Origin of the sequence: Massilia sp. LC238, from assembly GCF_000735635.1 — a bacterium.
GTDB classification, from domain to species: Bacteria; Pseudomonadota; Gammaproteobacteria; order Burkholderiales; family Burkholderiaceae_D; genus Telluria; species Telluria varians.
Map to the genome: position 1 here is coordinate 1 of NZ_JNNN01000062.1, position 57671 is coordinate 57671.

Below are 57671 nucleotides of genomic sequence, written 5' to 3' on the forward strand. Positions count from 1 at the left end.
GCGCGGCACGCTGCAGCTCTTCACCCAGGGACACGCGGGTGACGATCCGCGGCGCGGCGGCGATCGCCGTCACTTCCGCTTCGGTGGCGGCATCGGCCTGCGCCAGGGTCGGCGCGTCGTCCACGTCCAGGCCCTTGCTGCAGTCGATGACGACAGCGCGGATCTTGGCATTGCGGATCTTGTAGATTTCTTCGTCCGTGGTGAGCTCGAAACGGGCGCGCACAAACGGATGGTCCATCCAGCCGCAGTCGAGATCGTGGATATACATACCAATCCTCAGCTGCGATGCATCCACCTTTTTCAACATGTCGCTACTCTGCTCTGTAATAATGTCGGCGCCCATCGGCCACGGGGCAGTATAACAATTTTGTTACACACAATCATTATTTGTTGCTTGCTGGACACAACACTGCAGGATGGAACTTCGTCAACTCCGGTATTTCGTCGCCATTGTCGATCACGGCTCGCTATCGCGCGCCGCGCTGGTCCTGCACGTGGCGCAGCCGGCCTTGACCCAGCAGCTACGCCAGCTCGAAGAAGAACTGGGCGCGCAGCTGCTGCACCGCTCGGCCCATGGCGTCGTCAGCACCGACGCCGGCAAGATCTTTTACGAACACGCGCAGGCCATCCTCAAGCAGGTGGCCGATGCCCGTTCGGCGGTGGTGCAGTCGACCACGCGGCCTTCGGGCAGCGTGTCGCTCGGCCTGCCGCACAGTATTTCGGGTGCGCTGGCGCTGCCGCTCCTGAAGGCCACCCGGGCCAGATATCCGGAAATTACCCTGCAACTGACCGAGGAAATCTCGGGCAGCCTCACCGAACAGCTCAAGTCGGGCCGCCTGAACCTGGCGGTGCTGTTCGACGTCGTCCCGGCCGGGCATTTCACCGCCACCGCACTGGTCGAGGAAGACCTGATGTTCATCTGCCGGGCCGGCTCGAACTTCGCACCGGCGGTGGACAGGCTGAGCCTGCGCGAGGCCCTGGCCAGCACCCTGATCCTGCCGGCGCGCCAGCACGGCGTGCGGCCGCTGGTCGAGCAGGCGGCGCAAGGCGCCGGCCTGGCGCTCGGCACTGTCCTCGAAATCAACTCGCTCGCCATCCTGCGCTCCGCCCTGCTGGCCGACCTGGGCGCCACCCTGCTGCCGGTCGCGCCGCTGCTGGCGGACATCGAACGCGGCGCGATGGCCGCCTGGCCGGTGGGCGCGCCGGCGGTGACGCGCCGCGTGACCCTGTGCGCCTCACGGAATATCCCGCTGACAAATGCCTCCGCGGCGATCGCGAAACTGGTGCGCGAAGTGACCGAAGACCTGTGTGAACGCGGCGCCTGGCCGGGTGCACGGCTGGTCGCATAACGGTCATCAGTTTTACTTATACCCCCATCCGCATTCCCTATTGGCCCTGGCGGGTCGAAGTCCCTACACTCCACGCGAATAAAAGTGCCTTAGCACGCCTTGTCGCTACCGCGACCCCGTTCCATCCGCCCTGCCTACCCGGCAGCCAGCCCGGAACACCCGATTCACGATCTTGGAGACACCCATGCCTGATACCGTCACGCCACAAGCGGCGACGCCGGACTATTCGTCCCGCCTGACCACCGTTACCCTCGACGACAAATACACCGCCAGGACCGGCAACATCTTCCTGTCCGGTATCCAGGCCCTGGTGCGCCTGCCGATGATGCAGCGCGAGCGCGATGCCGCCGCCGGCCTGAACACCGCCGGCTTCGTGTCCGGCTACCGCGGCTCGCCGCTCGGCGGCCTTGACGAGACCCTGTGGAAGGCCAAGGGCCACCTGGAAGCCAGCCACGTGCAGTTCGTCCCCGGCGTGAACGAAGACCTGGCCGCCACCGCCGTCTGGGGCACCCAGACCGTCGACCTGATTGGCCCCGCCAAGTACGACGGCGTGTTCGCCATGTGGTACGGCAAGGGCCCGGGCGTGGACCGCTGCGGCGACGTCTTCAAGCACATGAACCACGCCGGCACCGCGAAGCATGGCGGTGTGCTGCTGGTGGCCGGCGACGACCACGGGGCCTACTCCTCGACTCTGCCGCACCAGTCCGACCACATCTTCTCGGCCTGCATGATCCCGGTGCTCTACCCCTGCAACGTGCAGGAATACCTGGACCTGGGCGTGCACGGCTGGGCCATGTCGCGCTACTCGGGCTGCGCGGTGGCCTTCAAGGCGCTGGCCGACACGGTCGAATCGAGCGCCTCGGTCGACGCCAACCCCTTCCGGGTCGAGGTCAAGTATCCTAAAGACTTCATGATGCCGGAAGGCGGACTGAATACCAGGCTGTCGTCGGTCCCGCTGGGCCAGCAGGCGCGCGCGCAGGAAGCGCTGATGCAGGACTACAAGATCTACGCGGCCCTGGCCTACGCCAGAGAAAACAAGCTCAATCGCACTACCATCGACAGCCCTGACGCCAAGCTGGGCATCATCGCCTCGGGCAAGTCCTACCTGGACGTGCTGGAAGCGCTGGAAGAACTGGGCATCGACGAAGCGATGGCCGAGAAGGTCGGCCTGCGCCTGTACAAGGTGGCGATGATCTGGCCGCTGGAGCCGGAAGGCGTGCGCGAATTCGCGCAGGGGCTGGAAGAGATCCTGGTGGTCGAAGAGAAGCGCCAGGTCGTCGAGTACCAGCTCAAGGAACAGCTGTACAACTGGCGCGACGACGTCCGTCCGCACATCGTCGGCAAGTTCGACGACAAGGGCGAATGGGTGGCGCCGCGCGGCGACTGGCTGCTGCCGCCGAAAGCCGACTTCTCGGTGGCGCAGGTGGCACGCGTAATCGCCGGCCGTATCGCGCGCCTGATCTCCGATGACACCACCCGCGATTTGATCCGCGCGCGCCTGGCCTTCCTGGAAGCCAAGGACGCCGTGCTGCAGAAGGCGATCACCACGCCCTTCCGCCCGGCCTTCTACTGCTCCGGCTGCCCGCACAACACCTCGACCAAGGTGCCGGACGGTTCCTTCGCGCTGGCCGGCATCGGCTGCCACGTGATGGCGACCTCGATCTACCCGGAGATGAACAAGCTGACCACCCACATGGGCGGCGAAGGCACGCCGTGGATCGGCCAGGCCGCGTTCTCCAAGGTGCCGCACGTGTTCCAGAACCTGGGCGACGGCACCTACTTCCACTCGGGTTACCTGGCGATCCGCGCGGCGGTGTCGGCCAAGGTCAACATCACTTACAAAATCCTGTACAACGACGCGGTCGCGATGACCGGCGGCCAGCCGGTCGACGGCACGACGTCGGTGCCGCACATCGCCCAGCAGATGGCGGCCGAGGGAGTGAAACGCATTGCGCTCGTGACCGAAGACCTGTCGCGCTATGCGGACCGCTCGAACCTGCCGGCCATGGTCACCCTGCACGACCGCAAGCACATGGACGACGTCCAGCGCGAGCTGCGCGAACTGCCGGGCGTCACGGTCATCATCTACGACCAGACCTGCGCCGCCGAGAAGCGCCGCCGCCGTAAAAAAGGCGAGTTCCCCGACCCGAACCAGCGCATGGTGATCAACGAAGCCGTGTGCGAAGGCTGCGGCGATTGCGGCATCCAGTCGAACTGCGTCTCGATCCTGCCGAAGGAAACGGAGTTCGGCCGCAAGCGCCAGATCGACCAGTCCTCGTGCAACAAGGATTACTCGTGCGCGAAAGGCTTCTGCCCGAGCTTCATCACCGTCGAAGGCGGCACGCTCAAGAAGAGCAAGACCGGCGTGCCGAAGAGCGGCAGCGAAGACGGCTGGGGCGCCCTGCCCGAGCCGAAACTGCCGAGCGTCGAGCATCCCTACAACATCCTGATCAACGGCATCGGCGGCACCGGCGTGATCACCGTCGGCGCGCTGATGGGCATGGCCGCCCACCTGGAAGGCAAGGGTGCGTCGGTGCTGGACATGACCGGCATGAGCCAGAAGAACGGCTCGGTGACCTCGCACGTGAAGATCGCCGCCACCCCGGACCGCCTGCGCGCCCAGCGCATCGCCACCGGCGAAGCGGACCTGATCCTCGGCTGCGACATCCTGACTACCGGCGCCGCCGATGCGGTCTCCAAGATGCGTCCAGGCCGCACCCTGGCCATCGTCAACCTGCACGAGCAGCCGACCGGCACCTTTGCCCAGCAGCGCGACTGGGAATTCCCTTCTGGCGACGTGCGCTCGCTGATCCTGGAAGCCGTGGGCGGTGAATCGGGTGTCGATTTCGTCGATGCGACCAAGCTGGCGACCGCGCTGATGGGCGACTCGATCGCGACGAACCTGTTCCTGATGGGTTACGCGTGGCAGAAAGGCCGCATCCCCTTGACTGAAGCCGCCCTGCTGCGCGCGATCGAACTGAACGGCGTGGCCGTCGCGTCCAACAAGATGAGCTTCCTGTGGGGCCGCCGCGCAGCAGTGGACTTCAAGCGCGTCGAGAAGCAGGCGATTCCCGCGCAAGCCATCGTGGTGCAGATGCCGCAAAGCCTGGACAGCGTCGTCAAGAAGCGCGTCGAGCACCTGACCGGCTACCAGGACGCCGCCTATGCGGAGGTCTACAAGAACCTGGTGGAGCGCGTGCGCACGGCCGAATCGGCGCAAGGCCTGGGCAACAAGCTGTCGATGGCCGTGGCGAAGAACTACGCCAAGCTGATGGCCTACAAGGACGAGTACGAAGTGGCGCGCCTGTACACCGACGGCCAGTTCGTCGAGCAGCTCAAGACCCAGTTCGAAGGCGACTTCTCACTCAAGTTCAACCTGGCGCCGCCGATGTTCGCGAAGAAGGATGCCAAGGGCCACATGGTCAAGGCGCAGTACGGCTCCTGGATGTTCGGCGCCTTCAAGCTGCTGGCCAAAATGAAAGGCCTGCGTGGCGGCGCCTTCGACGTCTTCGGCAAGACCGCGGAGCGCAAGATGGAGCGTGCACTGATCGTGGAATACCGCGAGATGGTGGAAGCGCTGGTCGCCAGGCTCGACGCTTCGAATTATCTCGAAGCGACCGAACTGGCTTCGCTGCCGGAACAGATCCGCGGCTTCGGCCACGTGAAGGAAAAGGCCGTGGCCGAGTTCCGTGCGCGCAAGGCTGAGCTGCTCTCCGGCAACGTCAAACGTCGTGCTGCTTGAGTAAGCACTAACGCTAAACAACGTCATCCCGGCGCAGGCCGGGATCCAATTTCCTTCGCATCCTGCTGTCGCTGGTATAAGACACGTGCGTTGAACTTGGGTTCCGGCCTTCGCCGGAACGACGGCCTGGGGCGGCGTGCCCGGCTTGACGTTAACGTTAACGTCATATACCGTACCGAGATACCCCTGTCCTCCCGAACTCCCAAGGACCCAATCCAATGAACGACATCACCCCCGCCGCGAAACTCGACCTGCCGGAGCAGCCGAAGCTGGCCAACAAGGTGCGTTTCGTCACCGCCGCCTCGCTGTTCGACGGCCATGACGCCTCGATCAACATCATGCGCCGCATCCTGCAGTCGAACGGCGCCGAAGTGATCCACCTCGGCCACAACCGCTCGGTCGACGAAGTCGTCACCGCAGCCCTCGCCGAAGACGTGCAAGGCATCGCCATCTCGAGCTACCAGGGCGGCCACGTCGAATACTTCAAGTACATGATCGACCTGCTGCGCCAGCGCGGCGGCGCCCACATCAAGGTGTTCGGCGGCGGCGGCGGCGTGATCGTCCCGAGCGAGATCGAAGAACTGCACGCCTATGGCGTCACCCGCATCTTCAGCCCGGAAGACGGCCAGCGCATGGGCCTGGTCGGCATGATCCGCTCGATGCTGGAAAGCTGCGACGTCGACCTGTCGTCCTACGCCCCGACCTCGATCGACGCCTTGCAACAAGGCGATATCGCCGCGCGCCATCGCCCGCTGGCCCAACTGATCACGGCCCTCGAGAACGGCAAGGCCGACGAAGGCCTGCGCAAGCAGATCGTCGAAGCCGCCGACAGCGTCAAGGCGCCGGTGCTCGGCATCACCGGCACCGGCGGCGCGGGCAAATCCTCGCTGACCGATGAACTGATCCGCCGCATCCGACTGGACCAGGGCGACCGCCTGAACATCGCCGTCATCTCGATCGACCCGTCGCGCCGCAAGTCGGGCGGCGCCCTGCTGGGCGACCGTATCCGCATGAACGCGATCAATCCCTGGAACGGCCAGGCGCGCGTGTTCATGCGCTCGCTCGCCACCCGCGAAGCCGGTTCCGAGATCTCGCAGGCCCTGCCTGACGTGATCGCCGCCTGCAAGGTGGCCGGCTTCGACCTGGTGATCGTCGAGACCTCGGGCATCGGCCAGGGCGACGCCGCCATCGTGCCGCATGTCGACACCTCGATGTACGTGATGACCCCGGAATTCGGCGCCGCCTCGCAGCTCGAGAAGATCGACATGCTCGACTTCGCCGACTTCATCGCCATCAACAAATTCGACCGCAAGGGCGCCCAGGATGCGCTGCGCGACGTCTCCAAACAGTACCAGCGCAACCGCGAACTGTGGAGCAAGCAGCCGGACGAGATGCCGGTCTACGGCACGCAAGCCTCGCGCTTCAACGACGACGGCGTCACTGCCCTGTACCACGGCCTGCTGCCGAAGCTGGCCGAGCTGGGCCTGCAGGTGGAGCCAAGCAAGCTTGCTGCACCATCGCAGAAGTATTCGAGCGGCAAGAACGTGATCGTCCCGCCGGCGCGCGCCCGTTACCTGGCCGAGATCGCCGATACCATGCGCGGCTACCACCGCAATGTCAAGAAGCAGGTGCAACTGGCGCGCGAGCGCCAGCAGCTGAGCGAAACCAAGCGCATGCTGGCCGCCGCCAATCGCGAGGTAGTCCTGGACGACCTGATCACCGAGCGTGACAACGCCATGGAAGGCAGCGCGAAAAAACTGCTGGCCATGTGGCCGGACATGCAGGCCGCCTATGCGGGCGACGACTACGTCGTCAAGATCCGCGACAAGGAAATCCGTACCCGGCTGGTAGCCAAGACCCTGTCGGGCAACCCGATCCGCAAGGTCGCGCTGCCGAAGTTCGAGGACCACGGCGAAGTCCTGCGCTTCCTGATGCTGGAAAACGTGCCGGGCTCCTTCCCCTACACCGCCGGCGTGTTCGCCTTCAAACGCGAAGGCGAAGACCCGACCCGCATGTTCGCGGGCGAAGGCGACGCCTTCCGCACCAACAAGCGCTTCAAGCTGGTCTCGACCGGCATGGACGCGAAACGCTTATCTACTGCTTTCGACTCGGTGACCCTGTACGGCGCCGACCCTGCGCTGCGTCCGGACATCTACGGCAAGGTCGGTAACTCGGGCGTGTCGATTGCGACCCTGGACGACATGAAGGTGCTGTACGACGGCTTCGACCTGTGCAGCCCGTCGACCTCGGTCTCGATGACCATCAACGGCCCGGCCCCGACCATCCTGGCGATGTTCATGAACACCGCCATCGACCAGCAGATCGACAAGTTCGTGGCGGACAATCATCGCCAGCCGACCGACGACGAAGCCCAGAAGATCAAGGACTGGGTCCTGATGAACGTGCGCGGCACTGTGCAGGCCGACATCCTGAAGGAAGACCAGGGCCAGAACACCTGCATCTTCTCGACCGAGTTCTCGCTGAAGGTGATGGGCGACATCCAGGAATATTTCGTCCACCACCAGGTGCGCAACTTCTACTCGGTGTCGATCTCGGGCTACCACATCGCCGAAGCGGGCGCGAACCCGATCTCGCAGCTGGCCTTCACGCTGTCGAACGGTTTCACCTTTGTCGAGGCCTACCTGGCTCGCGGCATGCACATCGACGACTTCGCCCCGAACCTGTCCTTCTTCTTCTCGAACGGCATGGACCCGGAATACACGGTGCTGGGCCGCGTGGCGCGCCGCATCTGGGCCGTCGCCATGCGCGACAAGTACGGCGCCAACGAGCGCAGCCAGAAGCTGAAGTACCATATCCAGACCTCGGGCCGCTCGCTGCACGCGCAGGAAATCGACTTCAACGACATCCGCACCACGCTGCAGGCCTTGATCGCGATCTACGACAACTGCAACTCGCTGCACACCAACGCCTACGACGAAGCGATCACCACGCCGACCGACGAATCGGTCCGCCGGGCCCTGGCGATCCAGCTGATCATCAACCGCGAATGGGGCCTGGCGAAGAACGAGAACCCGAACCAGGGCGCCTTCATCATCGACGAACTGACCGACCTGGTCGAAGAGCAGGTGATGCAGGAGTTCGAGCGCATCGCCGAGCGCGGCGGCGTGCTGGGCGCGATGGAGACCGGCTACCAGCGCGGCAAGATCCAGGAAGAGTCGATGCTGTACGAGCACAAGAAGCACGACGGCTCGCTGCCGATCATCGGCGTGAACACCTTCCGCAACCCGAACGGTCTGGGTGCTCCGGCGACGATCGAGTTGGCGCGTTCGACCGACGACGAAAAGCAGTCGCAACTGACCCGCCTGGAAGCCTTCCACGCTCGCAATGCCGACAAGGCCCCGGCTGCCCTGGCCGCGCTGCAGCAGGCCGCGATCGACAACGAAAATGTGTTCGCCAAGCTGATGGACGCCGTGCGCGTCTGCTCGCTGGGCCAGATCACGACCGCGCTGTTCGAGGTTGGCGGACAGTATCGCCGCAATATGTAAGACCCTTCGCCGCCCACGCCCGTGGGCGGCGCACGGTGAGCATTGGTATTAAGCGAAGCTCACCGCATACACCGGCGGCAGCGTGGTGGACAAGGTCCGCCAGCTGTCGCCGCCGTTTTCCGAGATCCACACCCCGCCCGTCGTCGACCCCATCAGGAGGGTATGGCCGTCGCTGCTCACCGCCAGCCCGTGGCGGTACACCAGATCGTAGCAATGCTTCTGCGGCAGGCCATGGCGCAGCACCTCGAAGCTCTTGCCGCCGTCGTGCGTGCGCAGCACCGCCATTGCGGCGCCGACCGGGATGCGGCGCTGGTCCGCCTCCAGCGGCACGAACCAGGCGGTATTGCCGTCGGTCGGGTGGACCGCCACCGCGAAGCCGAAGCGCGACAGCGGCGCCGCCGTGATCACTTGCCAGCGCCGCCCGCCATCCTGCGAGCGCCACATGCCGTTGTGGTGCTGGCACCAGAGCACGTCTGGCTGGCCGGGACAGCGCACGATGCGGTGCGGATCCTGGATTTCCTCGTTCTCGTTCATCTCGGGCGGCATGTAGTCGGCGCGCATGCCGGTCGAACTGACGCTCCAGCTGGCGCCGCCGTCCTCGCTGCGCCAGGCGCCGCCGCAGGAGACGCCGACCAGCAGCTGCCCGGCGTCGCGCGGGTCGAGGCTGATGCTGTGGATGCCGGGCACGTCGTAACCGCCCCCGAACCAGTTGGCGCGCTGCGGCACGTCCCACAGCGGGCGCACCAGTTGCCAGCTGTCGCCATGGTCGCGCGAGACGAACAGGCCGCCGGGCAGCGTGCCCGCCCACAGCAGGCCGGGCTGGCCGGCATGGCCCGCCTCCAGCGCCCAGATCATGCGGTTGTTCCAGTCGGTCTTGTCTTCGCTATCCTCCGGCTTGGGCGGGTAGCTTGGTGCGGGCAGTTCGGTCCAGGTTTCGCTACCTCCGCGGCGGCGGTGCAGCTTGACCCCGAAATGGCCCAGGTTCAGGGCCGCATACAGGCTGCCGTCGCGCGGGTCCGGCAGCGCCATCGACACCGGCTCGCCCAGGAAATGGACCGGGCCGAAGTCCCAGCGGCCCGCTTCCTTGCGCAGTTCGAACAGGCCCTTGCGGGTCGACAGGTAAGCACGCTCGCTCATGTTCAGCCTCCAGAAAGGGCCTGCAGCACGTAGACCTGGCTGCCGGGCTGCAAGGGGTCGTCCAGGCGCGCCGGATCATGGCAGCGCCGGCCGTCGATAAAGATAGTCACGTTGGCGCGCAGCCGGCCCTGGTCGTCAAGCACGTAGCCGCGCAGCAGCGGATTGATGGCAAACGCATCTTCCAGGGCAGCGCGCAGTGCGCCTGCCGAGGTCTCGACCTGGGGCACGCTGGTAAAGCGCGCCAGTTGCTGGGTGAAGAACAGCCGTGCCATCGCCTGCGCCCATCATTTCTTAAGTGAAATGTCATTCTATGCCTGTCCGGCCGGCGCCGCATCTGTCCAATTCCGTGGGTCCTACATCCGCGGCTGGCCTAGAATGGACTGGACAACCATCCATGGAGTTCATGTATGCCGATCCAGCCCGAGCAACTTGCCGCCCTGATGGCCGAAGTCGAACAGGAAGATCCGATCGACTTCGCCGACCTCCCCTTTCCCGAAGACGAGCTGCGTACCCTGGTGGCCAGCCACCTGTGCGAAATGGCGGCCGCCATGGAAAACTTCAGCACCGAAGACCGCCTGATGACGCTGCTGGCGGTGTCGGCCAAGCTGGTGCTCGAAAACTTGGTGCTGCACGTTCAATTGTTGCGCCGGCATGGTCTTCCCGTGGGCGACAATGTCGAGGAATTACTGGGCCGCTTGCGTAAAGGAAACGCGCCAGAATAGCGCTTGTACCACCTGTCCAACACAAAATTTTTTGAGAGCAACAATCAAGAAATTTTTGCAACAATGTATCATCCATGTTGCGTTGGCACAGGATTCCATCATGTATTATTGTTGTCGAGTTAATTCTTCGCATTAACATGCGAATGCCAGACAACCCACAAGGAATTCCTATGTCGCGCCACGCCTCCAAGCTCAAGCTTTCCGCCGCACTTCTTTCCAGCGCCTTCCTGATGGCGGGTTTGTCCGCCTGCAGCAATAACCAGTCGACGGAAACACTACTGGCGGAAGCCAAGCAGTATCAGCAAAAGGGCGACCTCAAGGCGGCGATGATCCAGCTGAAGAACGCCGTGGCCAAGAGCCCGGAGGACGCCGAAGCGCGTATTCAGCTGGGCATGCTGCACCTGGAAATGGGCGATGCCGTCTCGGCGGACAAGGAACTGCGCAAGGCCCGTTCCCTCGGCGCCGATGCCGGCCGTGTCCTGCCGCTGCTGGGCAAGGCAAACATGGTGCAAGGCCGTGCCAAGGAATTGCTGGACGACATTTCTGCCGACCAGGCCAAAGGTTCGGCGCCACTGCTGGCCCTGCGTGGCGACGCCCTGCTGGTGACCGGCAAGCCGGACGAGGCCAAGGCCGCCTTCGAGGCTGCGCTGGCCATCGATCCGAACCTGGGCAGCGCCTACCTCGGCCTGGCGCGCCATGCCATGCTGAACGATGACCGCGCAGGCGCGGAGCGCCTGCTGGCCGAGGCGCTGGCCAAAGACCCGAAGAACCCGGACGTCTGGATGGCGCAAGGCAGCATGCTGCGCATGAACAACAAGGCTGACGAGGCCGTGGCCGCGTATGACGAAGCCCTCAAACTCAAGCCGAACGACCGCGATGCCTTTATCGAGAAGGCCTACGTCGAAATCGGCCGCGGCAAATTCCCGGCCGCCAAGCTGGCTGTGGAAGGCGCCGAGAAGGCGGCGCCGGGCAACCTGCTGGTGGTCTACGTGCGCGCCCTGTACGAGTTCTCGCAAGGTAAATATGCCGTCGCCCAGGAATCGCTGCAAAAGATCCTGAAAGTGGCGCCGGACCACATGCCGACCCTGCTGCTGGCCGGTGCCTCCGAGATGAACCTGGGCGCGGTGCAACAGGCAGAACAGCACCTGCGCAAGTATCTCGAGAGCAATCCGAACAATGTCTATGCGCGCAAGCTGCTGGCCCAGACCCTGCTCAAGAGCAGCCAGCCGGCCGATGCGGCTGCGGCGCTGGCGCCGGCACTGAAGGACGGAACCCAGGATGCGCAGCTGCTGGCCCTGGCAGGCCAGTCGCACATGCAGGTGCGTGACTTCAACAAGGCCAGCGATTACCTGGAGAAGGCGGCCGAACTGGCGCCCAAGGCGGCCGGCGTGCGCACCTCGCTCGGCATCTCGAAACTGGCGCAGGGTGACCAGGCACGTGGCCTGAAGGAACTGGAACTGGCAACTACGCTCGATCCCAAGTCGGCCGAAGCCAATGTCGCCCTGATCCAGACGCACATGGGCCTGAAACAGTTCGACAAGGCCTTGCAGGCGGTCGCCAGCCTCGAGAAGCAGCAGCCGGACAGCCCGCAGGTGCAGAACCTGAAAGGCCAGGTTTACCTGGCCAAGGGGGACGTCCCCAACGCGCGCGCCGCCTGGGACAAGGCGGTGGCGCTGCAGCCGGCCTTCCTGCCTGCGACCGCCAACCTGGCACGCCTGGACATGCAGGCGAAGCAGCCCGACGCGGCCAAGGGCCGCTTCCTGAAAGTGCTGGAAAAGGACAAGAACAATGTCGACGCGATGACGGCGCTGGCCGAATTGGCCCTGGTGCAGAACCGTCCCGACGAGGTCACGAGCTGGCTCGAGAAGGCCAGCAACGCCAATCCGGAAGCGGTGGCGCCGGCCCTGAACCTGGGCATGCACTACATCCGTACCAATCAGGCGCAGAAGGCCCTGACCCTGGCGCGCAAGCTGCAGCCCGCCAACCCGACGCATGGCGGCCTGCTCGAAATGATGGGCCAGGCGCAGATGGCGACCAAGGACACGGCAGGCGCCCTCGAAACCTATGGCAAGCTGGTGAACGTCATGCCGAAGTCACCTCTAGCCCAGGTGCGCCTCGCCAGCGTATACGCCGCCATGAAGAATGAAGCATCGGCCGCTTCCCATCTGAAGCGCGCCGTCGAGATGCAGCCAAACTTCGTCCCGGCACGCATTGCTCAGGTCGACATGGCGATCCGCGCCGGCCGCCACGATGAAGCCCTGCAAGTAGTGCGCGAGTTGCAGCGCGTAGATCCCAAGACTCCCCTCGGCTTTATGCTCGAGGGCGACCTGATGCTGGCACAGCGCAAGCCAGCAGAGGCGGTAAGCGCCTACGAAAAGGCGCACGCGCTGGCGCCGACATCGGAACTATTTGCCAAGACGCTGCAGGCACTGGGCATGGCGGGCCGAAGCAAGGACGTCAAGGCGCGCGGCACACAGTGGCTGAACCAGCATCCGAACGACGTGCCTGTCGCCCTGCTGGTGGCGGAATCGAACCTGGCCAGCAAGGAGTACAAGCCGGCGATCATGGTGCTGGAACGCGCAATTAAATCGGCGCCGAACAATCCGCTGGTGCTCAATAACCTGGCCTGGGCCTATCAGCAGGAAAAAGATCCACGCGCACTGGCGATGGCCGAACAAGCCTATAAACTGGCAGGCAACCATCCCGGCGTAATGGATACCCTCGGCTGGCTGCTGGTGGAACAGGGAGACACCGCGCGCGCACTGCCACTGCTGCAGAAGGCTGTCGAGAAAGCGCCGAATGCACCCGAAATCCGTTATCACCTGGCGGTTGCCCTGCATAAATCGGGCGACAAGCAGGGAGCACGCAAGGAAATCGACAAGGCGCTCGCCCAAAACGCGCCTTTCAGTGAAATTGATGCCGCGCGCGCATTGCTCAAGACCCTGTAAGTTTGATAATATATTGATATCAAACTGGTTTCGGTTCCGCTGCGCCGGTGGTGCTGCGGAATCGCCCCGATCGACGGAAACCGGGGCAGATTCCACATAAGCCACGCCTCGATGCAAGGACGTGGCACGCCAACCATCTCGGGCTTTCCTGAACCATCGCATGCCTGCATTCGGCATGGGATGGCGCTGTCCTGTTCCTCATCGGCCCAGGTTTCATTGGCTGCTTCCCTAGCGAACGCGCGATATATGTCAGTCGCGATACTATGGCAGCCTCTACTTTCGAGGATGTTTTATCGTGAATGACGATTCGTACGGAATTCGTCTACCGGATACTGCTGAAGGCCGAAACTCGGCCAGCATGCTCGTGAAACGCATGTATGCCCGTCGCGGGTATACCGGTTCGCGCCATGTCCTCGATGAGCATAATCGTGTGACGCTGACCGCCACCGACAAGGGTGAGGTGGTGGGCACGGTGACCATCGGCATCGATTCGGAGCTGGGCCTGATGGCCGACGAGTTGTTCAAGGACATTCTTGACGAGCATCGGGCGCGCGGCGCACGGCTGTGTGAATGCACCAAGTTAGCATTTGACCTCTCGGAGCGGTCGAGAGTTCCCTTGGCGAACGTATTTCATTTGGCACTCATTTATGCGCGCGACCTGTACGACTGCACCGACGTCGTCATCGAAATCAATCCGCGCCATCGCCGCTTCTATGAGCGCATGCTCGGTTTCCGCCAGCAAGGGGAGTTGAAAATCAATCCGCGCGTAAATGCCCCGGCTTACCTGATGCACCTGAGCCTCGATTACGTGAGCGAACAGGTCGAACGCCTGGGCGGAACCTTCGATACCCCCGCCGGCAGCGCGGAGCGCTCGCTCTACCCGTATTTCTTTTCCCCCCGCGAGGAACGCGGTATTATCAACCGCCTGTTGCGCATGGATGAGCACCACATTTCCTCATAGCGCAATATAGCGGTACCTGTATCGATAAGGCCGATCGCGCGCATGCGCGGCAGCGGCGCTTTACGTCAACTATTCCCATCCATGATGAAAAATCCGTTTCGCTACGAGCAGGCTTTTGCGCGCAATATTGGCTGGATCACTCCGGAAGAACAACAACGGTTGCGCAACAAGCGTGTGGCGATTGCCGGTATCGGCGGTGTCGGCGGGGTCCACCTGCTGACATTGACGCGCCTCGGTATTTCCAGATTCAATATCGCCGATTTCGACCGCTTCGATATCCCGAATTTCAACCGCCAGGTGGGCGCGATGATGTCCACGCTGGGCCAGCCGAAAGCCGAAGTCCTGGAGCGCATGGCGCGCGACATCAATCCCGAAGTCGACATCCGGGTATTTCCGGACGGCGTCGACGCCGGCAATCTCGACGATTTCCTGGGAGATGCCGACCTGTACGTCGACGGCCTGGATTTCTTCGCCTTCGACGCACGCCGCCAGACCTTTGCAAGATGCGCACAGCTGGGCGTGCCGGCCACCACCGCGGCGCCGCTGGGCATGGGGGCCGCCCTGCTGAACTTCATGCCGGGCGGAATGACCTTCGAAGAGTATTTCCAATGGGGCGACTTGCCGGACATTGACAAGGCGATCCGTTTCGCCATCGGCCTGGCGCCGGCCGGGCTGCACCGGCCCTACCTCGTGATGCCGGAAGCGGTGAATTTCGACGAGCAGCGCGGCCCGTCGACCTTCATGGCCTGCCAGCTGTGTGCAGGCATCGTCGGGACCGAAGCGCTGAAGATCCTGCTCGGCCGCGGCAAGGTGCTGGCGGCGCCCTATGGCATGCAGTTCGACGCCTACCGCAACAAGCTCAAGCAGACTTGGCGCCCTGGCGGCAGCAGCCATCCGATCCAGAAGCTGGCCATTGCAATCGGCAAGCGTCAGTTCGGAAAGCTGTCCAAGGACTGAACCGCAAAAAAATCCACTGCCGAGGCAGTGGATTTTTACTCCTGGATCCGGCAAGGCCGGATTCGACGAAGATTACTTGGCTTGCTTGCGGCGCTTGGCAGCGGCGCTCAGACCCAGCAGGCCCAGGCCCAGCAGGCCCAGCGAGGTCGGTTCCGGCACACCGAACACCACGTCCAGCGAACCATTGATGGTCTGGGTGCCAGTCGGGGTAAAGTTGTTCAGCTGGCCCGCCTGGAAGGACAGGTTGTAGAACGGACGCGGATCGACGAAGAAGTTCAGGCCGGCTTCTTCCAGCGAGAAGGTGGTGGTCGAACCGAAGCTGCCGCAGTTGATCGCCCTCGGATCGCTGTTGCCGCAGGTTTCCAAGGTCGGATCCAGGGTGCCGACACCGCGCACGGCTTGGCCGCTGGCCAGCAGGAGGTCGTCATCCACGCGGCCAGGCTGGAACTGGAAAGCGTCCGCGCCGGTTGCCGGCGGGGTGTAGAAAAGGGTATTGAAACGGCTGATGGAGTCGTTGTTCTGATCGAGGAACAGCTGGAAGCTGCCCGTACCCGGAGTGAAACGGAAGGTGGTCACGCCAGTTGTGCTGGTCGAGAAACGGCCCGAAGCCTGGTAGGTCGCATACATGCCATACCGGGCGCCCAGGCCCGTATCGGCGCCTTGGTAAGGCGTATTGCCGTCATTGGCGACAAATTGACCGGCAACCCACAGCAGCGACACATTGAAGGTGCCGTCGGGGTTGAAGGTTGCAACTTCGGTGTAGTTACCGGTGATTTTATCGGCGGTGAAACCATCGTCCGCGCGAGTACCACCTGGCGGCACGACAACGAAATCTGGGAGAACCGTAGCTGCCTGAGCGCCGGCAGTTGCGAACAGCGAGAGTGCAGCAGCTGCACCAGCAATCATCTTCTTCGAAAACAGTGCCTTCATTTTGATCTCCTAAGTGGGTCTAAGCTTACACAGGGTATATAGCAAAGACTGTGCCAGAATAATTTTTCCTTCTTTTTCAAACACTTAGAATAAAACCAAAATGATGCTGTCGAGAGATGTAAAAAAACCCGACAGTGAATGGCAATGTGTCAAACAGGTTTACGCGCCACAACGTTCCAAGTATTCCCCGACCTGAACTCCGAAGCGATTTCATAGCCGGCGTCCAGCATCTTCTGCCGGATGTCCTGTTCGCGGAACGGGCTGTACAGGATGCCCTTCTTGATGCCCCAGTCGTTGATACGTTGCGCCGCCCAGCGCAGCGGCGCGAAACCGCTCGGATATAGCAGCACATTCGCCGCCAGCGTTCCGCCCGGCTTGAGCACGCGCAGGATGTCGCGCAGCGCCCCGTCGACGGTCGGGAAGCAATGGATCGAGTTGGCGATGTTGGCCGTATCGAAGTGGTTGCTCGGAAAAGGCAGGTCGGCGGCATCGGCATGCTGCACCTTCACCTGGGGATCCTTGGCGAAACGCTTCCTGGCGCCGGCCAGCATCGAAGGCGCGTAGTCGATGCCGACCACGTTCACCTTGGGCAGCTTGCGGCGGCGGCGCCAGTTGAGGATCATTTCCAGCAGGGTTCCGGTGCCGCAGGCGACCTCCAGGTGATCCGGGCCGAAATTGGGGCCGAAGAAACGCATCTGGGTGCCGATCGTGCTGTTATAGGCGAACGTGAGGATGAAGAAGCCGCGGATGTCGTACCACCACGGCTCGGATGAGTAGGCTTCGGCGATTTCATCACGGGTTTTACCGCTCGTCATGGGCATTCCTTGCTGTAAATGGTGAAGAGAAGAAAGTGAATATAGGAGCTTCTGCAGCTAGGAGCAAGCTGCAGATGACTGCCAAAGGGATTTTTGTTCAACTACCCCACGCGGAGGGGCTGGAATCAGCCAATGCGTTTCAGGCGCGCAATGATACCGGCCTCTTCGCGAGGCGAGAAAAAGTAGGGAAACAGGGAGCGGTCGCCAACCGCGTGGTCGCCCTTCCCCGCCACCTCGGCAATACGCTGGGTGCCGCGGGCGATATGCCCGCGCAACAGCACGGCCGGCGCGTCGACGCGCGGATTCGGCCGCGATTCGCATTCGACCCGGAAGTCGAGCATGACTTCATAGAAGCGGCGGTGGCGCGGATTCACTTCGATGAAGATGTCGCTGCACTGGTGCAAATCCCTGGCATAGATGAAGGCCACATGGAACAGGGAGGCCAGCACCGCCTTGGATTTGATCGCCGGATCGAAGGCGAGCTTGATGATCTCGCACACCTTGCCTTGGGCGCGGTAGGGATCGATATGATCCTGGAATACCTGGTCGGCGAGCAGGCCAACGTCCGAATCGAGGTTGAGGCTCAGCGTACCGATGACCCCATTCTTGTTCGACGCCGTCAGGGTAATCCGGTTGGGGTCCTCGCCGATATGGTGGTTGCCGCTATAGCCGCGCCACGCATACATCTTGCTGATGAGCATACTGGCGGAACTTCGCTGCTCGTCGACGTCGGCGGCACGGATGCCGAACACGCTCTCGTTGATGGTGACGTCGACAATGCTGGGCGAATACGCATCTGTCCCGTCGTCAGCAGGTGCAGGGCTGACGGGTTCTGTCGTTAAGGTGTCGAACATGTGTACTCTCCTGGCGGAATGGACGCGTCATGCCGCAGCCGGGACTGCCTCATATCATAGCACTCGAAATTCTAATTTGGCAACAAATTGTTCTAAAGAATTTTATCTACATCATATCGAACAGCATGCCCCTCCTCCACCCCCATCTATGGGGCGACAGGAGATGGCCCAAATCTGGATTCTGTACCGTTGGGAATTGATCACGCCGCAGTAAGGCCGTGGGTTTAGTGCGCCTGCTGCTCTTGCTGGATGTCGTGATTCAGCTGACCGATCAGCTCGGAAGCCGCAGACAGAATCTGGGCCGAGCCAAAGCCCGCCCGGTGCATTTCGCGAAAGAACGAACGCGCCAGTATCCTGGCGACCTGTTCAGGGTTACGGTAAGCCAGCCTTGCCGTTTCCGGCGGCGCCCCTTCCGTTTCCTGCAGCAGCGCCAGCTGGGCGAAGCGCGAGTCGAGCAGGTGTCGCAGGTGACGTACCTGCAGGTAGCCGCCCAGGGATGAGGCCAGGAGCTGGAGCAGGCACAATGCCGTTTCGTCGAAGGCTGCGGCGTCCTTGCCGTTGGCGGCATTGAGCACCCCGACGATGCGCCCCTCGACACGGATCGGCGCACAGACGAAGCTGCTTCCGAGCTCCGTCCCGCGCCGTGCAAGCGCTGCGAATTCCGATTTCCGGATGTCCGCGACCAGCAATGCATTCCCGCTGGCCAGTACGCGGCCCGAAATGCCTTCGCCGCGCCGGATGGCCGCCTGCAGCGCGGCACTGGGCAAGGGACCATGATGGGCATGGATGCTCATGCACGGCTCGCCTTCCCCTTCGCTCCCCAGCAGCATGACCGAACAGCTTGCCGCGCCGATCACGCCGGCCGCGCGCCGGACCTGGTCCTGGAGGCTTGCCTGCTCCGGGCCTTGCGCCAGTGCCTGTTGCAGGGCTTGTAAACGGATCAGGGGAAGGGATACTGCCTGCATGCTTTCCTCGCGCAAGGATGAGTTGGTGATACCGATTTCAACATATTTCATTTATAGCATGCTATTGAAACCGGCCGTGTTATCACATTTGCTCTGCCCCGGCGGTGCGTGGTGAGATCAAGGCCTTGTGAAACAGGTGGCGCGCCAGCATCGGTAGCGGCATGCGCAGCCAGTTGCCGCGCAGGTAGAGCGCGCCCTGCGCCAGTGGGGTAAGGCGGTCGGCGCAGCTCGGGTGGAGCGGGACCAGGTTACGCAGGAAGATTCCGTCCATCAGGGTCAGCAGGGGTGCGGCAGGCCGGCCTGCCGCCGCGGCCTCGGCCAGCACCGACGCCGGCACCGGGGTCCCGAGCAGCCGGCTGCAATAGCGCAGCGCATAGAACAGCGGCCGCGCCAGCTGCAGCTGGACGGCGCGCGCCGCCAGTCCTTCCCAGAAGCCGGGCGCGGCGCCGAAGTGCAGCAGCAAGCGGTGCAGGTCGAGCAGGTCGCGCAGGCCATGGTCCGTTTCACCTTCGGAGAACAGGTGCACCGCACTGTGCAGCACCAGGTCGTGCGGCGCCAGCATCCACAGATGCTCGCTTCCGGGGATCGGCCGGGCCGCGGCACGCAGCAGTGCCGGATCCGGCCGCGCACGCGCGGTCTCCGGCAGGATGGCATGGTGCACGTCGATGGTACTGCCGCGCTCGACATGATCCATCGGCGGCAGTTCGTGCATCCATTCGCGGTAGTAGCGCTGGTCGTAGGGGTCCTGCTTTGCGCTGGCCCAGCCGTGCAGCATCAGCGCCGCCTCGACTTCGCCGATGCGCTCCTTCGGCACCAGGATGTCGACGTCGGAAAAGATGCGTCCCTGCGCCGGCGGCAGCCCGGCCAGGACATAGGCGGCCCCCTTCAGCAGGATCAACGGCAGGCCGAGGCTGGCCAGGGCGCGCCGGATCTGATCCACTTCGAAGCGCACGGCGCGCTGGTGCGCCTGCAGCACGACGCCGGCCCATTCCAGATGCCGGCGCGGGGCCGGCGGCACCGACGCCAGGAGGCCTGCTTCGGCGAGGCTGGCTCCCAGGGTGGCGGCCAGGCCGGCATTCGCCGCCTGGCGCAGCAGCAGGTCCCAGTCGGCCAGGCCGAGTCCTTCGACCCGCGCCGGATCGCGCAGGACCTCGACCAGCAAGGGCAGCGGCTTCATGAAGTGCCGCCTGCGAAACTGTCGAAAACGGCCATGGCATCGTCGAGCCGGCCGTAGCTGAACGTGTATCCGCTGCAGCCCTCGACCAGGCGTCCGAGGACGTCGAAACCCTGCCCTCCCAGCACCGCGTAATTGAAGGCGTTATCGACCATGCCGGTGAACAGGCGCGCCTTCGGCATCGGCACCAGGCTGGCCGGGGCGTCCGCTTCGTACCTGGGAAACACGACGTGGGTCGCACGCGCAGGTTCCGCAGCGGCGGCGACGCTGGCGCCCGGCGCCCGCATATGCGCGATCGTCCCCTTGGAAGTGCCATGGACCTCGGGGCCGAACAGAGCGTCCGGCGCATAGCTGCGCAGCACGCCGATCGACGCGTTCTTGAGGCTGACCGGGCGCGCCAGCGGCAGCAGCGCCAGGTCCTGCGGCCTGACCAGGGTCAGCTCGTCCGACAACAGGCGCCAGCCGCGGCTGGCAAGGGCGGCGCACAGGGTGCTCTTGCCGGAACCCGGCGGCGCCGGCAGGATCACGGCGGCATTGCCGCGCTGGAGCACGGCGGCGTGGATGATCAGGTAGCCGTGCGCATGGTGCGATACGCACCAGTTCATCACCCATTCGAACATCGGCAAGGCCTGCTCCAGCGGCAGCGGCTGGAACGGCACCTGGCCGTCGCTGTCGAATCGCACCTGCGGACGGTACCAGCGGCGCAGGCCGCCCGAGCGGCGGAAGGCGAGCTGGAAGTCGGCAAAGCCGTCCTCGCCCTCGACGGGATAATCGGCATACAGCAGCGCGATGGCATCGGCCAGGTGGGCGATGTCGGTATGGATACGGCTGCGGAAAGGGCCGGTGCGCAGCACCAGGCCGGGACCGGACAGGGCAAGGCGGCGCAGCATTTCTCCGCGGCCGAGGCTGGCCAGCGTCAGCATGGACAAGATTCGATCAGGCTGAGCTGCGACATTTCATCGAGCAGGACATGCAGTTCGGCACCGACGCTCGCGTCGTCGATCTCGAATTCATCCAGCAGCCTGGATGCCAGTGCCGCCATGGATGCAGGGCCTGGACGCAGCGCCTCGAGCACGCACAGCGCTACCGGTCCGAGCAGGTGGGTCGCTCCGGACAGGTCGTTGTACAACACGGCCTCCTCGTCCCAGCAGCGGTAACGAAGCGACTGGCCCTCGATCAGACGCCATACCGCATGCGACAACTCGACCGGCAACATCCTTATGTGCGATCGCCCTTGTAAGTGGACTCGAGGTATTTCTTGGTAGTTTCAATATCCCAGAACACACCTCGTGCCGGCTCGTAGTGACCAGAAGTCTGCAACTCACGCCACATTTGCTGCAAGCTGCGCTCCGACAGGAAACCGATTCTTCCGGACTTGACGTTCAGGTAAGCTGCCGTCAGGTGCATGCCCAGGTTCGACTTGTCGAAATCGCGCTTGCTGAGCATCTTGATCAGCGTCGTCGCACCATAGGTGCTTGTTGTCCTGCTGGAACAGCTGAACACGTCGCCGAACAGCGTCGTCGTCGACACCGGCCAGCCGCCGTGGTTCTTCCAGTAGCCCGGCGACTTGCCTGCGCAAGCCACCGCGTCATCCGGCGTATTGCTATTCAGGCCTGCGGAAAGGGCCGCCGATGCGGAAACGCATTTGAAATCGAACGCATGGCTCCGGGTCGTCCACAGCACGCCGGCCGCACCGAGCCCAGCCTTCGCCAGGCGGCGCCGCGCCGCGCCCTGCGGGGTCATCGGAGCAGCCTCTGCAGGGCGCCCTGCTTGGTTTTCGGTGGACACGGTGTCTATCCTCACATTGATATGATTTGCCACAACGGCATGCGTTTCAGATAAGCAAAAAACATGCCGTGTTGCACTGCTTCCTAAAACTCGCTAAAAAACAGGAAGATAGGAGAACTGCTCATCGTTTAAGCATGCAGTCTAGCGAGATTTTAGATCCTTGTGTCAGATTTTTCGACAGTGGCTAAGAATGCCTTAAAGGAAACTCTCAGGAATGACCAGCACGTCGCCCGGGCGCATTTGGATGTTGGCCGTGATGTCACCGTCCTTGATCAGGTCGTCGAGGCGCACGCGGTATTGCTGCTGCTTGCCGTCCACGGTGCGGATCAGGCTGGCGCGGTTGCCGGACGCGAATTCGGTCACGCCACCCACGGCAATCAGCACATCCATCAGAGACATGTCCCTGCGATACGGCAGAGCCTGCGGACGGGCTGCCTGGCCGATGACGCGGATCTGCTCGCTGTAATTACCGACGAAGTTCGTGACGACTACGGTCACGACCGGTTGCTGGATGAACTTGGCGAGTGCCGCCTCGATGTCGCGCGCCAGCTGGGTCGATGTCTTGCCGGCGGCCGGCAGGTCTTCCACCAGCGGCGTGGTGATCTTGCCATCCGGACGGACCGGCACCGACATCGACACTTCCGGATTGCGCCACACGATGATATTGATCGCATCACCCGGGCCGATCAGGTATTCCGGGTTCACCGCTTCGGTTGAAGGCAGCGCCGGCAGGTTGCTGGCGCAGCCGCCCAGGATGAACAGGCAGCTGATCGCGACAGCCTGGGCCGCGCGCTTGATCTTGGGGGTCATGTTCGTGCTCACGTCAAAATCCTCGGGTTGGCATGGCGCCTGGTCGGCTGCCGCATGCATGCAATATTGTTGAGCATAATTCTATACCATAGCACTTCGGCAACACCTGCACAATTGAAATACTTGTGGCGCGCGCGCCAGTCCCTGGCTTGCCGCCTTACTGCGGGCGCTGCAGGAGTTCGCGCACGTGGCGCACCGGAATGGCGTAGGTGATGCCGCTCGGGTCCGATACCGCGCTTTCCCGCAAACCCTTCAGGAATACCATATTGATCACCCCGACCACGCTGCCGTCGTCGGGCCGGAACAGAGGGCTGCCGCTGTTGCCGGGATAGGCGGTGCCGTCGAGCTGGTAGATCCGGAACGGCGAGCGCTGCAGCTGGGTGATCGCGCGCGCGTCGAGCTGGCGCGAATTCAGCGAGGGCCGCACCACCGGCGTGATCGCGGCCAGCAGTGCGCGGTGGGTCGCCGCATGCAGGCCCAGGCGCATGCCCAGCGGGTAGCCGGTAAATGCCAGTTCCTGCCCTTCGGCCACGCTGTCGTCGGCGGCCAGGGCCAGCGGGGCTAGCGGCGCGCCGGACAGGCGCAGGTGGGCCAGGTCGTGTTCCGCGTCCAGCGCCACCAGGCGCGCCGGACGGAAGCTGACGGAGGCGCCCTCGCCGCCGATCACGATTCCCAGCTCTTCCTTGCGCGCGGTATCGAGCTGCTTCGGGATGGCGTGGGCATTGGTAATGATGCTCAGGCCATCGCCGACGGCGAAGCCGGTGCCGACGAACACGACGGCAGGCTGGCGGGTCTTGAGCAGGCTGCCGACGCCGACCACCGAAGGCTTGATCTGCGCCACCGTACGAGGCAAGTTCTGGGCCATGGCCGCGCCTGGAACGGTAGCGGCGACGGCCAGGACGAGGGAGTGCAGGAGCACGTGCAGCGCGATTCTCCTGGACGTTTTGGGCGCCGCAGCAAGGTTTCGAACAAGAATCAATCGTGTGGGCACTTTTGTCTTTCCGACATTAAAATACGTATTTGACACAGGGCAATTTTCGTTAAAGAAACGGTCATGAGTGTACGCGAGCGGAGGGATGAGGTGGCAACACAATGTACAGCCAAACAGCATTTCCATGGCTAAATGTTGCTATCACATAACTTTTTAACGCTGAATTCATGGAAAAACCGTCAAATGTTTATTGTGGTTGGGAACTTGTGTTGCATGGACCACCATTTTTGTCGCGTCTGCCGCCTATTTTTCCGACCCGCAATTGCAATTGCTCAGTCAACAAGCGATCATGCAGACTATTTGACATTTTTATTGATTGATGAGCTTGCCAAATCACCGGCAATCTCTTAGGCGAGAATCCACACATGGCAGATATCACAGCCGCAATCCTTAACTTCCTCAAGGCAATCGGGAAGTACCGCTGGCATGCAGTCTTCATCACCTGGGCCGTGGCCATTGTCGGCTGGGTGGTGGTCCTGAAACTGCCCAACCAGTACGAAACCTCGGCGCGCGTCTACGTCGATACCCAGAGCATCCTCAAGCCTCTGCTGTCGGGCATGACCACGCTGCCGAACCTCGACCAGCAGGTGCTGTACATGCGCCGCACCCTGATCAGCCGACCGAACGTGGAACGCGTGATGCGCATGGTCGACCTCGACGTCAAGGCCAAGAACGCCAAGGAGCACGACGAGATCGTCGAAGAGCTGATGGAGAAGATCAAGATCGCCGGCACCGAGCGCGACGACATCTATACCATCAGCTACACCGCCCCCGATCCGAAGCTGGGCAAGGACGTGGTGCAGTCGCTGCTGACCATCTTTGTCGAAGGCAGCTTCGGCGGCAAGAAGCAGGACTCCGAGAAGGCGGTCCAGTTCATCGACGACCAGATCCGCAATTACGAGGAAAAGCTGGCGGCGGCCGAGAACAGCCTGAAGGAATTCAAGATCCGCAACCTGGGCATGCTGCCGTCGGAAGGCGGCGACTTCGGTTCGCGCATGATGGCTGCCAGCGAAGCGCTGAACAGCGCACGCCTGGAACTGGCCGAAGCCGAGCAGGCCCGCAACGCGATCCGCCGCCGCATCGCCGGCGAAGCCGCCCCGGGCGAGGCCGCCCCGATCCCGATCACCGACCCGGAACTCGAGTCGCGTATCGCCGCCGTCACCAAGACCCTGGACGGCCTGCGTACCCAGTACACCGAAGCGCATCCCGACATCATCGCCAACGCCCGCCTGCTCGACCAGCTCGTCGCGCGCAAGCAGGAACTGGCCAAGAACCGCAAGCCGAGCGCCGACCCGGGCGCCGGCTACAGCCCGATGCTGCAGCAGATGAACGTGGCGCTGTCGGAAGCCGAGGCGCGCGTGGCCGCGCTGCAGGCGCGGGTCAGCGAACACTCGGCACGCGTGGCGCGCCTGCGCGCCCAGAGCAGCCAGGCCCCCGAGATCGAGGCGCAGCTGGCCCAGCTCAACCGCGACTACGCAGTCAACCGCGAGAACTACCAGCAGCTGGTGCAACGCCGCGAGTCGGCCAAGCTGTCGGGCGACCTGTCCTCGGCCACCGACATGCTCACCTTCCGCGTGATCGACCCGCCGACCGCGCCGCTGCTGCCGTCCGGGCCGAACCGCCTGCGCCTGTTCTCGCTGGTGTTCGTCGGCGCGCTGGTCGCCGGCCTGGCCTCGGCCTTCCTGATGAGCCAGCTGCGTCCGACCTTCCTGAGCCAGGCCGCCCTGCGCGAGGTGACCGGCCTGCCGATCCTCGGCTCGATCAGCATGAACTGGACCGAACAGCAGACCGTCCGCCGCAAGCGCCGCCTGGTTGCCCTGGGCGCCGCCGTGGCGGTGCTGCTGGCCATCTACGGCGCCGGCGTGACCGCCATCCTGGTCCGCCCGGGCCTGTAACCGATCAAGGAGCAGACGTGAGCATTATCGAAAAAGCGGCGCGCCGCATCGACCAGGAACGCGGCCAGGCCGCGCCGGTCCAGGCGCCGGCGCCGATGCCGGCGCAGCTGGCTGTATCGCATGCCGTGGAAGCGGCCGACCTCGACGTCCTCGAACCGGTCGTCGCCACGGCGCCGGTGCTGCCGCCTGCGCCCCCAAGCGCCCCGACAGCCAGCGCGTCCGCAGCGGCTGCCGCGGCCCCGGTCCTCGAAGCCGATGCCGCGCCGCGGCGCCAGACCCGCAAGGTGGAACTCGACCTGGCCAAGATGCGCGCCAGCGGCATGGTGACCGCTGCCGGCGGCCGTACTTCGCTGGTGGAGGATTTCCGCATCATCAAGCGCCCCCTGCTCAAGCGCGCCTTCGACGAACGCCAGCCGCGCGAGAATCCGGCCAACCTGATCATGGTGACCAGCTCGCTGCCGGGCGAAGGCAAGACCTATTGCGCCATCAACCTGGCGATGAGCATCGCCATGGAACTCGACCACACCGTGCTGCTGGTGGATGCCGACGTGGCCCGCCCTTCGGTGCTGGGCACGCTCGGCCTGCCGGCCCAGCGCGGCCTGATGGACCTGCTGGTGGACGACAAGCTCGACGTCTCGGACGTCCTGCTGCGCACCAACGTCGACACCCTGAGCATCCTGGCCGCCGGCACCAGCACCCCGCGCGCCACCGAGCTGCTCGCCAGCTCGACCATGGCCAACCTGGTGCAGGAGATCGCCAACCGCTACCCGGACCGGGTCGTGATCTTCGACTCGCCGCCGCTGCTGCTCACCAGCGAAGCGCGCGCCCTGGCCAGCCACATGGGCCAGATCGTGGTGGTGGTGGAAGCTCAGAAAACCACCCAGCACGCGGTCGGCGAAGCGCTGCGCCAGCTCGAGGGCTGCCCCAACGTCAACCTTATCTATAACAAGACCAGGGACATCCCCGGCATCGAAGAAACGTATGATTACCACTATGGGTGAGCTGCGTGCCGGCGTGGCACGCATGCCGCGCCTGGCGCCGCTCGCAATCGCAGCGATGCTGCTGGCATCCGAGTGCCGCGCCGACTGGCGCGTGGTGCCGGCGCTCACGCTGACCGAGCGCTACACCGACAATTTTTACCAGGAAGGCAAGGACCTGAAACGGTCGCAGTTCATCAGCGAGCTCACGCCCTCCTTATCCTTCCTCAAGACCGGCCCGCGCCTTGTCCTCAACGGCACGGCGCAATGGCGTCATTTCGATTACCGCGACGACGACCTGCGCGACACGCTCGACCACAGCTTCGAATATGCCGTATCGGGCCGTGGCACGCTGGCCAAGGACTTCCTGTACGTCGACGCCAGCGCCTCGGCCAGGCCGAACAACGTCTCCGTCTTCGGTCCCCGGGTCGAGGATGCGCCCTACCTTTCGGCCAACCAGGCCAAGGTCAAGACCTGGCGCGTCAGCCCCTATCTCGAACATCGTTACGGAAGGACGGCAACCCTGGCGATGCGCTATGCGCGCGACCGGGTGGAAGGTGGACGGGGTGCACGCGGCTTCGGCAACAGCAGCAGCGACAGCGTCAGTGCGAGCCTGGCCAGCGGCCCGGCCTTCAATCAGGTAGGCTGGGGCCTGACCCATGTGCGCCAGGACCTGGACGATACCTACAATGGCGAGACTTCGAGCGAGAGCACGACCGCCAATGTGCGCTACGCGCTTACCAGGCGCTTCGCCCTGACCGCCACGGTGGGCTACGATAATTACCAGTTCGTAGGCCTTGGCAACGACACCGCCGGACGCAACTGGTCGGTCGGCTTCAACTGGACGCCGTCACAGCGCACCAACCTGAGCGCGGCGCTCGGCCGCCATTTCTACGGCCAGACCGGCAGCTTTTCCCTGCTCCACCGCAGTCGCCGCACCTCCTGGAACCTGGCCTACAACGATGGCGTGACCACCGCGCGCGAACAGTTCCTGCTGCCTTCCACGATCGACACCACCGAGCTGCTGGACCGGCTGTTTGCCGCTTCCATCACCGACCCGGTCGCACGTCAGCAGGCGGTCGCCGCCTACATCCGCGACACCGGCCTGCCTCCCAGCATCTCCGAGAACGTCAACTTCCTGAGCAACCGTTATTTCCGCCAGAAGCAGCTGCTGGGATCGATGGCTTTCAAGATGGCGCGTACCAGCGGCGTGCTGTCCCTGTCCAGCAGCGAACGCATCGCCCTGTCGAACGAGCAGAGCGACAGTGTTCTGCTGGGGACCCAGGTGGGTGGACGCAACGACAACGTCCGCCAGCACGACGCGACCGCCAACCTCAACTACCGCCTGAGCCCACGCACCAGCGCGCTCGCCGTGGTCGGCTGGGGACGCAGCCGCTCACTGACTACCGATGTCGTCGACACCCGGCGCGACTTCAGGCTCGGGCTCACACACCAGCTGAGCCGCGAGGTGCGCGCGGCGGTCGACCTGAACCGCCGCTTCGGCACCTATGGCCGTCTCGGCCGCAGCAGTGGGCCGTTCTACGAAAATTCCATTTCCGCCAGCCTGTCCGCCCAGTTTTAAGGAGCCGCACGCGATGTACGAGACTTACTACGGGCTGTCCGCCAAGCCTTTCCAGCTGCGCCCGGACCCCCACTTCTTCTTCGGCAGCAAGGGCCACAAGCGCGCCATGGCCTACCTCGAGTACGGCCTGTCGCAGGGCGAGGGCTTCATCGTCATCACCGGTGAAGTCGGCGCCGGCAAGACCACCCTGGTGCGCAACCTGCTCAACAAGATCCCGACCGACCAGATCGTCGCCGCCCACATCGTCAACACCAGCCTCGATCCGGAAGACACCCTGCGCATGGTGGTGTCGAGCTTCGGCCTGCCGTATGAAGGCGCCAGCAAGGCCGAGCTGCTCAATCGCCTGGAACAGTTCCTGCGCGGCGTCGACCGCCAGGGCAAGCGCGCCTTGCTCGTGATCGACGAAGCCCAGAACCTGAACGCGCGCACGGTCGAGGAACTGCGCATGCTGTCGAACTTCCAGACCGACGACCGCTCGCTGCTGCAGACCTTCCTGCTGGGCCAGCCGGAATTCCGCGCCACCCTGCACAGCCCCGGCATGCAGCAGCTGCGCCAGCGCGTGATCGCCAGCTACCACCTGGGACCGATGGACGCGCAGGAAACCCGCGCCTACGTCGAGCACCGCCTGGCCACGGTCGGCTGGCAGGGCGACCCCGCCTTCGACGACGGCGCGCACGCGGCGATCTTCGGCTACAGCGGCGGCATCCCGCGCAAGACCAATACCCTGATGGACCGGGTGCTCCTGATGGGCTACCTGGAAGAGATGCACGCGTTCGGCGAAGCCGACATCAACACCGTGGTGCGCGACATCGCCGAGGAATACCAGCTGCCCGAGGTCATGGGCACGCCGGACGCCGGCGCCCTGCAGCAAAGCGAGCTGCGCACGGTCGATACCCGCATGGGCGACCGCCGCGCCGCCAGCGTGGAGGTGCTCGACGAACGCATGATGCGTCTCGAGAAGTCGATCGTCTCGGTACTGTCGATCCTGAAGAAAATCGTCGCCACGCCCCAGGGCGCGGCGGCCCAGCACATGGACAACCAGGAATGAAAGCCTACGAACCCGTCGCCCGCCCCGCTCCCGCTCCGGGCGAGCGCATCAGGAATGCGATGACCTGCGACGTCGAGGACTATTTCCAGGTCTCGGCCTTCGCTCCCTACATCGACCGCGACTCCTGGCCTTCGCGCGAATGCCGCGTCGAGGCCAACATGGAACGCATCCTGGCCATCTACGAACGCCACGGCGTGAAGGCCACCTTCTTCACGCTGGGCTGGATCGCCGAGCGCTACCCAGCCATGGTGCGCAGTATCGTCGTCGCCGGCCACGAGCTGGCCAGCCACGGCTACGGCCACCTGCGCGCCTCGGACCAGAGCCGGGAACAGTTCGACAACGACATCCGATCCAGCAAGGCCCTGCTGGAAGACATCGGCGGCCAGGCCGTGCTGGGCTACCGTGCGCCGAGCTTCTCGATCGGCCACGCCAACCTGTGGGCGCTGGAAGCGCTGCAGGAAGCCGGCTACCGCTACAGCTCGAGCATCTACCCGATCGCCCATGACCACTACGGCATGCCGGACGCGCCGCGCTTCGCTTTCTACCCGCACGGCCCGGACGGCCTGCTGGAAGTCCCGGTCACCACCGTCAACATGCTGGGCCGGAACCTGCCGGCCGGCGGCGGCGGCTACTTCCGCCTGCTGCCCTACGCGCTGTCGCGCTGGATGATGCAGAAGGTGAACCGCGAAGACCGCCAGCCGGCCCTGTTCTACTTCCATCCCTGGGAACTCGACCCGGGCCAGCCGCGCCCGCAAGGGCTGGACGCCAAGTCGCGCTTCCGCCACTACGTGAACATCGAGCGCATGGAAGGCCGCCTCGAGCAGCTGGCGCGCGACTTCGCCTGGGACCGCATGGACCGCATCTTCCTCGACCAACGATAACCACCCCTGCAGCACCGACGCAAGACAACAACACCAACAAGGCATAGCACGGCATGAACTCGATCATTGAAGCGGCACAGGCCAAGCGCGCCGCCCCGGTGCTCGCCACCGGACCGCAAACCCTCCACCTCCTGCAGCCGCACGAACGCGCGCGCTGGGATGCTTTCGTACGCGCCTGCCCGGACGCGACCTTCTTCCACCTGTCGGGCTGGCAGAAGGTCATCGAAGAGTCCTTCGGCATCAAGACCTGGTTCTACTACGTCCAGCAGGACGGCCAGATCCAGGGCGTGCTGCCGCTGGCCGAAATCAAGAGCCGCCTGTTCGGCCACTCGCTGGGCGCGATGCCCTTCTGCGTGTACGGCGGCGTGGCCGCCATCGACGATGGCGCCCGCCTGCTGCTCGACGAGGCCGCCGACAAGCTGGCGCGCGAGCTGGGCGTCGGCCACCTCGAGTACCGCGGCATGACCCGCGCCCACCCGGACGACGCCAGCTGGCACACCAAGGAGCTGTACGTCACCTTCCGCAAGGAGATCAGCGCCGACGACGAGGCCAACATGAACGCCATCCCGCGCAAGCAGCGCGCCATGGTGCGCAAGGGGATCAAGCTGGGCCTGAAGGGCGTGGTCGAGGACAACGTCGACCGCATGTTCGAGGCCTATGCCAACAGCGTGCTGCGCCTGGGCACCCCGGTGTTCCCGAAAAAATACTTCGCCCTGCTGAAGCAGACCTTCGGCGACGAATGCGAAGTGCGCAGCATCTACACGGAAGACGACCGCCTGGTGGCCTCGGTGCTGTCCTTCTACTGGCGCGACGAGGTCGTGCCCTACTACGGCGGCGGCATGGACCTGGCGCGCGAAGTGGCGGGCAACGACTTCATGTACTGGAACCTGATGCAGGCCGCCGCCGCGCGCGGTTGCCGCATCTTCGACTACGGCCGCAGCAAGCTGGGCACCGGCGCCTACGACTTCAAGAAGAACTGGGGCTTCACCGCCACGCCGCTCCCCTACGAATACAAGCTGTATGCCTCGGACAAGCTGCCGGACAATAACCCGCTGAATCCGAAGTACCAGTTGTTCATCAAGATGTGGAAGAAGCTGCCGCTGCCGGTGGCGAACTTCCTCGGCCCCTATATCGTGCGCAACCTGGGATAAGACGTGGAAGACCTGCTGCTGCTGATCCACCGGATCCCCTACCCGCCCAACAAGGGCGACAAGATCCGTTCCTACCACCTGCTCAAGCACCTGGCGCGCGACTACAAGGTGCACCTGGCGACTTTCGTGGACGATCCCGACGACTGGCAGCACGTGCCGACCGTCGAGAAGATGTGCGCAAGCAGCCATTTCGCAGCCCTCAATCCGACCCTGGCGCGCGTGCGCAGCCTGGGCGCGCTGGTCAAGAAGCGCTCGCTCTCGCTCGACTACTACCGCGACGCCGGCCTGGCGCGCTGGGTCGACCAGACCGTCGCCGCCCACAGGATCCAGCGGGTGCTGGTGTTCTCCTCGGCGATGGCCCAGTACGCCGACAAGTACCCGAACGCACGCCGCGTGGTCGACTTCTGCGACGTCGACTCCGACAAGTGGCGCCAGTACGCCGACAAGAAATCCTGGCCGATGAGCTGGCTGTACCGCCACGAGGCGCGCCAGCTGCTGTCCTACGAGCGCCAGGTGGCGCGCGACTACGATGCCTCGCTGTTCGTGTCGGCGCCGGAAGCGGACCTGTTCCGCCAGCTGGCTCCCGAGAGCGATGCGCGCATCGGCTTCTTCAGCAACGGCGTCGACACCGAGTACTTCGCGCCCGATGCCGCCGGCCCTTCTCCCTTCAAGGAGGGCGAGCAGGCCATCGTGTTCACCGGCGCCATGGACTACTGGCCGAACGTGGATGCGGTGCAGTGGTTCGCTAGCGAGGCGATGCCGCTGCTGCGCGCGCGCTTCCCCGAACTGCGTTTCTACATCGTCGGCGCCCGTCCGGCCCCAGCGGTACAGGAACTGGCGAAGCAGCCGAACATCGTGGTCACCGGCACCGTGCCGGACGTGCGCCCGTATATCAAGCATGCGCGCGCCGCGGTGGCGCCGCTGCGCATCGCGCGCGGCATCCAGAACAAGGTGCTCGAGGCGATGGCGATGGCCACGCCGGTGGTGGTGACGCCGCAGGCGCTGGAGGGCATCGAGGCCGAGCCGGGCCGCGAGCTGGTGCTGGCGCAGGACGCCGCCGGTTTCGTCGAGGCGGTGGCGCAGCTGCTGGCCCGCAGCGGCAACGACATGGGCCTGGCCGCACGCGCCAGGGTTGAACGCAAGTACAGCTGGCCGAGCAACCTGGCCTGCATCGGGGAGCGACTCGAATGTTCCTGAAACCTCCGCCTGGCATCGACCAGGCCGCCGCACATGCCGCACCTGGCTCTCTCCCGCTCCCGGCCGCGCAGGCGCGCGCCAGCATCGTCGCGCTGGCCGTCGCCCTGCTGGCCCCGATCCTGCTGTTCTACGGCACCGCGGCGTCGATGGTCGGGATCTGGAACAGTTCCGAGACCTTCGCCCACGGCTACGTGATCCTCCCGGTCAGCCTGTGGCTGATCTGGCGCCAGCGCGCCTGGTTCGCGCGCATCCCGGCGCGGCCCTGGTGGCCGGGGCTGGTGCTGATGGCCGGCGCCGGCGCGGCCTGGCTGGCCGGGCGCATGGGCGACGTCGGGGTCGTGATGCAGTACGCCTTCGTGGCGATGATGCCGCTGGCCGCGCTCACGCTGCTGGGCCCGCGCCTGGCGGCGAAATTCACCTTCCCGCTGCTGTTCCTGCTGTTCGCGGTGCCCTTCGGCGAGGTGTTCGTCGGCCCCCTGATCCAGCATACCGCCGACTTCACGGTGTGGGCGGTCCAGGCCACCGGTATCCCGGTGCTGCGCAACGGCACCCGTTTCGAGCTGCCCACCGGCAGCTGGTCGGTGGTCGAGGCCTGCAGCGGCATCCGCTACCTGATCTCCTCGATCACGCTGGGCTGCCTGTATGCCTACCTGACCTACCAGTCGAACCTGCGGCGCGCCGTCTTCATCGGCATGGCGGTCGTGGTGCCGATCGTCGCCAACTGGCTGCGCGCCTACGGCATCGTGATGATCGGCCATACCAGCGGCATGGAACTGGCCACCGGCGTCGACCACCTGGTCTACGGCTGGCTGTTCTTCGGCCTGATCATGTTCCTCATGTTCTGGGTCGGCAGCTACTGGCGCGAGGACGACAAGCCCGCAGTCCCGGTTGCGCCGCAGCCCGGCCACGCCACGGTCGCGGCACCGCGCGTGTCCCATGGCCCGGCAAAGTCGCTGGTGCCGGTTGCGGTGGCCGTTGTGGCGGTCGCCGCCGCCTGGCCGGCCTTCGCGGCGTTCAATGACCGCGCCAATCATGATCCGCGGCCGGTGGCGCTGTCCGTTCCGGAGCTGGCCTGGCCGGTGGCGGCGGGATTCCCGGACTGGCAGGTCGACTACATGGAGCCGGACGCACGCGTGGCACGCGCCTACCGATCGCCCGAAGGGCGTCCGGTCCTGCTGCAGGTGCTGTACTACCGCAACCAGAACAAGCAGAAAGGCCTGATCAGCTCCGTCAACCGCCTGGCAGGTGAAAAGAGCCCCTTCCACCAGACCGCCGCCAGCCAGCGCACCGAGCAAACCGGCGCCGGCCAGCTGCCGCTGCGTGAAGCCGTGCTGCAAGGGCCGGGCGGACCGCTGCTGGTCTGGCAAGTGCTGTGGGTCGACGGCCGCTACACGACCAGCAATGTCGCAGGCAAGCTGCGCCAGGCGCAGGGCAAGCTGCAGTTCCGCGGCGACGACGGCGCCATGGTCGCGATCGCCGTGCCCTACGAGGGCACGGATGCGGAAGGCGCACGCGCCACGCTGCGCGCCTTCCTCGGCCAGAACTTCGGCACCGTGGACCGTGCCCTCGTGCAGGCGCGCGGAAAATAAAGGAAGGCAGCATGCGCAACGACCTTGCCCACCTGGAGACTCCCGGCATGCAGCGCCCGCTGGTCGTGCACCTGACCTACTCGCTCGACGTCGGCGGGCTGGAAACCCTGCTGGTGGACTGCATCAACCGCATGCCGCCGGAACGCTACCGGCATGCGGTGGTCTGCCTGACGCGCTATACGGATTTCGCCAAGCGCATCACCCAGCCCGGCGTCGAGCTGTACGCGCTGGGCAAGCCGCCCGGCCTGGGGCTCGGCACCCACCTGAAGTTCTGGAAACTGATGCGCCGGCTGCGTCCGGCCATCCTGCACACCTACAACCTGTCGGCGCTCGAGTACAACTTCAGCGGCGCGCTGGCCGGCGTCCCGGTCCGCATCCATGCCGAGCACGGGCGCGACGCCAGCGATCCGCACGGCCTGAACCCGAAGCACAACTTCCTGCGCCGCCGCCTGGCGCCCTTCATCGACTGCTTCATCCCGGTGTCGGAAGACCTGCGCCGCTGGCTGGGTGAGACGGTAGGAATCCCGGCGGAGCAGACCCTGTTCATCCGGAACGGCGTCGATACCGAGCGCTTCGCCGCCGCTGCCGCCAGCCAGGCCTCGCCCTGGGGGCCGGACGACATCGTGATCGGCACCGTGGCGCGCATCCAGGACGTCAAGAACCACCGTGGCCTGATCGAGGCCTTCGCCCGCCTGCGCGAGCTGGAGCCGTCGCTGCGCGAGCGCCTGCGCTTGAGCATCGTCGGCGACGGTCCCCTGATGGGCGCCGTGCGCGAACAGGTGGCCAGCCTGGGCCTGCAGGAGGTGGTCTGGCTGCCCGGCGCGCGCGCCGACGTGGCCGCGCTGCTGCACGGCTTCTCGCTGTTCGCCCTGCCCTCGCTGGCCGAGGGCACGCCGGTCTCGATGCTCGAAGCGATGGCCTGCGGCCTGCCGGTGGTGGCATCGAAGGTCGGCGGCATTCCCGAGGTCGTGACCGACGGCGTCGAGGGCAGCCTGGTGCCGGTCCAGGACAGCGAGGCGCTGGCCCGGACCTTGGCAAGCTACGTGCGCGACCCGGCCCTGCGCAGGCAGCGCGGCGAGGCGGCGCGCGCACGGGTCGAAGCGGCCTTCAGCATGCGCGCCATGCTGGCGGAGTACGGCAAGCTGTACGACCGCCTTTGCCGGCAGAAGATTCGCCAGCCTGCTTGATTAAGCCTGGCTGAAGCAATCCAGAAAAAGATTAGAGAAACTTAAGGAACACCTACCATGTGCGGAATTGTCGGCATCCTGGATACCCGCGGCGCTCGCCCGATCGACCGCGAAGCGCTGCGGCGCATGAACGAAAGCCAGTTCCACCGGGGCCCCGACGAGGGCGAACTCTACCTGGAACCGGGCCTCGGCATGGGCCACCGCCGCCTGTCGATCATCGACATCGCCACCGGCCAGCAGCCCTTGCGCAGCGCCGACGGCACCATGACCCTGGTGTTCAACGGCGAGATCTACAACTACCGCGCGCTGCGCGACGAGCTGGTGGCCCAGGGCCACGTGTTCCGCACCAAGTCGGACACCGAGGTCATCATGCAGGCGTATCAAGCCTGGGGCGAGGACTGCGTGCAGCGCCTGCGCGGCATGTTCGCCTTCGCCCTCTGGGACCGCAACAAGCAGCTGATGTTCATGGCGCGCGACCACGTCGGCGTCAAGCCGATGTTCTATTCGCTGCTGCCGAACGGCCTGTTCGTGTTCGGTTCCGAGCTGAAGTCGATCATGACCTTCCCGGAACTGTCGCGCGAGCTGAACCCGCGCGCGGTGGAGGATTACTTCGCCTACGGCTACGTGCCCGAGCCGAACACGATCTACCACAACGCCTTCAAGCTCAGCCCCGGTTACTGCATCACCCTGCGCATCGGCGACACGCAGATCAAGCCGCGCCAATACTGGGACCTGCCCTTCAAGCCGCAGCCGCAGCGCCCGCAGGCAGACATCGAGCGCGAGCTGATCGAGCGCCTGCGCGAGTGCGTGGGCAGCCAGATGGAGTCCGAAGTGCCGCTCGGCGCCTTCCTGTCCGGCGGCGTCGACTCGAGCGCGGTGGTGGCGATGATGGCGCAGCAGGACAGCAAGGCGGTGCAGACCTGCTCGATCGGCTTCGACGATCCGGACTACGACGAATCGGTCTACGCCAACGAGGTCGCCACGCGCTACCGCACCAACCACTTCTCGCAGATCGTCGACAAGGACGACTACGGCCTGGTCGACACCCTGGCGCGCCTGTACGACGAGCCCTTCGCCGACAGTTCGGCGATCCCGACCTACCGGGTCTGCCAGCTGGCGCGCCAGCGCGTCACGGTGGCGCTGTCGGGCGACGGCGGCGACGAGAACTTCGCCGGCTACCGCCGCTACCGCTTCGCGATGGCCGAGCAGCGGGTGCGCGACAAGCTGCCCCTGGGTCTGCGCAAACCCGTGTTCGGCGCCCTGGGACGCCTGTACCCGAAGGCCGACTGGGCGCCGCGCGTGCTGCGCGCCAAGACCACCTTCGAGGCGCTGGCGCGCGACACCGTCGAGGGCTACTTCCATGGCGTCTCGCGCATGCCGGACCGCATGCGCGAGGAGCTGTTCTCGGACGGCTTCAAGCGCCGCCTGCAGGGCTACAGCGCGATCGAGGTGTTCCGCGAACACGCGGCGAACGCGCCGACCGACGATCCGCTGGCGCTGATCCAGTACCTCGACTTCAAGACCTGGCTGCCGGGCGACATCCTGACCAAGGTCGACCGCGCCAGCATGGCCCATTCGCTCGAAGTGCGGGTGCCGCTGCTCGACCATACGTTCGTGGAGTGGGCGTCAAGCCTGCCGGGCGACATCAAGCTCGGCGGCGGCGAAGGCAAGTACATCTTCAAGAAGTCGCTCGAGCCCTTCCTGTCGCACGACGTGCTGTACCGCTCCAAGAAAGGCTTTTCGATCCCGCTCGCGGGCTGGCTGCGCGGGCCGCTGCGCGACAAGCTGCGCGCCGCGGTGCGTTCGCCGCAGCTGCTGGACACGGGGATCTTCAACGCGGACTTCCTGAGCACGATGGCCGAGCAGCACATCGCCGGCACCAAGGATCACAGCGCGGCGCTGTGGCAGGTGCTGATGTTCGAGACTTTCCTGCGGGTGAACGCAGGGTCCTGAAAAAGGCAGCCGCCAAAAACGGCGATGCCCGCATCGGCGGGCATCGGGTCTAGCTGCGGTCGTTGCCGAGTGCGCCGGAGCGCGCGCCGCCCAAGCCCATCCGGTCGAGGTAGTAGCGGCCGATCGACAGCCAGCGCTTGCGGGTCTGGCGCAGCCAGGCCGCCGGCGGCTTGATCGGGTGCCATAGCACGTCCTTGCGGCGTCCCGCGCGCAGCCGGATGTTCATGGTTCCGAAGCTGCCGTTCTTCTCGAAACGGTCCCCGGCTTCGCCGTAGTAGCGCAGGCCGCGGTCCTGCTCGCCCACGTACTTGCCGTTGCCTCCGATGTCGACCACGCTCATGCCGGCGTGCTTGAGGATGGTGGCCCACATGTTCTCGCTATGCCCGCTCCAGCCTTCGCGGTAATAGCGGTCGATGGTATCGAGCGCCAGGCCGCTGATGCGGACGAAGGTCAGGAACACCAGCCAGCTCTGCGAAGGCGTGACGTCGCCGCCGGGAGAGCGCAGCATCGAGGAATACGTCCATTCGTCGAAGCCCCTGGCCAGGTGGGTCGCCAGCAGGTCGCCCTCGCGGCCGGCCAGTCCGGCGAACAGCGCGTGGGCATCGCCGGAGTACTCGACGTCGTCCTCGATCACCCAGTACTGCGCGTAGTCCGGCAGCGCCTTGCGGGCCAGCACGGCCACCAGGTCACAGTTGCCCGGGATCAGGCGGAACGGCCGCGCCGCGCCCTTGTAGGGATAGGCCAGGGTGTCGATCGCGTCCGGCCCGAACACATAGTGGTCGAGCGCGATCCCGTCCAGCACCACTTTGCGCACCTCGGTGCGCGCGTCAGGCACATAGGACACCAGCGCGAAATGGAAGCCGGGCCCCAGGCGCAGGAAAGCCTCGCGGAAGCGCAGCAGGCGGCGCCGCACCTTGGCCGGATCGGTGGTCTGGAACAGCAGTATTTCAGCCGGCATTCGATTCTCCTTCCTTGCCGCCGGCTTCAGGACTGGCGTCCCGGCCAGTCGCGGTACCACTCGTAGAAGCGCGCCAGGCCATCCTTGAGCGGCGTGGTCGGCACGAAACCGACCCAGGCCCTGAGCTTGTCGATCGAGGCATGCGTGGCGGGCACGTCGCCGGCCTGCATCGGCAGGAATTCCTTGCGCGCTTCGATGCCGGTGACTTCCTCGATGCTGCGGATGAAGTCCAGCACCCGCACCGGATTGTGGTTGCCGATATTGAAGACGGTATGCGCCGCCTTGCCTTGCTCCGCCGGGGTCGGCTTGAACAGCAGCCGCACCACGCCTTCGACGATGTCGTCGATGTAGGTGAAGTCGCGCGTCAGCAGGCCTTCGGCGAACACCGGAATCGGTTCGCCCTGCATCATCTTCTGGGTGAAGCTGAAATAGGCCATGTCCGGGCGGCCCCAGGGACCGTAGACCGTGAAGAAGCGCAGGCCGGTGGCCGGCAGGCCGAACAGGTGGCTGTAGGAATGCGCCATCAGCTCGTTCGATTTCTTGGTGGCCGCATACAGCGACACCGGCTCGTCGACCTGGTCGTCCTCGCTGAACGGAACCTTGGCATTGGCGCCGTACACGCTGCTGCTGCTCGCGTACAGCAGGTGCTCCACCTTGTGGTGGCGGCAGGCTTCCAGGATATTACCGAAACCCACCAGGTTCGACTGTACGTACGCAGCCGGATTCTCCAGCGAGTAGCGGACCCCGGCCTGCGCCGCCAGGTGCACCACCAGGGTCGGGCGCACGCGCTCGAACAGGGCCTGCACTGCCGCCGCATCGGCCAGCTCGACGGTTTCGCACGCGACCCCGGCCGGCGCCAGCAGCGCGGCGACCCGGTCGTGCTTCAGGCGCGGCGTGTAGTAGTCGTTGAAATTGTCGCAGCCGACCACCTGGTGGCCCATGGCCGCCAGGCGCGCGGCGACGTGGCTGCCGACAAAGCCGGCCGCGCCCGTCACCAGGACGCGATGCGTCCCACCGATCATTGCACCGCCTTCCGGCTGACGCGCCCAATCCCTTCATAGGCCAGGCCGGCAGCGGCCACTTCGGCCGGATCGTAGATGTTGCGGCCGTCGAAAATCGCCTTGGCGCGCAGGGTCTCGGCCAGCGAGCGGAAGTCCGGCGCGCGGAATTCCTTCCATTCGGTGACCAGCACCAGCGCATCGGCGTTGTCGCATGCCGCTACCGCCGAGCTGGTGATGGTCAGGAGTTCCTCCACGCGCGAGGCGCCGTGCTCGCGCTGCAGGATGTGCAGCGCTTCCTTGCTTGCCACCGGGTCGTAGGCGCGCACGCGGCAACCCAGCGCGAACAGTTCGCGGATCAGGACCAGGCTCGGCGCTTCGCGCATGTCGTCGGTGTTCGGCTTGAACGACAGGCCCCACAGCGCGATGGTCTTGCCGCGCAGGTTGTCGGCGCCGCCGAAGAAGCGGACCAGTTTCTTGAACAGGACGTTCTTCTGGTTTTCGTTGACGCGCTCGGTCGCTTCCAGGATGTGCAGGACCTGGTCGTGCTCGGCGCCGGTCTTGACCAGGGCCTTGACGTCCTTCGGGAAGCAGGAGCCGCCGTAGCCCATGCCGGCATACAGGAACTGGGAGCCGATGCGCGGGTCCAGGCCCACGCCGTGGCGCACCGACTCGATGTCCGCGCCCAGGACTTCGGCCAGGTTGGCCAGCTCGTTCATGAAGCTGATGCGGGTGGCCAGCATGGCGTTGGCGGCGTACTTGGTCAGTTCGGCGCTGCGGATATCCATCTCGACCAGTTTTTCATGGTTGCGGCTGAAGGGCGCGTACAGCTGGCGCATCAGCTTGGTCGCGCCGGCGTCGTCGCTGCCCACCACGATGCGGTCCGGGCGCATGAAGTCCTCGATCGCCGCGCCTTCCTTCAGGAATTCAGGATTGCTGACCACGGTGAAGGACACGGTGGAACCGCGCTTGTCGAGTTCGGCCTGGATGGCGTCGCGCACCTTGTCGGCGGTGCCGACCGGCACGGTCGACTTGTCCACCACCACCAGCGGCTTCTCGATGCGCTGGCCGATGCTGCGCGCCGCGGCCAGGATGTGGGTCAGGTCGGCGCTGCCGTCTTCGTCCGGCGGGGTGCCCACCGCCAGGAACACGACCTCGGCATGCTGCACCGCTTCGTCGTAGCTGGTCGAGAACAGCAGGCGGCCAGCCGCGGCGTTGCGTTCAACCATACTGTCCAGGCCCGGTTCATGGATCGGGATCACACCATTTTTAAGGGAGGCAATCTTCTGTTCGTTGACATCCAGGCAAAGAACGGTGTTGCCGACATCGGCGAAGCAGGCGCCGGAGACCAGGCCCACGTAGCCGGTTCCAATGATCGTGATCTTCATAGTGTTATCTCAGTAAGCGGGTGATGGATAAGCAGGTGATAAGCATGAAAGCGTGAAAAGCGCGTGTTGAACGGGGCGCGGAGCCAGTCCCTGCAAGGCTTCCTGTGTGGCTGAGGGGCGAGCACGATTGCCGCGTAACAATGCTTAACAGAACTTGAATTATAGTATCATGGTTGTCAAATTTTTATGGGTTGTGATTCAACCGTGCTGCCCCCCGGCAAAAAAATTCTCGTTTCCACAACACTCATATTTTCCAGCGGCCCCCCGTAGTATCGTTGTCAACTCAGCGGTTCCGGACGCCCTCCCAAGCGACCCAAGATGAAGTTACTTACCTTTAGCACCCTGTACCCGAATACGGAGCAGCCCAGCCATGGGATCTTCGTCGAGACCCGGCTGCGTTATCTCGTTGCTAGCGGAAAAGTCGAATCGCGCGTCGTCGCGCCGGTCCCATGGTTCCCCTCGGACAATCCACGGTTCGGCCATTACGCCAAGCTGGCCCGGGTGCCTCGGACGGAAGTACGTCATGGCTTGTCGGTGACGCACCCACGCTACGTGGTGCTGCCGCGGGTCGGCATGAATGTCACGCCTTATTTCCTGGCCCATGCAGCCAAGCGGGAAATCGGCCGCATCCTGGACGAGGGCTACGACTTCGATGCCATCGATGCCCACTATTTCTATCCCGACGGCGTGGCCGCGGTCATGCTCGGCAAGTATTTCCGCAAGCCGGTCGTGATCACTGCGCGCGGCACCGACATCAACCTCATTCCCCACTTCGCGCGTCCACGCAAGATGATCCTGGAAGCAGCCAGCCAGGCCGACGGCATCATCACGGTGTGCCAGGCCCTGAAGGACGAAATGGTGGGGCTGGGTGTCCGCGCGGACCGCATCACGCCGCTGCGCAACGGGGTCGACCTGGAGCGTTTCCAGCCGATGGACCGGGCCGCCGCCCGCGCGCAGCTGGGCCTGACCCGCTTCACCCTGCTCTCGGTCGGCCTGCTCGACCCGCGCAAGGCGCACGACCTGACCATCCGGGCCCTGCCCGCCCTGCCCGACGTCGAGCTCCTGATCGCCGGCACCGGTCCGGAAAAGAAGAACCTCGAAGCCCTGGCGCAGGAACTCGGCGTGGCCGACCGCGTGACCCTGCTGGGTCCGGTGGCCCAGACCGAACTGAAGACTTATTACAATGCCGCCGACGCGATGGTGCTGTCCTCCAGCCGCGAAGGCTGGGCCAACGTGCTGCTCGAGGCCATGGCCTGCGGCACGCCGGTGGTGGCCAGCAACGTGTGGGGCACCCCGGAAGTGGTGGCGGCGCCCGAAGCCGGCGTCCTGATGCCGGAACGGACCCCGGAGGGCCTGGTGCAGGCCCTGACCCAGCTGCGCGCCAATTATCCCGACCATGGCGCCACCCGGCGCTATGCCGAAGGCTTCGGCTGGGAGTCGACCACCCAGGGCCAGATCGACCTGTTCGGACGCATCCTGGCAAGAAAACAAGACATGGCAAGGAAAGCTGCGTGAAAATCCTTTATCACCACCGCACCCGCTCCAAGGACGGCCAGTACGTCCACATCGAAGAAATGATCAACGCCCTGCGCGCGCAGGGCCATGAAGTGATCATCGCCGCCCCGCCCAGCGCCGAGACCGAATCCTTCGGTTCGGACGCCGGCCCGGTGGCGCTGCTCAAGCGCTACATGCCGAAGACCTTCTACGAGCTGATGGAATTCGCCTATTCGCTGGTGGCCTACCGCCGCCTGGTGAAGGCGATCCGCGAGCACAAGCCGGATTGCATCTACGAGCGCTACAACCTGTTCCTGCCGGCCGGCATCTGGGCCGCGCGCAAGTTCAAGCTGCCCATGCTGCTCGAAGTGAATGCCCCGATCCTCGAGGAGCGGGCGCGCTATGACGGCCTGGCCCTGACCCGCCTGGCCCGCTGGTCGCAATCCTATTGCTGGCGCAATGCCGATGTCGTGCTGCCGGTCACCCAGGTGCTGGGTGACATCGTGGCTTCCTACGGCGTCGATCCCAAGCGCATCGTGGTGATCCCGAACGGCATCAACCCGGAACGCTTCGACAGCGCCCCGGACGTGCAGACCGCCAAGCGCGCGCTCGGCCTGGAAGACTACCTGGTGCTCGGTTTCACCGGCTTCGTGCGCGACTGGCACGGCCTGGACAAGGTGATCGCGCTGATCGCCCAGGATCCGCCGGAATCGCGCCGCCACCTGCTGGTGGTGGGCGACGGCCCGGTGCGCGCCGAGCTCGAGCAGCAGGCGCGCGACCTCGGCATCGAGCACCGCGTCAAGTTCACCGGCATCATCGGACGCGACGAAGTGGCGCGCTACGTGGCCGCCTTCGACATTGCCCTGCAGCCGGCCGTGGTCAGCTACGCGTCGCCCCTCAAGCTGTTCGAATACCTTGCCCTGGGCAAGGCGATCGTCGGCCCGGACCAGCCGAACATCCTGGAAATCCTGCGCGCCGACGACAATGCCGTGCTGTTCGACCCGGCCAGGCCGGACGGCCTGGCGGCCGCCGTCAAGCGCCTGTGCGAGGATGTCGAGCTGCGCAAACGCGTCGCCGTCAATGCACGCGCCACCATTGCCGAGCAACAGCTGACCTGGCATGCGAACGCGCACCGCGTGACCGACCTGTTCAAGGGATTGATGTGCCGTGCGTGACGCATTAATTTTCCTGGCCTTTGCTTGCATCATTCCCTTCATTTTCAAGCGACCGGTAGTCGGCGCGCTGGCCTATGCCATGTTCAGCCTGATGAACCCGCACCGGCTGAGTTACGGCACTGCCTACGATTTTCCCTTCGCGATGCTGCTGTGCGTAATCACCTTGGTCAGCGTTGCGCTGTCGCGGGAACAGAAAAAGATCCCGCCCAGCCCCCCCGTCATCATGCTTGGCCTGCTCTGCCTGTGGATGGTAACGACCTTCCTGTTCGCGCAGGACCCGACACGAGCCATGGTGGTCGGCGACCGGGTCTACAAGATCATGCTAATGATCTTCATCACTGTCCTCACCGTGCGTAGCAAGCGCGACGTTCAGGCGCTGGCCTTGACGGTCGCCATCTCGCTCGGTTTCTGGGGCTTCAAGGGAGGATTCCACACGATCCTGTCCGGCGGACGTAGCGGCGTACTTGGTCCTGCAGACAGCTTTATCAGCGACAATAATACGATTGCGCTAGCACTCCTGGTAACAGTGCCAGTGCTGGTTTACCAGAGTTCGCATGCACGCACGAAGCTGGGCAGGTGGATAGCCGGCGGAACAACGCTGCTGACGGTCGTAGCAACGATCGGCTCCTATTCGCGTGGTGCCTTGGTCGGATGCGTAGCCATGGCCTTGTTCCTTTGGCTGAAGTCGACGTCAAAGCTCAAGACCGGCCTTGCGATCGCGCTGCTGGCTCCCGTGATTCTGCTATCGATGCCGGAAGAGTGGACCGGGCGCATGCACTCGATCAATAACTACGAAGAAGACGAGTCGGCTCAGGGGCGCCTGAATGCCTGGGAATTCGCGGTGAATGTCGCCAATCAGTTCCCCTTGGGCGGAGGCCCTGGCATCTTCTCGCCCGACAGTTTCCTGAAATACGCGCCGAACCCGGAGACCTTCCACGTCGCGCACAGCATCTACTTCCAGATGTTGGGCGAGCACGGCTGGTTCGGATTAGCGCTGTTCCTGGCAATGCATGCCTGTACCTGGCGCACCGGGAGCCGCGTCATTCGCCACTGCGAAAACAAGCCGGAGCTGGCCTGGGCCTCAATGCTGGCACGAATGTGCCAGGTCAGCCAGATCGGCTACCTGGTAGCCGGCGCCTTCCTCACCCTGGCGTATTACGACCTGGCCTATTACGTGATGGCGATCGTGATCACGCTTGACAAGGTGCTGATTCGCTACCCCCAGGACGACGATATCCCGCCGCTGCACTTGCCGTTCGGAAAACGCAAAGCCAGGCGCGACACACCAAAGCCTCCGGCCAGTACTCCCGCGGGTATTTAACGGCCGGGATTCAAACCAGCACTTCCAGGGCCGCGGGATGGCCCAGGAAGTTGGCCGGGCTGGCGCTGGGACCATAGGCGCCGGACTGGAACACGACGATCAGGTCGCCTTCCTCGGCATGGGCCAGGTCGAGCCGCTCGGCCAGGATGTCGAGCGGTGTGCACAGCGGTCCGGTCACCGAGGCCGGACCGGTCTGCTCCGGGTTCATGCGGTTGCCCACGGCCACCGGATAGTTCTTGCGGATGACCTGCCCCAGGTTGCCCGAGGCGGCCAGGTGGTGGTGCATGCCGCCGTCGGTCACCAGGAACACTTCCCCGCGCGAGAGCTTGCGGTCCAGCACGCGCGCCACATAGATCCCGCATTCACCCACCAGGTAGCGTCCCATTTCCAGGGCGAGGCGTGCCTGCGGGAGGCCGGACTGCAGGCGCGGCAGCCAGCCTGCCAGCTGTTCGCCGATCGGCGCGATGTCGAGCCGCGCCTCGCCCGGGAAATACGGAATCCCGAAGCCGCTGCCGATGTTCAGCTGGCGCACCGCGAGCGGGCTGTCCCCGGCCAGGCGCAGCGCCAGCTCCAGGCTCTGCGATTGCGCCTCGACGATGGCCTCGGGGCGCAGGCTCTGCGAGCCGCTGAAGATGTGGAAGCCCTGGAAGTCCAGGCCCAGGCTCGCCACCTGGCACAGCAGCGCCGGCGCCTGCTCGGCGTCGATGCCGAAAGGCTTGGCGCCGCCGCCCATCCGCATGCCCGAGGATTTCAGTTCGAAGTCCGGGTTGATGCGCAGCGCCACCCGCGGCGCGATGCCGAGGGCGTCGCCCAGGCGCGCCACGCAGGCCAGCTCGCGCGCCGACTCGAGGTTGATGCAGACCCCGGCCGCGATGCCCTGCGCCAGTTCGGCCTCGGTCTTGGCCGGGCCGGCAAAGCTGACGTGGCCTGGCGCCATGCCGGCATCCAGGGCGGTGCGCAGTTCGTTCGACGAGGCCACATCCAGGCCGTCGACCAGGCCGGCCAGGTGCTGCACCAGGGCCGGCATCGGATTGGCCTTGACCGAATAATGCAGGCCGACCGCTTCCGGCAGCTGGGTGCGCAGCTCGCGCACCCGCGCCGTGCACAGCGCGCGGTCATAGGCGAAGAAGGGGGTGCGGCCGACCCGCTGCGCGAGCCGGGTCAGCGGGATGCCGCCGACCTGGAGCTCGCCGTCGACGACGGGAAAATGGATCTGGGGCGCGTGGCGCGGTTTGGCGGTGCTCATGGTGTTGCCTGTGCTTCCGTGTAAAGGGTCTGGCGCAGCAGCTTGCGGTCGATCTTGCCGTTCGGGTTGCGCGGCAGCCCGTCGCCCTGCAGCTTGACGAGGTCCGGCGCCGGCACCATGTAGGCCGGCAGGCGGCGCCGGCATTCCGCCAGCAAGGCCGCCGGATCGAAGGCGTCCGGATCGGGTACCTGCGCGACCAGTGCGATCGCCTGGCCGAGCTGGCCGTCGTCGACGCCGAAGGCGGCCGCTTCCAGCACCAGGCCGGTGGCCTGCACCACGCTTTCGATCTCGGTCGGGCTGATGCGGTAGCCGGATACCTTGATCATCTCGTCGCTGCGGCCGATGAAATACAAATAGCCTTCGCTGTCGCGGCGCACGGTGTCGCCCGACCACACCGCCAGTTCCGGCAGCGGCAGGCCGGCTTCGCGGCCGGGTGCCGGGCGGAAGCGCTGCGCGGTGCGTTCGGGGTCGTTCCAGTAACCCATGGCCACCAGTGCGCCGCGGTGCACCAGCTCGCCCGGTTCGTCGTCGTCGCAGAGGCTGCCGTCGGGACGCACCACCAGCACCTCGGCATTCGGGATCGCCTTGCCCATCGAGCCCGGCCGGCGCTCCAGTTCGGACGGCGGCAGGTAGGTCGAGCGGAAGGCCTCGGTCAGCCCGTACATCAGGAAGATCTGGGTAGACGGCAGGCGCCCGCGCAGGGCCTCGACCGTGACCGGCGGCATGGCGCCGCCCGAATTGGTGATGAAGCGCAGGCTGCAGCCGGCCGGCCATTCCAGGCGCGCCAGCGCGTTCCACAGCGGCGGCACCGCCGCCAGCACGGTGATGCGCTCGCTCGCCACCATGGCCACGATGTCCTTCGGGAACAGGTAGTTCATCAGCACCACGCTGGCGCCGCGCAAGAAGGCCGTGGTCAGCTGGCTCAGGCCATAATCGAAGCTGAGCGGCAGCACCGACAGGATGCGGTCGCTCGCGCGCAGGTCCAGGTAACTCGCCACGCTGGCGGCGCCGGCCACCAGGTTACGGTGCGACAGCACCACCCCCTTGGGCGCACCGGTGCTGCCGGAGGTATACAGGATGGCCGCCATGTCGGCATCGATGCGGCGCGCCGCCGTCGGGTCGAAGGCGCCGGCCGCGCAGGCCGTCACGGCGTTCCAGGCCAGGGTGCGCAGGGCCGTTCCCGGCGCACCCTGCGCATCGGCTTCGGCCAGCAGCACGGTTTCCAGGTCGGGGCAGGCCGCCAGCGCGGGCGCCAGGCTGGCCAGCCGGTCGGCCGTGGTGGCGAGCAGGCGCACGTTGCAGTCGGCCAGGATGTAGGCCACCTGCTCCGGCTTGAGCAGCGGATTGACGGGAACGAACACGCAGCCGGCGGCAGCGGCGCCGAACATCGCCGCCACGTTCTCGATGCGCTTTTCCATATAGACGGCCACGCGCGTGCCGGGCGCCAGGCCCTGCTCGCGCAGCAGCAGCGCGACCGACGCGACCAGGCCGGCCAGGTCCGCATAGCTGCAGCGCCGCGCGCCGTAGGCCAGGGCCGCGGCATCGGGCGTGCGCCGTGCGGCCTCGAAAATGCTGTCGTGGATCAGAGTGTTCATCAATGCCTTGTTGTTCCGCCCGGCTGGACGCTGCGGGCAGGCGCCATCTTACCAGTTCACGCCAGGCAAGTCCCGGCCGTCCGGCACACGCTATCCGACGCGTTGCCGGAGATAACGCATGTTATATTTAATGCATGTCGACAATAGCTCACCAGGCTCCCCCGCGCCGGGTACTGCCTTCCGTTCCCGTCCTGTCGCCGGCCTCCTTCTTCCAGCGCGGCGGCGCCTCCCTCCCCAGCCTGCTCGATGCGGCCGCGGTGCGCATGGTGACGAGCGGACGCATCGCGATCGGCCTGGCCTTGCGCGAGATGGGGGTAGGCCCGGGCCACACCGTGCTGGTGCCGGCCTACCACAGCCCCTCGATGATCCCGCCGGTGCACTGGTGCGGCGCCTCCGTCGTGTTCTACCGGGTGCACCCGGACAGCACCATCGACCTCGAGGACATCGCCGCCAAATTCGATGGCAGCGTGAAGGCGGTCATGGCGACCCATTTCTTCGGTTTTCCCCAGGACCTGCGCGCCCTGCGCGCCCTGTGCGACGCGCACGGCGCCATGCTGCTGGAAGACTGCGCGCACGCCTTCTTCGGCCACCATGCGGGCACCCCGGTCGGCAGCACCGGCGACTACGCGATCGGCAGCAGCATGAAGTTCTATCCGATCTACGAGGGCGGCTGCCTGGTGTCGCACCGCCACCCCCTTGGCATTCCCCTGCGTTCGGCTGGCCTTGGCTTCGAAGCCAAGGCCGCGCTGGCGGCGCTCGAGATGGCCTTCGCCCACGGCCGCCTGCCAGCCTTGCGCCTGGCGCTGTCGCTGCCGCTGCGCCTCAAGAGCGCGCTCTGGAATGCCCTCAAGTCGCGCCGCCCTACGGGTGACGCCGCCCCGGCCCTTGCTCCGGATTCCTCGGACAGCAGCTACAACTTCGACCCGCGCTGGCTCGAGAAGCGCTCCTCGCTGTTTTCGCGCCTGACCGTGCGCCTGGCGTCGCGCGCGCGCATCGTCGCGCTTCGCCGCCGCCATTACCTGCAGCTCCAGCAGGCGCTCGACGGGCTGCCGGGCTGCCGGCCCCTGCACCCGACGCTGCCCGAGGGCGCCTGCCCCTGGATCTTCCCGCTGCTAGTGGACCAGGCCGAGGCGGTGGCGGCCAGCCTGCAGGCGGCCGGCGTGCCGATGGTGCGCTTCGGTGCGAGCCTGTGGCCCGGCGTCGACGCCGCCACCTGCGCCAACAGCATGGCGCTGGGACGCCAGCTGATCGGCCTGCCCTGCCACCAGGAACTGCGCGCGGAGGAACGCGATCGGCTGCGCGACGCCCTCCGGCGCGCACTCGGCGCCACACCGGCATTGACGGCATGAGCTGGACCGTCGTTCCCGCGTCCCGATTCGACGACCACCTTCCCCGCTGGCAGGCGCTGCATGCCACCACCGGCGGCTCGCCCCTGCTGGCGGCCGACTTCCTGGCGGCCGCGCTGGACACCCTCGGCAGCGGAGAAGAACTGCTGGCCTGGTACGAAGAGGCCGGCCTCACCCGCGTCATGACCGTGATGGCGCCCGCCGGCCTGGGCCGCTGGGCCACCTTCCAGCCTTCGCAGGCGCCGGTCGGCTTCTGGCTGCAGCGCGATGCCGGCTCGCCGGAGCCTTACATTCCCGGCCTGCTGAGCGTCCTGCCTGGCGCCGCCCTGGTGCTCGGCATCACCCAGTGCGATCCGATGCTGTTGCCGCGCCCGGACGCCAGCGCCCGCACGCGCACCCTCGACTACATCGAGACTGCCCGCATCAGCCTGGCGCCCGGCTTCGAGGCCTACTGGAATGCGCGTGGCAAGAACCTGCGCAGCAACCTCAAGAAACAGCGCAAGCGCCTGCAGCAGGAAGGCTGCGCCACCCGCCTGCAGGTCCTGCGGACGCCGGAGGAGATGGCGGCGGCGGTGCGCGACTACGGCATGCTGGAAACGCAAGGCTGGAAAGGCGCGGCCGGCAGCGCGGTGCGCGGCGATGACGCGCAGGGCCGGTTCTACCGGGCCATGCTGGAAGCCTTTGCCCGGCGCGGCGCGGCGCGCGTCTACCGTTACTTCATCGGCGACCGCCTGGCGGCCATGGACCTGTGCGTGGAGGGCGGCGGCTGCGTGGTCGTGCTCAAGACCGCCTATGACGAAAGCCTCGGCGGCGCGCTGTCGCCGGCGCTCCTGATGCGCGAGGAAGCCTGCCGCGACATTTTCGAGGACGGCCGTTTCGAACGGATCGAGTTCTACGGACGGGTGATGGAATGGCATCTGCGCTGGACCGACGAGATCCGGACCATGTACCACCTGAACAGCTACCGCTGGCCGCTGCTGGCGCGCCTGCATGCGCTGGCGGCGCGGCGCCAGCCGGCGCCTGCCGCTGCCGCCGCCGCCGAATGAGCGGCGGGCAGCGCGGGCTTCAGCCCAGCATGCGCTGTTTCATTTCCCTGTCGGCCGGCCCGGCCTGCATTTCCTGCGGGCCGCCGCCCACCATGTCCCGCAATTGCGACAGGCTGGCGAACTGGCCGCCCAGCTCGTCGCGGAACCAGGTGCAGAAATCGCGCACGGTGGCGATGAAGCGCTCCAGGTCGGCGGCGCTGCGCACATAAGGGGTGTGCCCGATCGCCATCGACGGGCTGTGGTAAGTCAGGGTGAACACTTCGCAGCCGGCGTGGCGCAGGCTGGCGGCGAGGCGCCGCATCTCGGCCCCGCTCGCGACTTCGGGACTGAGGCGGATGCGTTCGAGCGCGCGCGAGCGCGCCATGATGCCGCCCAGGCGCGCACGCTGCGCCAGCGGATGCTGCGCCAGTTCGAACAGCTGCGGGCCGAAGCTACGCAGCCAGCCGGCGTAACCGGTGGTTACCGGCACTTCGAGCAGCGCGCGCTGGCCGGCCTGGAAAAAATACGGATGCTCGTCATGGTCCCGGAAGTCGGGGCCGCTGTCGTAGGCAAAGGAGGTGTAGGGCACCACGCTGGTATCGATGGCATAGCCCAGCGAGGCGATCGATTCCGCCGTATGCCGGCCGAGCCCGTAGCGGCCCGCCTTGAACGCGAGCGGCACGTGGCCGAAGGCGTCGACGATCGCCTCGGTCAGCCGCTGCAATTTTTCGTATTCGAGTTCGCGCGGCAGGTTGCCGGCATAGGAATTGAAACGGTTGACCTGCTCGACGTGCGGCGGCGACACCCAGGGATGCAGGTGGGCGCCGATTTCGCAGCGGCCCTCTTCCATCAGGCGCCGCAGCGTGGCCGCCGAAGCCGGCGCCGTGGTGACCGGCCAGTCGCACATATAGGTCGGCACGATGCCGAGCCCGTCGAACACGCGCTCGTGCATCAGCGGCTGGCCCGCGATCGAGGTGGTGCCGACGTTGAGCCGGTCGAAGGGCCGGTCCCAGGCGAACTCTTCCTCGGCATCCACGACCACGACCAGCACGGGACGGCTGCCGGGTGCGAGACGCGCCCGCACACGCTTGTCGTTTACCGGCATGGGCGTCCGTTCTGGATTCCGGCTCCCGCACCGGGGTGCGGGATGGAACACCAATCGTCGCGTTCGCCCTCGTATCGGAGAGCGTGATGGGAAAAGCCTTTGCCGGAGCGTGACACGTTTCGCCTTATGCGGTTGAGCGCAGCAGCCCTTGCTGCTCACTATATTTCCATATTAACACATCAATGTTGTTGCTCTGCGCACAACAAGAACAGAGCACAGGCAAGACCTCTTCGAGGCCTCCAGCGGCAAACCGTCTGCGCAGCATATTCTGTTTTGCAAAAACCTCAATCATATAATTTTATTGCGACATTTTGATAAGAGGAAATATTGCATTTTTAGCGTATTGCCATTCCATCCAGTGTCGAATTCTAATTGCTATCGATATAAAAACCCATTTGAATAAGTAGCAATAAAATAGATATAAGTGTATGAATCTAAACATTTTTTCATTTTTATGATTCAGTTATGCCACACTTCATTGCGATTTTTTTACAATTTCTCCGGTGTGGCTTGACTGTACCTATTGATCTAGATAGTAAAATGCCGATTTTCTGTTGTTTTCGCGTGGAAATTGCCTAAATACTAAACACGGAATTTAGTGATTCGGGTAAAGTAAAGTTCTCACAGGAAATTATTTCCTAAGAACACTTGCCTATAATCATGAATTCCAAAATGAATAACCTGAAATCGACCAAAGCAAGCAAGCATGGCAATACACCCGTCAGCATCCTTTGCTCTCGTCCCGTCAAAGGCATGAGCACACTTTTTGCAGCAGTCCTGCTGGCCGCCTGCGGCGGCGGCGGCGGCGCGGATGACGCAGGCAGCAGCGCCAGCGTCTCGCTGGCCACCGTCACGACCGCTTACGCACCGAAGCCGATCACCCCGGTTACCGGCACCCCGATTCCCCCCACCACGACTCCTGCCATCGTGGTCGGCGCGCCGATCACCGACATCCGCATCCAGAACACCGGCGCCGCCCAGGCCAATGTGCCTTTCACTTTTGGCCAAGTGATTGCCGTCGGCGAGATGGCAAAGACCGAAGGCCTGGCCGGCAAGCTGGCCGACGGCAGCATCATCCCCCTGCAGGCCGACATCAAGGCCACCCATGCCGACGGCTCGGTGCGCCACGTGATCGTGTCCGGCGTCCTGCCAGCTCTGGCGGCAGGCCAGACCCAGACGCTGACCCTGGTGAAATCGAGCGCTTCCGCGCCGACCAACGTCACGCTGCAGCAACTCGCCGCCTCGGGCCTCGACAGCAAGGTCACCATCACCCTGGACAATGTCCAGTACACGGCCTCGCTGGCCGATGCGCTGGCCGCAGGCAACCCGGTCAACTGGCTGTCGGGCACCGTGGCCAACGAATGGATCATGGCGGTGCCGCTGAAGAACGCGTCGGGTGTCGCCCATCCGCTGCTGAATGCCCGCTTCGACGTGCGCTGGTATTCCGCGCTGTCGAAAAAGGCCCACGTCTCCGTCAGCATAGAGAACGACAAGACCTTCACCTCTGGCGCTCGCAACTTTACCTATAACGTCAAGCTCGACGTTGGTGACCGCACGGTCTATACCAAAAACGACCTGGTCCACTACCACCACTCGCGCTGGCGCCAGTCGGCATGGTGGGATGCGGCCACTGTTCCGGAGCTCCATTTCCAGCACAATGCCGCCTATCTGATCGCCAGCAAGGCCGTACCGAACTATGACCAGTCCTTGATCCCTTCGGAAAAGGAATTGACCCGTCTAGGCACCCAGCTCAGCGACAGCAATACCGGCCCGATGAACATCGGCATTATCAATCCTTACATGCCCACCACGGGCGGACGCAATGACATCGGCCCGCTCCCCGGCTTCTCGGTCATGTATCTGCTGTCGCAGGACAAGCGCGCCAAGGACGTGATGATGGCGGTGGCGGAAGGCTCGGCTTCTTGGCCGATGCACTTGCGCGATGAAAAGACGGGCTACCCGGTGCGTACAGACAATGAAGCGAACAAGCTGATCACCACGCACATGAACATGGCGCATAAGGGTCCACTACCGGTGCCGCGCTGCGCCAACAACGACGGCAACCTGTGCTGGTCGCCGTACAAGGTCGACACCGCGCATCAGCCGTCGATGGTCTACCTGCCTTACCTGATCACTGGTGATTACTACTATCTGGAAGAGCTGCATTTCTGGGCGGCAAGCAATCCCCTGGAAACCGATCCGGGCAACGCCGGCTTCGGCCAAGGGCTGGTGCGCTGGCAACAGCTCCGTGGACAGGCTTGGTCGCTGCGGACGCTCGGCCATGCTGCCTACATCACGCCGGACCAGCACCCGTTGAAGGGCTACTTCAACCAGCAGCTCGACAACAACTTGGCGTTCTACCACAATACCTACGTCGTCGGGAATCCGAACAACCTGGGCGTCTATGACGGCTCGGGCGGCGGCTTCGCGGTGACCGGCTCGGCCCCGTGGCAGGACGACTTCTTTACCTGGAGCTTCGGCTATCTGAACGAACTTGGTTTCACCAAGGCGCTGCCGATCCTGCAATGGAAAGCGAAGTATGCCGTCGGCCGCATGACTGCGCCGGGCTATTGCTGGATCCAAGGGGCCTCCTATGCGCTCAAGTTCCGCGACAGCACGACCACCCCAATATATACGAGCTTCGAACAGCTGTACCGGGCCAACTTTAACGATGTTGGTATTCCAAATGACGACCGTAAAATCATCACGGACCCACTTGGCACACGCTACATCGACCAGCCCTGCGCCACACAAGCGCAAGCCGATTGGCTGACGCGCGCCGATGGCCATACCTGGCAAGTGGGCCGCATGACCGGTTATTCGACATCTGCGCTGGGCTACCCGTCAAATATGCAGCCTGCACTGGCTGTGGCTGCGACGGCGGGCGTCCCCAACGGCAGCGAAGCATGGACCACCTTCATCGGTCGCAACGCGAAGCCGGACTATAGCGTGGCGCCGCAATTCGCGATCATTCCACGCAAATAAGAGCAAGCCAAGTCGCAAAGTGGGCGTCCAGGATTTCCTGGACGCCCTTTTTGTTTGTAAGCTCATCCTCTGCAGAGTCAATCATGCGCAAATGAAACAAATTTTGCCGGATCATACAACTATCTTGAAAATTTGTTATGTGTGCCGTGTGTGCGCGGAGTTGCAGCATATAATGTTGTGCGTTATGGCAAGGAAGTTGCCAAGCAAATCGTTTCACCGATTTAAAGGCTGGTACGCGTGCGGTGCCGGCGGAACCGACACAGGAGTCAGCAGAAATGTCTTTACTGAGCAGGGTAATCCAGCGCGTCAAGCGGGACTACTTTCGGGGCCAATATAACAAGGTCGTCCGGCAAGTTCTGGCTACCGCCCCCCTAAAGCAGGGAACGCAGCCCTTCATGCTCCTGTCGATGGTGCACCAGCGCGACGTCCAGTCCTACCTGGTGGCCGTAAAATCCTTCGCCCACTTCCTCAATCCAGAACGCGTCGTCGTCGTCTGCGACCCTTCGATCAATTCCACTGACCGTGCCACTCTCAAACAGCATGTGCCACATATCGAACTGCGCGATGCCGACGAGTTCACACACCAGGATATGCCGCGTGGGGGCACTTGGGAGCGCCTGTTCGCGATCGCGAACTTTTCTCCCGATAATTACGTCGTGCAGCTCGACGCTGATACCCTGACGGTTCGCCCGATCCCGGAAGTGCTCGAGGCGGTCAAAGCCGGGGTCGGCTTCGTCCTCGGTGAGCTACCTGACACCCCAATCCGTTCGTTGGCAGAGACGCGCCAGAACGCGCTGCCGAAAGTGCGCCCGGGCGCGCATATCCAGAGCATCTCCGAGGCCGAGATGGCCAACGTCGGCCTGCCGGCCGATGCACGCTACGTCCGCGGCTGTTCCGGTTTCACCGGCTTCCCGCGCTCGGCGGCGATGCGCGAACAGATGATCGACTTCTCGCGCCGCATGGGCGGCAGACTGGGCGAAGACTGGAAACGCTGGGGCACCGAACAGGTAACCTCGAACTATCTCATCGCGAATGCGACCGGCACCAAGGCCCTGCCCTTCCCGAAATACGGTACTCCGGATTGTGCGAACGGCGACACCGCCTTCTTCCACTTCATTGGCTCGATGCGCTTCATTAACAGCAAGTACGAGGCAACCTCGCGCCAAGCGATCAAACTGATAGGAAGCGTGCCGGCCTAGGAATCCAGCCTCACCGTTACCAGGAACAAGTCTCACCATGGCAGATCTGCGTCGTTCGCTGGTCATTAATTTCTTCTCCTCGTCCGGCGCTACCCTGATGCGCTTCGTGGTCAGTATCCTTCTGGCCCGCATCCTGAGCCCGGCGGAGATCGGCGTCTATTCAATGACGGTCGTATTCGTCAACCTGGCGGGGGTATTCCGCGACTTCGGCGTTTCGACCTACCTCCAGCGCGAACCCGACCTCACGCCCGACAAAATCCGCTCCGCTACCGGCGTGGTTTTCACCTCGTCCTGGCTCATCGCGATCGCCATGTTCCTATCGAGCGAATCCATCGGCAACTGGTTCCAGGAACCGGAAATCATTCCGGTGATGCAGGTGCTGTCGATCGGCTTCCTCCTGATTCCCTTCGGCGCCATCACCAATGCTCTCCTGACGCGCGAACTTGCCGCCGAGAAGCAGGCAATCGTTAACATGGCCGGCACCCTCAGCTTTTGCGTCAGCTGTGTGGTGCTCGCCAAGCTCGGTCACGGCAGCCTGAGCCTGGCTTACGCCAACCTGATTAACATCATCGTCTGCGCTGTGGCCCTGGTCCCCTTGCGCCCGAAGAATATGCCTTGGCTGCCGTCTTTCGATCACTGGCGCAGCGTAACCCATTTCGGCCTCGGCTCCCTGCTGTCGAGCTGCATGGTGGCGCTCAATAACGCCATCCCTGACCTACTGCTGGGTAAACTCGGCAATGCGCGCCAGGTCGGCCTGCTCAGCCGCGCCAATTCGACGGTGACCATCTTTACCCATGTAGCCGGCTCGACCGTCAGCTATGGCGCCGTGTCGTATATGGCGCAGGCCCATCACCGCGGAGAATCGCTGGTACCGGTGTTGACGCGGGCGACCAGTCTGCTGACCGGGGTTGGCTGGACCGCGCTGGCCCTGACCACCGTGCTCGGCAGGGATATCGTGCTGGCCCTGTATGGCGAGGCCTGGCTCGAATGCGTGCCGGCGATCCTGCCGCTGTCGGTCGCCGCTGGGGTGATGATGGCCTTCCATTATGTCCCGATTGCCGTCACCGCCATCGGCCGTCCGTACCTCAGCGCTGCTCCAGTGGCCGTGACCCTGTTGGCCCGGATCGGCTTCGCGGTGGTCCTGTTCGACGGTACCTTGGCCGGCTTCGGCTGGGTACTGACCCTGGCGACACTCGTGGCCGCGCCGGTCACCTTGCTGCAGCAGCAGCGCTACTTCGGCTTCGGAGCACTGGCCCTGCTGCGCGCCTTGCTGCCTAGCGCTTTCGTGACTGCCGGTACTACCGCCGTCGCGGCCCTGCTGGCGCTGACGCTGCCGTCCACGCTGGTTCCGCTGGTACGGCTGCTGCTGATGTTCCCGGTGCTGGCCCTGGCCTGGTACCTGCTGCTGCGCGCCAGCGGCCATCCCGTGCTGGACGAGGTGCACCGCCTGGGCGGCATGGCACGAGCGCGCCTGGCCCTGCTGCGCCCGAATGTATAATCGACCCATGGTGCGCACGGCGCACCGCCTGCGTGGAATTGCGACATGTACCTCGACGAAGTAAAGACCATCCTGATTGACGTGCTGAGCCTGGGTGAAGCGGGCCAGCGCCTGCAGTCCGATTCTCCCCTGCTGGGCAGCCTGCCTGAACTCGATTCGATGGCCGTGGTGAGCCTGGTCGGGGCGCTCGAAGACCATTTCGGCATCGTCATCGACGACGACGACCTCAGCGCCAGCACCTTCGAAACCCTGGGCAGCCTGGCCGATTTCGTCGCCCGGAAGAGCGCCGGATGACCGCTGGCGCGATCGAAGCGCGCGCCGAACCCTTCTTCCTGCAGCGCACCAGGGGCCAGCTGTTCTGCCTCTACCATCCGCCGCGCGGCGACTGCCGCGGCGTCATCCTCTACGTGCCGCCGTTTGCCGAAGAAATGAACCGCGCGCGCCGCATCGCGGCGCAACAGGCGCGCGAACTGGCGGCGCTCGGCTATGGCGTGCTGCAGCCCGACCTGGCCGGCACCGGCGACAGCAGCGGAGATTTCGCCGACGCCCGCTGGGAAACCTGGAAGGACGACCTGGCGGCATGCTGCGCCTGGCTCGGCGAACGCATCGCCCACCCGCCGGTGCTGTGGGGCCTGCGCCTCGGCGCCCTGCTGGCGCTCGACTACGCGCAGGCGGCGGCGCATTCGCTGCGCGCGCTGCTCCTGTGGCAACCGGTCACCAGCGGCCAAGCCTACCTGACCCAGTTCCTGCGCATGCGTACCGTCAATGCCGTGCTGGCCGACAACGCCTCCGAGCAGACCGGTACCCGCGCCCTGCGCGCCGCGCTGCAGTCCGGCGACATCCTCGAAATCGGCGGCTACGCGCTGGACCCGGCGCTGGCCGCGGCCATCGACGCGCTGGCGCCGCTCGAACGGCACACGCCGCCCTGCCCGGTGCACTGGTTCGAGATGGCCGCGCATTCCGCCGACAAGGCCGGCCAGGTCCTGCCGCCGGGTGCGGCCCGGGCCGCGGAGGCCTGGCGCAGCCGGCATGCGCGGCTGCAGGTCCATCCGGTCGATTGCCCACCGTTCTGGGCGGCCGGCGAAGGCGTGGGCGCGCCGGCCCTGCTGGCGGCGACCTCGGCGCTGTTGCGGGAGGACCGCCTTGGGCATTGAAGAACGCGCGCTGAGCTTCCCCTGCGGCGGCGACTGGCTGGTCGGGGTAGCGAGCCTGCCTGCCGAACCCTCCAG

The 57671-nt window shown here is 64.8% G+C and carries 48 protein-coding genes (1 of these 48 running past the window's edge); 28 read left to right on the forward strand and 20 right to left on the reverse strand.

What is annotated here, in order from left to right; genetic code table 11:
- Positions 1-268 (reverse strand): DUF3391 domain-containing protein (locus FG94_RS16520; RefSeq protein WP_036213957.1); only part of this gene is annotated, 268 nt, incomplete at its 3' end.
- 148 nt (positions 269-416) lie between these two features.
- On the opposite strand from FG94_RS16520, the gene FG94_RS16525 reads away from it, so the two are divergent.
- From FG94_RS16525 to icmF, 3 genes are all read left to right on the forward strand, one after another.
- Positions 417-1349, forward strand: coding sequence for a LysR substrate-binding domain-containing protein (locus FG94_RS16525; protein ID WP_036213961.1), 933 nt, complete (start codon positions 417-419; stop codon positions 1347-1349).
- A 184-nt stretch (positions 1350-1533) separates the two neighbouring features.
- The gene (locus FG94_RS16530; RefSeq protein WP_036213963.1) at positions 1534-5091 is read left to right on the forward strand and encodes an indolepyruvate ferredoxin oxidoreductase family protein; all 3558 of its coding nucleotides are present in this window, start codon (positions 1534-1536) and stop codon (positions 5089-5091) included.
- Positions 5092-5309: 218 nt separating this feature from the next.
- Positions 5310-8597, forward strand: a complete 3288-nt coding sequence (gene icmF / locus FG94_RS16535) for a fused isobutyryl-CoA mutase/GTPase IcmF (RefSeq protein WP_036213966.1) — start codon at positions 5310-5312, stop codon at positions 8595-8597.
- 48 nt (positions 8598-8645) lie between these two features.
- Here the strand turns inward: icmF and FG94_RS16540 are convergent, their stop codons facing one another.
- Both FG94_RS16540 and FG94_RS16545 read right to left on the reverse strand, forming a co-directional pair.
- Positions 8646-9734, reverse strand: a complete 1089-nt coding sequence (locus FG94_RS16540; protein ID WP_036213967.1) for a hypothetical protein — start codon at positions 9732-9734, stop codon at positions 8646-8648.
- A gap of 2 nt (positions 9735-9736) precedes the next feature.
- The gene (locus tag FG94_RS16545; RefSeq protein WP_036213969.1) at positions 9737-10006 is read right to left on the reverse strand and encodes a MoaD/ThiS family protein; all 270 of its coding nucleotides are present in this window, start codon (positions 10004-10006) and stop codon (positions 9737-9739) included.
- Between the two features lie 135 nt (positions 10007-10141).
- Here FG94_RS16545 and FG94_RS16550 point away from each other — a divergent pair, with 135 nt between their 5' ends.
- The 4 genes from FG94_RS16550 (at position 10142) to FG94_RS16565 (ending at position 15322) form a co-directional block, all read left to right on the forward strand.
- Positions 10142-10456 carry a hypothetical protein gene (locus FG94_RS16550; RefSeq protein WP_036213972.1) on the forward strand — a complete coding sequence of 105 codons (315 nt, stop codon included), beginning with the start codon at positions 10142-10144 and terminating at the stop codon, positions 10454-10456.
- Positions 10457-10626: 170 nt separating this feature from the next.
- A complete protein-coding gene (gene prsT, locus FG94_RS16555) occupies positions 10627-13404 on the forward strand; it encodes an XrtA/PEP-CTERM system TPR-repeat protein PrsT (RefSeq protein WP_036213974.1) in 2778 nt (925 codons plus the stop codon).
- Between the two features lie 295 nt (positions 13405-13699).
- Positions 13700-14365: a hypothetical protein gene (locus FG94_RS16560; RefSeq protein WP_036213977.1), complete on the forward strand. Its 666-nt coding sequence runs from the start codon at positions 13700-13702 to the stop codon at positions 14363-14365.
- Positions 14366-14449: 84 nt separating this feature from the next.
- Positions 14450-15322, forward strand: a complete 873-nt coding sequence (locus FG94_RS16565) for a ThiF family adenylyltransferase (protein WP_036214072.1) — start codon at positions 14450-14452, stop codon at positions 15320-15322.
- 72 nt (positions 15323-15394) lie between these two features.
- Here FG94_RS16565 and pepA read toward each other — a convergent pair whose 3' ends face one another.
- From pepA to FG94_RS16615, 10 genes are all read right to left on the reverse strand, one after another.
- A complete protein-coding gene (gene pepA / locus FG94_RS16570) occupies positions 15395-16252 on the reverse strand; it encodes a flocculation-associated PEP-CTERM protein PepA (protein ID WP_081926037.1) in 858 nt (285 codons plus the stop codon).
- Between the two features lie 149 nt (positions 16253-16401).
- Entirely contained in the window at positions 16402-17067 is a 666-nt protein-coding gene (locus FG94_RS16575; RefSeq protein WP_036213981.1) for a class I SAM-dependent methyltransferase, read from the reverse strand.
- A 125-nt stretch (positions 17068-17192) separates the two neighbouring features.
- Entirely contained in the window at positions 17193-17921 is a 729-nt protein-coding gene (locus FG94_RS16580) for a hypothetical protein (protein WP_036213983.1), read from the reverse strand.
- Between the two features lie 224 nt (positions 17922-18145).
- Complete coding sequence (locus FG94_RS16585; protein ID WP_161783974.1) at positions 18146-18886, reverse strand: GAF domain-containing protein; 741 nt, start codon at positions 18884-18886, stop codon at positions 18146-18148.
- Positions 18887-18968: 82 nt separating this feature from the next.
- Positions 18969-20063 (reverse strand): nucleotidyltransferase family protein, encoded by a 1095-nt coding sequence (locus tag FG94_RS16590; protein ID WP_036213984.1) that lies wholly within the window; start codon positions 20061-20063, stop codon positions 18969-18971.
- Entirely contained in the window at positions 20060-20983 is a 924-nt protein-coding gene (locus FG94_RS16595) for an HprK-related kinase A (RefSeq protein ID WP_051996849.1), read from the reverse strand. Before FG94_RS16595 ends, FG94_RS16590 begins: the two co-directional genes overlap by 4 nt.
- Positions 20977-21276: an HPr-rel-A system PqqD family peptide chaperone gene (locus FG94_RS16600; protein ID WP_036213987.1), complete on the reverse strand. Its 300-nt coding sequence runs from the start codon at positions 21274-21276 to the stop codon at positions 20977-20979. The genes FG94_RS16595 and FG94_RS16600 overlap by 7 nt, the downstream gene beginning before the upstream one ends.
- Before the next feature lie 2 nt (positions 21277-21278).
- Complete coding sequence (locus FG94_RS16605; protein ID WP_152571015.1) at positions 21279-21848, reverse strand: hypothetical protein; 570 nt, start codon at positions 21846-21848, stop codon at positions 21279-21281.
- A 195-nt stretch (positions 21849-22043) separates the two neighbouring features.
- Entirely contained in the window at positions 22044-22658 is a 615-nt protein-coding gene (locus FG94_RS16610) for an XrtA/PEP-CTERM system exopolysaccharide export protein (RefSeq protein ID WP_036213990.1), read from the reverse strand.
- 157 nt (positions 22659-22815) lie between these two features.
- Positions 22816-23577, reverse strand: coding sequence for a serine protease (locus tag FG94_RS16615; protein WP_229445969.1), 762 nt, complete (start codon positions 23575-23577; stop codon positions 22816-22818).
- Between the two features lie 437 nt (positions 23578-24014).
- Here FG94_RS16615 and FG94_RS16620 point away from each other — a divergent pair, with 437 nt between their 5' ends.
- The 10 genes from FG94_RS16620 to FG94_RS16665 are packed head-to-tail and all read left to right on the forward strand — an operon-like array spanning position 24015 to position 37109.
- A complete protein-coding gene (locus tag FG94_RS16620; RefSeq protein WP_036213991.1) occupies positions 24015-25544 on the forward strand; it encodes an XrtA system polysaccharide chain length determinant in 1530 nt (509 codons plus the stop codon).
- Between the two features lie 17 nt (positions 25545-25561).
- A complete protein-coding gene (locus FG94_RS16625; RefSeq protein WP_036213992.1) occupies positions 25562-26545 on the forward strand; it encodes an XrtA-associated tyrosine autokinase in 984 nt (327 codons plus the stop codon).
- A complete protein-coding gene (locus FG94_RS16630) occupies positions 26526-28103 on the forward strand; it encodes a TIGR03016 family PEP-CTERM system-associated outer membrane protein (RefSeq protein WP_229445970.1) in 1578 nt (525 codons plus the stop codon). Before FG94_RS16625 ends, FG94_RS16630 begins: the two co-directional genes overlap by 20 nt.
- A 13-nt stretch (positions 28104-28116) precedes the next feature.
- Positions 28117-29151, forward strand: coding sequence for an XrtA/PEP-CTERM system-associated ATPase (locus tag FG94_RS16635; protein ID WP_036213993.1), 1035 nt, complete (start codon positions 28117-28119; stop codon positions 29149-29151).
- Positions 29148-30032 carry an XrtA system polysaccharide deacetylase gene (locus FG94_RS16640; protein WP_036213995.1) on the forward strand — a complete coding sequence of 295 codons (885 nt, stop codon included), beginning with the start codon at positions 29148-29150 and terminating at the stop codon, positions 30030-30032. Before FG94_RS16635 ends, FG94_RS16640 begins: the two co-directional genes overlap by 4 nt.
- A 53-nt stretch (positions 30033-30085) precedes the next feature.
- Positions 30086-31183: a FemAB family XrtA/PEP-CTERM system-associated protein gene (locus FG94_RS16645; protein WP_036213997.1), complete on the forward strand. Its 1098-nt coding sequence runs from the start codon at positions 30086-30088 to the stop codon at positions 31181-31183.
- 3 nt (positions 31184-31186) lie between these two features.
- Positions 31187-32380, forward strand: a complete 1194-nt coding sequence (locus tag FG94_RS16650) for a TIGR03087 family PEP-CTERM/XrtA system glycosyltransferase (protein WP_036213998.1) — start codon at positions 31187-31189, stop codon at positions 32378-32380.
- Positions 32371-33969 (forward strand): exosortase A, encoded by a 1599-nt coding sequence (gene xrtA, locus FG94_RS16655; protein WP_036214001.1) that lies wholly within the window; start codon positions 32371-32373, stop codon positions 33967-33969. The genes FG94_RS16650 and xrtA overlap by 10 nt, the downstream gene beginning before the upstream one ends.
- Before the next feature lie 11 nt (positions 33970-33980).
- Positions 33981-35156 (forward strand): TIGR03088 family PEP-CTERM/XrtA system glycosyltransferase, encoded by a 1176-nt coding sequence (locus FG94_RS16660; RefSeq protein ID WP_081926039.1) that lies wholly within the window; start codon positions 33981-33983, stop codon positions 35154-35156.
- A gap of 57 nt (positions 35157-35213) precedes the next feature.
- Positions 35214-37109 (forward strand): XrtA/PEP-CTERM system amidotransferase, encoded by a 1896-nt coding sequence (locus FG94_RS16665; protein WP_036214003.1) that lies wholly within the window; start codon positions 35214-35216, stop codon positions 37107-37109.
- Positions 37110-37158: 49 nt separating this feature from the next.
- Here FG94_RS16665 and FG94_RS16670 read toward each other — a convergent pair whose 3' ends face one another.
- Genes FG94_RS16670 through FG94_RS16680 form a run of 3 tightly spaced genes read right to left on the reverse strand, consistent with a single transcriptional unit; the run spans position 37159 to position 40453 of the window.
- The gene (locus FG94_RS16670; RefSeq protein WP_036214006.1) at positions 37159-38067 is read right to left on the reverse strand and encodes a hypothetical protein; all 909 of its coding nucleotides are present in this window, start codon (positions 38065-38067) and stop codon (positions 37159-37161) included.
- Positions 38068-38093: 26 nt separating this feature from the next.
- Positions 38094-39089 (reverse strand): NAD-dependent epimerase/dehydratase family protein, encoded by a 996-nt coding sequence (locus tag FG94_RS16675; RefSeq protein WP_036214009.1) that lies wholly within the window; start codon positions 39087-39089, stop codon positions 38094-38096.
- Positions 39086-40453: a UDP-glucose/GDP-mannose dehydrogenase family protein gene (locus FG94_RS16680; protein ID WP_036214011.1), complete on the reverse strand. Its 1368-nt coding sequence runs from the start codon at positions 40451-40453 to the stop codon at positions 39086-39088. Before FG94_RS16680 ends, FG94_RS16675 begins: the two co-directional genes overlap by 4 nt.
- 318 nt (positions 40454-40771) lie before the next feature.
- On the opposite strand from FG94_RS16680, the gene FG94_RS16685 reads away from it, so the two are divergent.
- From FG94_RS16685 to FG94_RS16695, 3 genes are read left to right on the forward strand one after another with little or no spacing between them, the layout of a single operon-like run.
- Positions 40772-41968, forward strand: coding sequence for a glycosyltransferase family 4 protein (locus FG94_RS16685; RefSeq protein WP_036214013.1), 1197 nt, complete (start codon positions 40772-40774; stop codon positions 41966-41968).
- A complete protein-coding gene (locus tag FG94_RS16690; RefSeq protein WP_036214016.1) occupies positions 41965-43122 on the forward strand; it encodes a glycosyltransferase family 4 protein in 1158 nt (385 codons plus the stop codon). The genes FG94_RS16685 and FG94_RS16690 overlap by 4 nt, the downstream gene beginning before the upstream one ends.
- Complete coding sequence (locus tag FG94_RS16695) at positions 43115-44443, forward strand: putative O-glycosylation ligase, exosortase A system-associated (RefSeq protein WP_051996856.1); 1329 nt, start codon at positions 43115-43117, stop codon at positions 44441-44443. The genes FG94_RS16690 and FG94_RS16695 overlap by 8 nt, the downstream gene beginning before the upstream one ends.
- Positions 44444-44453: 10 nt before the next feature.
- Here the strand turns inward: FG94_RS16695 and FG94_RS16700 are convergent, their stop codons facing one another.
- Positions 44454-45689 (reverse strand): pyridoxal-dependent decarboxylase, exosortase A system-associated, encoded by a 1236-nt coding sequence (locus FG94_RS16700; protein WP_036214018.1) that lies wholly within the window; start codon positions 45687-45689, stop codon positions 44454-44456.
- Entirely contained in the window at positions 45686-47284 is a 1599-nt protein-coding gene (locus FG94_RS16705; RefSeq protein WP_036214020.1) for an acyl-CoA ligase (AMP-forming), exosortase A system-associated, read from the reverse strand. Before FG94_RS16705 ends, FG94_RS16700 begins: the two co-directional genes overlap by 4 nt.
- A 134-nt stretch (positions 47285-47418) precedes the next feature.
- Here FG94_RS16705 and FG94_RS16710 point away from each other — a divergent pair, with 134 nt between their 5' ends.
- Complete coding sequence (locus FG94_RS16710; RefSeq protein ID WP_036214021.1) at positions 47419-48633, forward strand: aminotransferase class I/II-fold pyridoxal phosphate-dependent enzyme; 1215 nt, start codon at positions 47419-47421, stop codon at positions 48631-48633.
- Positions 48630-49676, forward strand: coding sequence for a GNAT family N-acetyltransferase (locus FG94_RS16715; protein ID WP_036214023.1), 1047 nt, complete (start codon positions 48630-48632; stop codon positions 49674-49676). Before FG94_RS16710 ends, FG94_RS16715 begins: the two co-directional genes overlap by 4 nt.
- A gap of 19 nt (positions 49677-49695) precedes the next feature.
- Here the strand turns inward: FG94_RS16715 and FG94_RS16720 are convergent, their stop codons facing one another.
- Entirely contained in the window at positions 49696-50760 is a 1065-nt protein-coding gene (locus FG94_RS16720; protein ID WP_200879991.1) for a polysaccharide deacetylase family protein, read from the reverse strand.
- 672 nt (positions 50761-51432) lie between these two features.
- Here FG94_RS16720 and FG94_RS16725 point away from each other — a divergent pair.
- Complete coding sequence (locus tag FG94_RS16725) at positions 51433-53745, forward strand: hypothetical protein (RefSeq protein ID WP_152571016.1); 2313 nt, start codon at positions 51433-51435, stop codon at positions 53743-53745.
- Here the strand turns inward: FG94_RS16725 and FG94_RS27370 are convergent.
- Positions 53729-54055, reverse strand: a complete 327-nt coding sequence (locus FG94_RS27370) for a hypothetical protein (RefSeq protein ID WP_152571017.1) — start codon at positions 54053-54055, stop codon at positions 53729-53731. The genes FG94_RS16725 and FG94_RS27370 overlap by 17 nt on opposite strands.
- A gap of 85 nt (positions 54056-54140) precedes the next feature.
- Here FG94_RS27370 and FG94_RS16730 point away from each other — a divergent pair, with 85 nt between their 5' ends.
- The 5 genes in view from FG94_RS16730 to FG94_RS16750 are tightly spaced (at most 45 nt apart) and all read left to right on the forward strand, a layout consistent with a single transcriptional unit that may run on beyond the window.
- The gene (locus FG94_RS16730) at positions 54141-54944 is read left to right on the forward strand and encodes a hypothetical protein (RefSeq protein WP_036214025.1); all 804 of its coding nucleotides are present in this window, start codon (positions 54141-54143) and stop codon (positions 54942-54944) included.
- Between the two features lie 37 nt (positions 54945-54981).
- Complete coding sequence (locus FG94_RS16735; protein WP_036214028.1) at positions 54982-56442, forward strand: oligosaccharide flippase family protein; 1461 nt, start codon at positions 54982-54984, stop codon at positions 56440-56442.
- A gap of 45 nt (positions 56443-56487) precedes the next feature.
- Positions 56488-56736, forward strand: coding sequence for an acyl carrier protein (locus tag FG94_RS16740; RefSeq protein WP_036214029.1), 249 nt, complete (start codon positions 56488-56490; stop codon positions 56734-56736).
- Complete coding sequence (locus FG94_RS16745) at positions 56733-57596, forward strand: hydrolase 2, exosortase A system-associated (protein WP_051996859.1); 864 nt, start codon at positions 56733-56735, stop codon at positions 57594-57596. The genes FG94_RS16740 and FG94_RS16745 overlap by 4 nt, the downstream gene beginning before the upstream one ends.
- A protein-coding gene (locus FG94_RS16750) for a hydrolase 1, exosortase A system-associated (RefSeq protein WP_200879993.1) crosses the window boundary here: on the forward strand, positions 57586-57671 show its start. Its footprint extends 745 nt past the window's final position; 86 of the gene's 831 nt are visible here — the first part of the coding sequence; it begins with the start codon at positions 57586-57588; the stop codon falls past the right edge of the window. The genes FG94_RS16745 and FG94_RS16750 overlap by 11 nt, the downstream gene beginning before the upstream one ends.

Bases quoted from the DNA above. Each gene is read 5' to 3' on its own strand.
- FG94_RS16635 (WP_036213993.1), top strand. From the start codon at position 28,117: ATGTACGAGACTTACTACGGGCTGTCCGCCAAGCCTTTCCAGCTGCGC.
- FG94_RS16725 (WP_152571016.1), top strand. From the start codon at position 51,433: ATGAATAACCTGAAATCGACCAAAGCAAGCAAGCATGGCAATACACCC.
- FG94_RS16700 (WP_036214018.1), bottom strand. From the start codon at position 45,689: ATGAGCACCGCCAAACCGCGCCACGCGCCCCAGATCCATTTTCCCGTC.
- FG94_RS16680 (WP_036214011.1), bottom strand. From the start codon at position 40,453: ATGAAGATCACGATCATTGGAACCGGCTACGTGGGCCTGGTCTCCGGC.
- prsT (WP_036213974.1), top strand. From the start codon at position 10,627: ATGTCGCGCCACGCCTCCAAGCTCAAGCTTTCCGCCGCACTTCTTTCC.
- FG94_RS16595 (WP_051996849.1), bottom strand. From the start codon at position 20,983: ATGCTGACGCTGGCCAGCCTCGGCCGCGGAGAAATGCTGCGCCGCCTT.
- FG94_RS16710 (WP_036214021.1), top strand. From the start codon at position 47,419: ATGTCGACAATAGCTCACCAGGCTCCCCCGCGCCGGGTACTGCCTTCC.
- icmF (WP_036213966.1), top strand. From the start codon at position 5,310: ATGAACGACATCACCCCCGCCGCGAAACTCGACCTGCCGGAGCAGCCG.
- FG94_RS16540 (WP_036213967.1), bottom strand. From the start codon at position 9,734: ATGAGCGAGCGTGCTTACCTGTCGACCCGCAAGGGCCTGTTCGAACTG.
- FG94_RS16640 (WP_036213995.1), top strand. From the start codon at position 29,148: ATGAAAGCCTACGAACCCGTCGCCCGCCCCGCTCCCGCTCCGGGCGAG.
- FG94_RS16575 (WP_036213981.1), bottom strand. From the start codon at position 17,067: ATGACGAGCGGTAAAACCCGTGATGAAATCGCCGAAGCCTACTCATCC.
- FG94_RS16525 (WP_036213961.1), top strand. From the start codon at position 417: ATGGAACTTCGTCAACTCCGGTATTTCGTCGCCATTGTCGATCACGGC.
- FG94_RS16705 (WP_036214020.1), bottom strand. From the start codon at position 47,284: ATGAACACTCTGATCCACGACAGCATTTTCGAGGCCGCACGGCGCACG.
- FG94_RS16660 (WP_081926039.1), top strand. From the start codon at position 33,981: ATGCGCAACGACCTTGCCCACCTGGAGACTCCCGGCATGCAGCGCCCG.
- FG94_RS16645 (WP_036213997.1), top strand. From the start codon at position 30,086: ATGAACTCGATCATTGAAGCGGCACAGGCCAAGCGCGCCGCCCCGGTG.
- FG94_RS16610 (WP_036213990.1), bottom strand. From the start codon at position 22,658: ATGACCCCCAAGATCAAGCGCGCGGCCCAGGCTGTCGCGATCAGCTGC.
- FG94_RS16735 (WP_036214028.1), top strand. From the start codon at position 54,982: ATGGCAGATCTGCGTCGTTCGCTGGTCATTAATTTCTTCTCCTCGTCC.
- FG94_RS16585 (WP_161783974.1), bottom strand. From the start codon at position 18,886: ATGCAGGCAGTATCCCTTCCCCTGATCCGTTTACAAGCCCTGCAACAG.
- FG94_RS16620 (WP_036213991.1), top strand. From the start codon at position 24,015: ATGGCAGATATCACAGCCGCAATCCTTAACTTCCTCAAGGCAATCGGG.
- FG94_RS16530 (WP_036213963.1), top strand. From the start codon at position 1,534: ATGCCTGATACCGTCACGCCACAAGCGGCGACGCCGGACTATTCGTCC.
- FG94_RS16685 (WP_036214013.1), top strand. From the start codon at position 40,772: ATGAAGTTACTTACCTTTAGCACCCTGTACCCGAATACGGAGCAGCCC.
- FG94_RS16580 (WP_036213983.1), bottom strand. From the start codon at position 17,921: ATGTTCGACACCTTAACGACAGAACCCGTCAGCCCTGCACCTGCTGAC.
- FG94_RS16720 (WP_200879991.1), bottom strand. From the start codon at position 50,760: ATGCCGGTAAACGACAAGCGTGTGCGGGCGCGTCTCGCACCCGGCAGC.
- FG94_RS16600 (WP_036213987.1), bottom strand. From the start codon at position 21,276: ATGTTGCCGGTCGAGTTGTCGCATGCGGTATGGCGTCTGATCGAGGGC.
- FG94_RS16590 (WP_036213984.1), bottom strand. From the start codon at position 20,063: ATGAAGCCGCTGCCCTTGCTGGTCGAGGTCCTGCGCGATCCGGCGCGG.
- pepA (WP_081926037.1), bottom strand. From the start codon at position 16,252: ATGAAGGCACTGTTTTCGAAGAAGATGATTGCTGGTGCAGCTGCTGCA.
- FG94_RS16565 (WP_036214072.1), top strand. From the start codon at position 14,450: ATGAAAAATCCGTTTCGCTACGAGCAGGCTTTTGCGCGCAATATTGGC.
- FG94_RS16550 (WP_036213972.1), top strand. From the start codon at position 10,142: ATGCCGATCCAGCCCGAGCAACTTGCCGCCCTGATGGCCGAAGTCGAA.
- FG94_RS16730 (WP_036214025.1), top strand. From the start codon at position 54,141: ATGCTCCTGTCGATGGTGCACCAGCGCGACGTCCAGTCCTACCTGGTG.
- FG94_RS16630 (WP_229445970.1), top strand. From the start codon at position 26,526: ATGATTACCACTATGGGTGAGCTGCGTGCCGGCGTGGCACGCATGCCG.
- FG94_RS16545 (WP_036213969.1), bottom strand. From the start codon at position 10,006: ATGGCACGGCTGTTCTTCACCCAGCAACTGGCGCGCTTTACCAGCGTG.
- FG94_RS16745 (WP_051996859.1), top strand. From the start codon at position 56,733: ATGACCGCTGGCGCGATCGAAGCGCGCGCCGAACCCTTCTTCCTGCAG.
- xrtA (WP_036214001.1), top strand. From the start codon at position 32,371: ATGTTCCTGAAACCTCCGCCTGGCATCGACCAGGCCGCCGCACATGCC.
- FG94_RS16665 (WP_036214003.1), top strand. From the start codon at position 35,214: ATGTGCGGAATTGTCGGCATCCTGGATACCCGCGGCGCTCGCCCGATC.
- FG94_RS16740 (WP_036214029.1), top strand. From the start codon at position 56,488: ATGTACCTCGACGAAGTAAAGACCATCCTGATTGACGTGCTGAGCCTG.
- FG94_RS16675 (WP_036214009.1), bottom strand. From the start codon at position 39,089: ATGATCGGTGGGACGCATCGCGTCCTGGTGACGGGCGCGGCCGGCTTT.
- FG94_RS16670 (WP_036214006.1), bottom strand. From the start codon at position 38,067: ATGCCGGCTGAAATACTGCTGTTCCAGACCACCGATCCGGCCAAGGTG.
- FG94_RS16715 (WP_036214023.1), top strand. From the start codon at position 48,630: ATGAGCTGGACCGTCGTTCCCGCGTCCCGATTCGACGACCACCTTCCC.